Source organism: Methylobacterium sp. J-077 (assembly GCF_022829365.1).
Taxonomy (GTDB): Bacteria; Pseudomonadota; Alphaproteobacteria; order Rhizobiales; family Beijerinckiaceae; genus Methylobacterium.
Map to the genome: position 1 here is coordinate 54989 of NZ_JAKSYJ010000152.1, position 43711 is coordinate 98699.

A 43711-nucleotide genomic window follows, 5' to 3' on the forward strand; every position below is an offset into this window, starting at 1 on the left:
GCCGCCCCCGCCGCCGGAGTATCGCCCGCGCCGCGTCGTGGTCGAGGAGCCCGAGACCGTGGTGGTGCGCGAGCGCCGCGGCCCGATCTGCCACTACGAGCGCCGCAAGGAATGGCTCGGCGGCGGCGAGTTCACCTACCGCCGCGTCGAAGTCTGCGAGTAATCTTTCAAGGTCGTTTTGCCTGCGCCGCGTCCCCCCGGGGGCGCGGCGCTTCCTATTTCACCACCAGCCAATCCTCGACCACGAGGGCGTCGAGGCCGGTGGTGTAGAACATCAGGATCGCGTCCTCCGCGCTGTGGAGGATCGGCTTGCCCATCACGTTGAAGCTGGTGTTGAGCAGGATCGGCACCCCGGTGACGTCCGCGAAGGCGGCGATCAGGGCCGCGAAGGCCGGGTTGCGCGCGGCCGTGACGCTCTGGAGCCGGCCGGTGCCGTCCTGGTGGACCACCGCCGGCACCCGGGCGCGCACTTCCGCACGCCAGATCAGCGTGCGCTCCATGTAGGGGCTGTCGGCGTATGCCTCGAACCAGTCCGGGCCGGCCTCGGCCAGGATCGCGGGCGCGAACGGCCGGAACGCCTCGCGGTACTTCACCTTGGCGTTCAGCGCGTCCTTGGCGCCCTCCGGCCGCGGATCGGCCAGGATCGAGCGGTTGCCGAGCGCCCGGGGGCCGAACTCGGCCCGGCCCTGCACCCAGCCGACCAGGCCGCCGGCAGCCAGGATTTTCGCCGCAGCCCGGGTCGCCTCCGCGTGGCCGACGCGCCGGGCCCGCGGCTCCTGCTCGGCCAAGCGCTCCATCGCGGTGGTCGAGACCCGGGAGCCGAGATAGGGCGACAGCGGGCGCTGGGCGGCGGGCGGGCCGGCCCAGTCCGGATGGTCCTCCGCGAAGGCGAGCCAGGCGGCGCCGACCGCATTGCCGTCGTCGGCCGGGGCCGAGGGCACGTGCAGCCGGGTGAACCCGGAGCGACCGAGCACCCGGCCGTTATACGAGGAGTTGAGCCCGCAGCCGCCGGTGATCACCAGGTTGTCGGAGGGGCCAAGGGCCGCCGCTTCCGCCACCAGCACGTCCATCAGATCACAAAAAAGATCCTGGCCGCAGCGGGCGAGGTCGGCCCAGCCGGTCTCCTCGGCATCCGCGGGGCGGCGCGCGCGGATTTCCGCGGCGACGGCCTGGATCGTCGCGGCCTCGGCGAAGCGCAGGCGCCCGCCCTCGACCGTGCAGAGCCGGGCCAGCAGCGCGGCGAGGTCCGGATCGGGGTGTCCGTAGGGGGCGAGCCCCATGATCTTCCATTCCTCGCCCTTCACCTGGTCGAAGCCGGCGAGATCGGTGATCAGCCCGTACAGGAAGCCGAGCGACCCGCGGCCGCGATGACGGCGCAGCTCCGTGATCCGGCCGCCGTCCAGCCGGTAGAGCGCCGCCGCGCCGGTCTCGCCCATGCCGTCGACCACCAGGGCCGTGGCCGCGTCGAACGGGCTGCCCCAGAGCCCGTAGGCGGCGTGGCAGCGATGGTGCGGGTAGCGCCGCTGCCCCGCGACGGTGGCGCGCGGCGCCGCGCCGGTGGCCCGGCCCTCCTGCATGAGCGCCAGCAGGGTGCCGTGGCCGGCCCGCGCCTGGGCGGCGTGCAGATCGGCGATGAACACCCGCTCGGCCTGCTCGGGCACGAACGAGCGGTTGAGCGCGGTGGGGTGGGCGGCCAGCGCCATCAGGTCGAAAGCGCCGACCCCCGCCTGCCCGCGCAGGAACTCGGTGAATTGCGGCCCCCAGGACGAGGCGACGACGATCTCGGAGCCGGGCGGCACGTAGGCCTGCAGCAGCGCGGCCATCCGGGCCGGATTGTCCGGCTCGCAATTCGGGGCGCGCTTGACCTGAAGGAACCGCTCCGCGGCCTCGGCGAACAGCACGGTGCCGTCCGGCCCGACGAGGGCGAGCGCCGGATCGTGGAAGGTGGTGGCGAGGCCGAGATAGAAGCGCATGCCCCGGCGAGGTAGCGCATTTTTGCGCGCAGCGAAGCCCGGGCGCGGCGGCTACCGGCTTGCCGCGGGGCGCCGCACCAGCAGGAGAATCGCCGCCCCGGCGAGCCCCGAGAGGGCCGAGCCCGCGAGCACCCCGAGCTTCACCGCGGTCTCGTGCTGCGGGTCCGCGAAGGCGAGGCCGCCGATGAACAGGCTCATGGTGAACCCGATCCCGCACAGGACCGCGACCCCGTAGACCTGCCCCCAGCCGGCCCCGGCCGGGCGCTGCGCCCATCCGAGCGCGACCGCGAGCCGCAGGCTGGCGAACACCCCGGCCTGCTTGCCCAGGAACAAACCCGCGGCGATGCCGAGCGTCACCGGTTGGAGCAGGGCGTCGGGCGTCAGGCCGGTCAGGTCCACCCCGGCATTGGCGAAGCCGAAGACCGGCACCACGCCATAGGTGATCCAGGGCGCCAGCCCGTGCTCCAGCCGATGCAGCGGTGAATCCGCCGCCTCCGGCCGACCGGGGCTGACCCGGATCGGGATCGTGAAGGCCAGCAGCACGCCGGCCACCGTGGCGTGGATCCCGGAGCGCAGCACCAGCACCCACAGCACCAGGCCGAGCAGCCCATAGGCCGACAGCCAGGTCACGCCCGCCCGGTTGAGGCCGTAGAGGGCCGCCAGGACCAGCGCGGCCAGCCCCAGCATCCCGGCATCGAGGCCGGAGCCGTAGAACAGCGCGATCACCACCACGGCGCCGAGATCGTCGACGATGGCCACGGCGCTCAGGAAGATCTTGAGAGAGACCGGCACCCGCTTGCCGAGCAGGGCCAGGACGCCGAGGGCGAAGGCGATGTCGGTGGCCGCCGGGATCGCCCAGCCGCGCAGGGTCCCGGCGCCGAGATTGGCCGCCGCGTAGACCAGGGCCGGCACCGCCATGCCGCCGAACGCCGCGATGCCGGGCAGCACCCGGTCCGGCCAGGTCCGCAGCCGCCCGTCCAGCGCCTCGCGCTTGATCTCCAGCCCGACCAGCAGAAAAAACCCGGCCATCAGGCCGTCGTTGATCCAGTGCTGCAGGCTCATCGGCCCGAGCATCGCATGGAGCCCGTGCGCGTAGGCCTCGGCGAAGGGCCCGTTGGCGACGATGAGTGCCAGCGCCGCCGCGGCCATCAGGATCAGCCCGCCCGCCGCCTCGCTCGTGAGCATCGCGCGGACAACCGAGAGCGGGCGCCGGCCCCGGGCCTGCGGGGCGCGGCCGGGAGTCGGAGGCGGCTTCATGGCGGGCAGGCTTGGCGTGGTTTGGGGGCCGGGGCAAGCCGCACCTTGCATCGTGGGGCGGCCGTCCCGTATCGTCACGCCATGTCGGACCGGCTGCTCTCGCTGGTGGTCGACAGCCGTTCGGCTGCGGATCGTGCCCCCACGGGGGCCGCGTTCCGGGAACTCGACCGCGTTCGGACCCTCGCCGAATTGATCGGCGAGGATGGCGAATGCGTGCCCGCGGGCAGCACCGGGACCATCGTCGCCGTCTGGGGCGCGGGCGCCGCCTTCGACGTCGAGTTCACCCGGCCGGTCGAGGCGCTCGCCGCTATCGCGCCGGAGTCCCTGGTCCTCGTGGAGCGCGCCGGCGCTTGATCGGCTCGGTCGGCTACCCGGCGCAGTTCCGGGTCGATGACGAAGGTGCAGCGCTACCTGCTCGATCCGGATCATGAGGATGGCGGCCCGAAATGCGCCTTCCTGCTCAGCGTCGGCTTCTCGATCGACGATCCGGTATCGCTGATGACGGCGCTTGTCGGGCATCCGACGCCGGCCACGCTCACGAGGGCCTATCCGGTGCCCTACGGCCTGCGGTACCATTTCGAAGGGCCGATGGGGTGCCCCGACGGAACCACGGCGAACATCCGGACCGTCTGGCAGGTCGATGACCGGCCCGGACTGCATCCCGCTCGCTTCATCAGCCTTAAGCCCCTGCGGAAGGTCTTGCGCGATCCGTAGCGCGCTTTCTCTTCAGGATGTTCGCCCCAGAGCCGCGCGGATCAGCCCGAGCCCATCCGGGCTCGACCAGGCGGCCGGGCCCTTCATCACCCCGATCGTGCAGCCCTGCGGGTCGATCAGCAGCGTGGTCGGCAGACCCGGGGACTGGGTGTCGCGCTGGATCGCCGGCAGCACGCGCCCGCCCGGATCGGCGTAGAAGGCCAGCGCATGGATGCCGGCCTGCTTCAGCCAGTCCGGCGGCTTGTCGAGGTTGCGGGTGTCGACGTTGATCGCAACGACCGCGAAATCCGGGCCGCCGAGTTCCGCCTGGAGGCGGTCGAGCGCCGGCATCTCGGCCTTGCAGGGGGCGCACCAAGTCGCCCACAGATTGACCAGCAGCAGCCGGCCCTTGAGGTCGGAGAGCCCGGTCTCGACGCCGTCCGGCCCCTTGAACCGGATCTCGGGCGCGGGCCGCGCCTGCTTCGGGGCCTGCATGCCCGCGACCTCGCCCTTGGCGGCCGCGTCGACCCGGGCCAGCGCCGGCGCGGCGCCCGCGCAGGGCTGGAGCGCCCCGCCCGTGTTGCCGGGCAGGAGACCGCTCCCGTATAGGGCGGTCCCGAGGACGGCGAGCGCGGCGAGGCCCGCGCCGGCCATCAGAGTGGTGCGGCGGGGCATCAGGCTTGCCTGCCGGGACGTTCAGGGCGCGGAAGGATCGACATGAGCAACCGGATGTGGGGCGGCCGCTTTGCCAGCGGCCCGGCGGAGATCATGGAGGAGATCAACGCCTCCATCGGATTCGACAAGCGCCTCGCGCCCCAGGATATCCGCGGCTCGCTGGCGCATGTGGCGATGCTGGGCGCAGCCGGCATCCTTCCGGCCGACGATGTGGCCGCGATCGAGGCCGGGCTCAAGTCCGTGCGCGACGAGATCGAGGCCGGGCGCTTCGTGTTCAAGCGCGAGCTCGAGGACATCCACATGTCGGTGGAGAGCCGGCTCACCGAGATCGTCGGGCCGGCGGCTGGGCGCCTGCACACGGCGCGCTCGCGCAACGACCAGGTCGCCACCGACATGAAGCTGTGGGTGCGCGACACCCTCGACTCCCTCGACCAGCAGGCCGCCGACCTGCAGCGGGCGCTCGCGGAAACTGCGCTGAAGCATGCCGCCACGGTGATGCCGGGCTTCACCCATCTCCAGTCGGCCCAGCCGGTGACCTTCGGCCACCATTGCCTGGCCTATGTCGAGATGCTGGCCCGGGACCGCGGCCGGTTCCGCGACGCCCGGGCGCGGCTCAACGAATGCCCGCTCGGCGCGGCGGCGCTCGCCGGCACCTCCTTCCCGATAGACCGGCACGCCACCGCGGCGGCCCTCGGCTTCGACCGGCCGACCGCGAATTCCCTGGATTCGGTGGCCGACCGGGACTTCGCCCTGGAATCGCTGGCCGCCGCCTCGATCTGCGCCGTGCATCTCTCGCGCTTCGCCGAGGAGCTGGTGGTCTGGACCTCGGCGCAGTTCAACTTCGTCAAGCTGTCGGACGGCTACACCACCGGCTCGTCGATCATGCCGCAGAAGCGCAACCCCGACGCCGCCGAGCTGGTGCGGGCGAAATCCGGCCGGATCATCGGCGCGCTCACCGGCCTGCTGGTCGTCATGAAGGGCCTGCCGCTCGCCTATTCCAAGGACATGCAGGAGGACAAGGAGGGCACGTTCGACGCCCTCCAGGCCCTGTCCCTGTGCCTCGCCGCCCTGACCGGCATGGTGAAGGATCTGGAGCCCAACGCCGAGGTACTCAGCCAGGCCGCCGGCTCGGGCTACGCCACCGCCACCGACCTCGCCGACTGGCTGGTGCGCGAGCTCGGCCTGCCGTTCCGCCAGGCCCACCACGTCACCGGCCGTCTGGTCGGCGCCGCCTCGGCCAAGGGCGTCGGGCTGGAAGAGCTGTCGCTGCCCGAGATGCAGGAGGCCGAGCCGCGCATCACCGACGCGGTCTACGCCGTGCTCGGGGTCGCGAACTCGGTGGCGAGCCGCACCAGCTACGGCGGCACCGCGCCGGACAACGTCCGGGCGCAGGCGCAGGGCTGGATCGAGCGGCTCGGCTGAGCGCGCCGCCGAACCGGTCCGCCCATCAGACCCGGACGCGGCTTGGCGCGGTCGGCCGGGTGACCAGCGTGGCGAGGCCGGTCTGGAGGGCCGATCGGGTCTCGATCACCGGACTGGTGGCGTCCGGCAGGACCGGCTGGCCGTGCAGGACCCGCTCCATCGCCCGCTCCGACGCCGCGGCCTCGTCCAGCAGCCTGCGCGCGTCGGCCTCGAAGGTGTCGTCGTCCTGGCCGCCCGATCCTTGCCGGAGGCGGGGGCCGGGATAGGTCTCGTCCTCCGGCAAGGATCGGGGCTGCTCCGCATCATCGGCGGTCGGATGCGGTGACGCCATGCTCGGATCGTCCGCTTCCGCGTGGCTCTGCGCTGCCGCCGCGTCCGCATCGTCCGCGGGCGCGCTCGATGCGGCCTGAGGCGTCTCCGATCTGGTCGCCTCCTGTCCAGGGGCTGCACCCATATCGATCGCCGCCGTCTCCTCGGCGAGGCTGGCCGCTGTGACGCCTGGCTCATCGCCTGCGGCGGCATAGTCCCGGGCGATATCGGCGATCTCCCGGGCCACCTTGGCCAGGTCCTGGGCGATGAGCGCCGCCGCCTTCCTGTCTCCGGAGACCACGGCCGCGAGGGCTTCGGCCTTGAGCCGCCGGAGTGTCCGCTCGGCTTCCTGGAGCGCGAAGGCCGCGACGTCCCGCTGGCTGGTCCGGGCCGATGCCAGAGTGGTCAGCACGCTGCTGATTTGGGACAGCTTGGCGTAGCCCAGCCGCTCGGACGGTACGAGGCGCGCATCCTGATCCGGCTCGGGGCCGGGACCCGCCTGTTGTGCGGTCTCGTCCGAGGCCGCCGCGCGGTCGGGGCTCGCCGGCTTGTGCGCGGCCGGCCGCTGAGGCCCCTGAAGCGCCGCCACTCGATTCACAGATCCAACCATGGCCACCTGCCGCGCGGAACTGTCCTGCGCCGACAGAATCAGACACGGTCGGCAAGAGACGCATACGCTATGCTTGGAGTGTTTTCAAATTCAACCCCGGATTTGTGATGATAAGATCGAGAGAAAGACTCAAATTTATCCGTGAAGATACTCCGATAGTCGGATCATGACGCCGAGAGTGTCTTCAAATTTGTTTCATCTGGTCGTAAAAAAATTCGAATTGCTTGCTGTATGGCCTTCCCGTGTCGCCCGAGCCTTCTAGCCAAGGCTGTCGAAACTTGGCAGATATCTCCCATGACCTTGTCGATTCACCGCGCGGGCGCTGCGATTCGCAGCCGAATTAACGGCCCGGCCTGATCCGTCAGGCCGGGTCTGCCCGCCCGTGAAGATTGTTTGTGGCGCCCGGTGCGCCGTGCCCAAGGTCGACTGTCTCATGCCCGCTCTGGAAACCACGCTGCATCTCGTATGCGGCAAGATCGCTGCTGGAAAATCGACGCTGACCGCCAGCCTCGGCGCCCATCCCGGTACCATCGTGGTCGCCGAGGATCGCTGGCTCGCCCGGCTGTATCCCGAGGAACAGACCGGCCTGGCCGATTATGTGCGCCATGCAGCCCGCCTGCGGAGCGTGATGGGCCCGCATGTGGTGGACCTGCTCCGGGCCGGGCTCTCGGTGGTGCTGGATTTCCCCGCCAATACGCTGGCCAGCCGAGCCTGGATGCGCAGCCTGTTCGAGGACGCGGGCGTCGCCCATCGGCTCCACTATCTCGATGTCGCCGATGACGTGTGCAAGGCGCGCCTGAGGGCGAGGAATGCTTCGGGCACCCACGATTTTACGGTGACGGATGCGGAATTCGCGCTGTTCACCCAATACTTCGTGGCGCCGACCCCGGAAGAGGGGTTCAACGTGCTCGTCTATCGCCCATAGCGGCTCCGGGGCCTGCGCCGACGGTTTCCCCCGGACACGGCTACCCACACCCGCCCACAGGCCGAGCCGAAATTTGTGCATCGCAACCATCCGGGGCCTCGAGCGTTCACCGTCTGGCTAAGTCTGGTCCGTTAGAAGCTCGGCTGTGTGGATCGGAGATCGCATGATGCCTGTCGAGAGTTGGCTGAAGCCGGACGAGGTGCCCGAACTCGCGGCACGGGCCACGGCCATGATCGATGCCGCCCTGACCGGCTCGGGCCTGACCCGGGAGACCTACTGGTCGGCGGTCCGCAAGGGCTACAACACCCCCTATAACGACCCGCCCCGCAAGCGGGCGCAGCCGAACGCGGTCGCCCCCGCCATGGCCGCGCAGGAAAGCGCGCCCGATCCCGTATCGGTCCCCGCGGCGGTGATCGCGGCCCTGGCCACCGAGGTGCGGGCGGTCTGAACCGCTCCGCCCGCCCCTCTTGCCAGTCCCGTTGCCAGTCTCCTCGCCAGCCCTGTCGGCCGCCATCGAGCTTGGCTGCCATCTTGCCGACTTTTTGCGCGGGCTTCACTCATCCAGATCCCCGGTCCGGCCCCAGATGGAGCCGCCCGTCGACAGGAAGTGAAGATGGTCCGCGTCCCCCGCCTGCTCCCGGTCGGAGCCCTCGCCCTGCTCGCATCCGGTCTCGTCACGGGCCTCGTCGGAGCCATGGTCGGCGGGGTGGCCTTGTCGGCGACGGTCGCTCAGGCCCAGGAACCGGAGCCGGACGGTTTGTCGGACGCCGCACCCGCCAAGCGCGGTCGCAGGCCCCGCCGCGAGCGCACGCCCCGCGCCGAGAAGAAGGCCGCGACCCCCCCGGGCATGCAGCAGGCCACCCCGGTGGCGATCTTCGGCGACTGGAACGTGTTCGTGAACGGCGATGGCCGCGCCAAGCTCTGCTACGCCATCGCCCAGCCGCAGGCGCGCTCGCCCAAGACCCTGAAGCGCGACACCGCCTACCTGTTCGTGAGCGTGCGCAAGGGCGAGAACGTCCAGAACGAGGTGGCGGTGATGCTGGGCTTCCCGTCGAAGCCCGCGGCGTCCCAGATCAAGCCGGGCTCGGCCGCAGCGCCGACCGACCCGAGCCTCAATCTCGGCAGCGGCCGCTACGGCCTGGTCGTGAAGGACGGCAATGCCTGGCTGCAGAACCCCGCCGAGGAGGCCCGGGTTGTCTCCGAGATGAGCGCGCGCAACCCGAAGCTGGTGATCAAGACGACGTCCCTGCGCGGCAACCCGACCAGCGACGAATACGCGCTGGCCGGGTTCGCGGAGGCGATGAAGCGCACCCGGGATGAGTGCGCCAAGTAAAGGCCTCTCAGGCCCGGCGGCGGCGGATTTCGGCGACCGGCCCGTGACCGGTGGCCGAGCGGGCGCGGGCCGCGATCCGCTCGCGGGCGGCGCGGGCGGCCTGCTCGGTGTTGCGGAACACGGTGCCGTCGAGGCCGTCGAAATCCCGCGACGACGAGAAGAACCGCACGCCGCGCCCCTCGGGCACGACGATGCCGGCGGTGACCTCGCCGATCTCGATCACCCGCGGCGGCTCGGCCCGGTCCGCCGCCGCGCGGTCGGCGAGCGCGACATCCTTGGGCGTGCGCGCGTCGGTGAAGGGGTCGGGACGGTCTGTCGGCGCAAGCGCGACTTCGAGACTGTGCATGAGACGGAATCCTGCCTTGGCCGGCGCCAGGGCCGTGCCGGAATGCGGAAGCTGATCTTGAGGGTCTGTGCGGCCCAGGTCTCGCCGATCACGTCGATCGTGCGGGTCTCTAGGCCCTTGATGTGACGAATACGCTATCGCCGATTCGGTGCCGCATGAGCGCGGCCGGCCTGCCTCGGTGGGCCAGCCCCCGGCCCGCTCAGGCTTTCGATCGGATCCGGGGTTTCCACGTGAAAACCGCGTCGAGTCCCGCGCGGCATCGACAGTGGCGCCGATGAGCCGGGACGCCCGCCGCGCGATGGAGCGCGTGCCGAAAGGAGCCGGTTCGGATCGACATCCTGTCCTCCAGACTGAAGGACCACGCGGCGCGAGCGCCGTCGCAGTGCTTTAGCGTTTGATGACGCGGCGCAAGCTATGCGTCTCAAATCATCGCGGCCGTGGGGCGTCGTGCGATGTCCCGTTCGGCGATCCCAAGATGGGCTCGGGCCGTCGGCCCGTCAACGGAACGGGCTTCCGATTTTCAGGCCCGGCTTGGCAGGAAGCCGGTCCCGTCGGCCCGCCCGGGAGATGCGATGGTTCAGGCGCCGGTGATCACTGCGGCGAGGTCGGCGAAATCCGAGAAGACCCGGCCGGCGCCGGCGCGCACGAGGTCGGCCCCCGCCGGGTCATGGCCCCAATGGCCGCCGCCGGTGAAGCCGGCGACCCGCATGCCGGCGCTGCGAGCCGCGGTGACCCCGGGCACGCTGTCCTCGATCACCAGGCAGGCTTCCGGCGCCGCGCCCATGCGCTCGGCGGCGAACAGGAACAGGTCGGGGAACGGCTTGCCCCGGGCGACCTGCGCCGAGGAGAAGACGCGCTCGCCGAACAGCGGCAGCAGCCCGGTCAGGCTCAGGGAATGGCGCAGCCGCACCGGGTCGCTGCTCGAGGCCACGCAGGCCGGCAGGCCCAGAGCCGCGACCGCCTCGGCGACACCGCGCATCGCCCGCAGCTCGGCGTCGAACAGGGCCAGCGTCTCGGCCTTGACCGCCTCCACGAAGCCCGGTGGGGCGACGACGCCGTAATCGCGCGCGACGTGGTCCATGATCGACACCATCGAGGTGCCGGTGAAGCGCGCCCGCACGGTCTCGAAGGCGATGGCGACGCCGATGCGGTTGAGGCCGGCGGTGAGGCAGGCGAGGCTCAGGGGCTCGCTGTCGACCAGGACGCCGTCGCAATCGAAGATCACCAGGCCGAGTTTTTGGGCGTCCGCGTCCAAGATCGACGGTCCTCGACGGCCCTGTGCCGCCGGGCGTCCCTGTGGCATGGCCCCCCCGGGGCGGCAACCGCGCGCATGCCGCAGCGCACCCTGTGCGTGCCGCGCCCGACTCCATGCGTGCCGCAGCTTGCACCCGGCGGCTCGGCCCCATACTCCCGGGGCGGGCGCCTCCCGGGGCGCCAGCCATGGCTCAGAAGATCCCGCGATGTTCCGCTTCCTGGCCCGCGTCCTGGGCTTCCTGCTGATGGCCGGCGGCTTCGTCGCGCTGGTCTATGACGGCGCCCGCTCGATCGCCAATAACGGCCTGCGGGTGACGCCGCTCTCGGACGTGATCGCCACCCTGTTCAAGGACAGGGCCGGCACCCTGCAGGGCAGCCTCGAGGGGGCAGCGCCCTGGCTCTGGCACCTGCTGGGCCTCCCGCTGACCCTCGCCCCGGCCTCGCTGATCGGCCTGGGGCTCGGCGCGGTCCTGCTCTGGCTCGGGCAGCCGGGCCGGGAGCCGATCGGGTTCCTGACGAAGCCCTAACCCGCGGCGAGCCGGGCCCGGGCCTCGGCGAGCTCGTCCTTCAGCCGCGCGACCTCGGCGGTCAGCGCGTAGTGTTCGCTGACGTCGATCTGCGATGCGAAGAAGTAGACCACCGTTCCGGCCGGATCCCGCACCGGCCCGACATAGAGCCCGTTCTGGAAGACCGATCCGTCCTTGCGGTAGTTGACGAGGTCGACTTGGATGTCGGCCTCCTGCTGGATCGCGGCGCGGAGGCGCTCGACGGCGGCCGGATCGGTCTCCGGCCCCTGCAGGAAGCGGCAATTGCGCCCGGCCACCTCCAGCCGCGTGTACCCGGTGAGGTTCAGGAAGGCGTCGTTGGCGAAGACGATCGGGTTGTCGTATTGCCGCGGATCGGTGACGATCATCGGCATCCGGGTCGCCCGCACGGCCGCGGCGAACGGATCGCCCCGGTTCGATTCCGCCCTGAGGTTGTCCAGCACGTGGCTCGTGGCGGTCCAGCCCGCGTCCATCCGGTTCCAGCCTTTCACGCCGCACTCTGAAGACCGCGGCTTCGTACGCCTACAAGCCGGAAATCACCGGTGCGGTCCAGTGCTTCGATCAGAATCCGCATCGTGCGACGGATTTGCGGGCGCTCTGTACATCCTGGACCAAGGCGCAAATCTGTCTCAGGCATCGGGGCGACCCCATAGTCCAATCCAATTCTGAGACCCGGAAGGCGAGACACGATGTTCCTGTTCCGCAAGCGCCCCGCCATGCCGAGCCCCGCCGACGCCCTGCCGGGCCGCCCGAACCCGCTCCCGACCGCCGAGACCCACTTCGTCAACGGCAACCCGCTCAAGGGGCCGTATCCCGAGGGGACCGAGACGATCGTGCTCGGGCTCGGCTGCTTCTGGGGGGCCGAGCGCCGGTTCTGGCAGCTGCCGCAGGGCGTGTTCGTGACGGCGGTGGGCTATGCCGGGGGCTACACCCCGAACCCGACCTACGAGGAGGTCTGCACCGGCCGGACCGGCCACAACGAGGTGGTGCTGGTGGCCTTCGATCCCGCGGTGCTGCCGCTCGATGCCGTGCTGCGGACCTTCTTCGAGAGCCACAACCCGACCCAGGGCCTGCGCCAGGGCAACGATGTCGGCACGCAGTACCGCTCGGGCATCTATACCAACGGCCCGGAGCAGGCGGCGAAAGCCAAAGCCGTGCGCGCGGCCTATGCCGGGGCCCTGCGGGCACGCAACTTCCCCGACATCACCACCGAGATCGTGCCGCTGGAGACCTTCTCCTTCGCGGAAGGCTACCACCAGCAATACCTCGCCAAGAACCCAACGGGCTATTGCGGGCTCGGCGGCACCGGCGTGAGCTGCCCGGTGGGGGCCGGGATCGCCGCCTGATTTTTTAAGGGTTGCCGGCCGGACGCGGCACCGGCGCCGCGGGCGCGGTGACGGCGCCCGCTTCGGGCTGAGGCGTGCTCCGCGGGCTGCGCAGCACGATGAGCACGCCGCCGATGACCGACAGGGCGAGGGCGGTGACGAGGATGAGGAAGAGCCAGCGGGGCATCCGGTGGCCCTAGCACGTCGTACCCGGTTCGGCGATCAGCGTGGGACGAACACGCCCGGCACGACCTTGCCGGTCCGGCCGAAGAACGCCTCCGCCCGGGCGCAACTGGCCGGCACGTCCTTCTCGTAGACGGCCAGGTAGGACCGGGCCTGCAGCAGCAGGGTATCGCGTTCGAGATCCGCGGGATCGACGCCCATCGCCTGAACCACGCTCTTGAAGCGGTCGCCGTCGGTCCGCAGCGTCTGGCAATGGAGGTTCACGAACCCGACGAGGCCAGCGAGCTTGGCCGCCTTGAGAGCGTTGGCCGGCGGTTCCGCCGGCGCCTGGCCCAGCGCCGGCGCCGCGATGGCGGCCAGGACGAGCGTCGTCGGCAACAGGCTGCGGATTGGCATTCGGGGACACTCCATCGGGCTACGGCGCCTTCAGCACCGCCCGGCAGGCGGATGGCAGGGCCGCCAGGGTCATGGCAGGCTTGGGCTTCGGCGGTACCTTGGGCGGCTTCGGGTGCAGCACCGCGTCGGAGAACCAGTAGCCGAGATCGTCGCAGCCATCCGTGGCGGCGGGGGCGCCCTGGGGCTGGCAATCCTCCTGGCCGGCCGGGCAGGCCAGCCGGATATGGTAATGGTAATTGTGCCCGTACATCGGGCGCACCTTGGACATCCAGCTCCGGCCCGACGCCTCCCGGCACAGGGCCTTCTTGATCGCCGCGTTGACGAAGATGCGCTCCACCTCCGGCTGCTCGGCGGTGAGCTTGATCAGTTGCAGGTGCGTCGGCGTCCAGACCTCCGGGTCGACGTCGAGTCGGTCCGGGCGGACCATGTCGGTGGCCGAGGTCTCCTCGCGCTCCGCCCGGCTCATCCGGTGATCGGGCATCGGCGTCAGCCAGACATCGGCGTCGATGCCGATCTGGTGCGAGGCGTGGCCGGTGATCATCGGGCCGCCGCGGGGCTGGGCCATGTCGCCGACGAGCAGCCCCGGCCAGCCGACCCGGGCAGCCTTCTGCGACAGGCGCTCGACGAAATCGATCAGGTAGGGCGTGCCCCACATCCGGTTGCGGGACGGGCGCATGACCTGCCAGTTCGGCCCGTCCATCGGCAGCGCCTCGCCGCCGGCGAAGCAGCCCTTGGCGTAGAACCCGTAGATATGGGCCGGCCCGCTCGAGGCGCGGGTGACGCGGCCGAACAGGGCCTTGGCCGGGGTCGAGGGCGCGTCCGGGTGCTCGAGGGGCGGCAGCGGCTTCGGGTTGACGCTGCCGCGGTCCTGGGCGTGCGCCCCCGCCCCGGACAGGAGAAGGGCAGCGAGGGCGAGGCCCGCGGCGGGGCTCGGGGTGAGACGCGGAATCGGCATGCGGGGAGCTGTTCGTCCGTCTGAGGGGGCGGGCGCAGGCCCGGACCGGAACGTGGGGCACGGCCGGGGCGTTTTTCAGGCAACAACCGAAACGCGAAGCAGACCCGCCCGGGAGGCGACCATGGCAGCCAATCCACACCCCGCGACGCGGCAGCCGCGCAGCCTGATCGCCAGCGACCGGGTCATCGGCACGGATGTGCGCCGGCCGGACGGCGGCAAGGTCGGCCGGATCGAGCGGCTGATGCTCGACAAGGTCTCCGGCCGGGTCGCCTACGCGGTGATGAGCTTCGGCGGCTTCCTGGGGCTCGGCGAGGATTTCTACACGCTGCCCTGGTCGGTGCTGCGCTTCGAGCCGGGGCAGGACGCCTACGTGCTCGACCTCACCGAGGAGCAGCTGCGCGCCGCCCCCGCCCGCACCCCCGAGGGCACCGACCCGGCCGAGGACGGCGCCTGGGAGGAGCAGATCCACCGCTACTACGATGCGGCACCCTATTGGGGGATCTGACCCGTTGTCGGTCCGTCAGCCCTCCGAGGGGCCGCACCAGCCCGGCAGGTAGCCGGCATCCTTGGACTTGGCGAGCGCCATCGCCTTCTCCAGCGCGTCGGAAAAGTCGTTCTCGACGCGCTTCTCCTTGACGTTGCGGCGTAAGAAGTCCGCCCAGAGGAACTCGCTGAACGGCGTCGTGTCCTTGGCGAAGCCGCCGGCCCGGCGCAGCTCGCCCGCGAGGCTGCGGAACGGGTCGTCGGCGAGGTCGGCGATCGCCTTGGGGATGTCCTTGAAATCCCGGCGCACGCCCTCGGCATCGTACGTGTAGACCCAGGATTTGTGGTCGCAGACCGTCCAGAACGCATCCTTCTCCAAGTGGTGCAGGTCGGCCACCACCGTCACCAGCACGCTCTCGACGCCTTCTTCCTGAAGGGCCCGGGAGAGGTGGTGATGATCGATCACGTAGTGACGCTTCTTCGGCCCGAGCACGGTCGGGATCATGTGCGCCCCGAGGAATTCCTTCTTCTTCTCGCCGTCGTACTGCCGCCAGCGGCGACGCTTCTCGGCGACCTCCCGGTAGCCCACCGTCATCTGCGTCGGGCGCAGTTCGGCGATCGGGATCGGCTTGAGCAGCGGTTCGCGGTTGGCCATTCGGTCGAGTCTCCTGCGTAGTTCTGTCACGCCCTTGTCACAAAAGGTCGCGACCGGAAAGGCGAGACACGGTCACGTTTCGCGGATCGGCCCGGCCCGCACGGCCTCCAGCACGAACACCCGGATCGCCGAGGACAGGTTCTGGCCGCCGCGCCCGGCATCGATCGCGCCGATCAGCGCCTGGATCGACTGGCCGCGCGCCTCCGCGACCGCCCGGAGCGCCGCCCAGAACGGATCCTCCAGGGACACGCTGGTGCGGTGGCCGGCGATCACCACCGAGCGCTTGCTGATCCCCGCGCTCACGATGCGCGCGTCATGGGGACGAATCAGGATCCGGCTCGCCGCGTTCGAGCCGATGGCCCTCGTGGCGGTCGATCTCCAGGGCCTTGCGGCGCTGCTGCAGGGTCTTGGCCTTCTTCGGACGCCCGAAGGCGATCCGGTTCTCCTCGGCCTTGGCGTCCTCGGCCGCGCGGGCCTTGGCCTTGCGGGCCTGGCGCAGGTTGATGATTTCGGCCACGGATCGCCTCCCGGCTCTCGGTTGGGGGCGGAGCCCCCGGGATACCAGGGCTCTGCCCTGGTCCCGCACAAGGTCCCGGACCTTGTGGATCCGGGACCTGCGAACAGGTTAATCGGCGCTGGGCGCCAGCATCGTCTCCGGCCGGACCACGCGCTCGAACTCCTCTTCGGTGACGTAGCCGAGGCGCAGGGCCTCCTGCTTGAGGGTGGTGCCGTTCTTGTGCGCGGTCTTGGCGATCTCGGCGGCCTTGTCGTAGCCGATCGAGGGGGCGAGCGCGGTCACCAGCATGAGCGAGCGGCTCATCAGGTCGGCGATCTTGTCCTCGTTGGCCTTGATGCCGACCACGCAATTGTCGGTGAAGCTCACCGCGGCGTCGGCGAGCAGCCGCACCGATTGCAGCACCGCGTTGGCGATCACCGGCTTGAACACGTTGAGCTCGAAATTGCCCTGCGAGCCGGCGAAGCTCACCGTGGTGGCGTTGCCGACCACCTGGCAGCAGACCATGGTCAGGGCCTCGCACTGGGTCGGGTTGACCTTGCCGGGCATGATCGAGGAGCCGGGCTCGTTCTCGGGCAGCGACAGCTCGCCGAGGCCCGAGCGCGGGCCGGAGCCGAGCAGGCGGATATCCTGGGCGATCTTGAACAGGCCGGCGGCCAGCGCCGAGAGCGCGCCCTGCGTGAACACCAGCGCGTCGTGGGTCGCGAGCGCCTCGAACTTGTTGGCGGCGCTGGTGAATTCCAGCCCGGTCAGCGCCGCGACCTGGGCGGCGAATTTCTCGGCGAAGTCGGGATGCGCGTTGAGCCCGGTGCCGACCGCGGTGCCGCCCTGGGCGAGCGCCAGCACGCCGGGCAGGGTCGCGGCGACGCGCGCGCCGCCGAGCGCCACCTGGGCGGCGTAGCCGGAGAATTCCTGGCCCAGCGAGACCGGGGTCGCGTCCTGCAGGTGGGTCCGGCCGATCTTGACGATCGATTCGAACGCCTTGGCCTTGGCGTCGAGCGCCGTGTGCAGATGGGTCAGCGCCGGCATCAGCCGCTCGCTGATCTCCCGGGCCACGGCGATGTGCATGGCGGTCGGGAAGGTGTCGTTCGAGGACTGGCCGCGGTTGACGTGGTCGTTCGGGTGGATCGGCGACTTGCCGCCGCGCTTCCCGCCCAGGGCCTCGTTGGCGAGGCTCGCGATCACCTCGTTGGCGTTCATGTTGGACTGGGTGCCCGAGCCGGTCTGCCAGACCACCAGCGGGAATTCCTCGTCGTACCGGCCAGCCACGACCTCGGCGGCGGCGGCCGCGATGGCGTCGGCGAGCTTGGGCTCCAGGGCGCCCAGATCCTTGTTCACCAGCGCGGCGGCCTGCTTCACCAGGCCCAGCGCGTGGACCAGCGGCGCTGGCATGCGCTCGGTGCCGATCTTGAAGTTCTGGATCGAGCGCTGGGTCTGCGCCCCCCAGTACCGGTGGGCCGGGACCTCGATCGGCCCGAAGGTGTCGGACTCGGTGCGGGTGGCGGTTCCGGTCTCGGTGGGCGACATCGTGGCCTCTACGTTTGGTGCAGTGCGGTGCCTACTTAAATGAGGCGCCGGTGAATCGCGATGCCGGTTTTCCCCGGCGCCGGACAAGAGCGGGGCTCTGTTCCCGCCGGATAAGGAGCCGATGAGCGCGACGATCGACCTGACCGAGCCCGCCACCCGGTTCCGCCCGCCGGTGCCGCGCCCCCTGCGCGAGCCGTTGGGCCTGTTCGACTTCCTCCGGGCCGCCCGCAAGAACCCGATCACGACCTGGATGGACGTCCACTTCAAGGAGCCGGTCGTGGCCGCCGAGGGCGCCATGGGCCGGATCACCGTGGTCAGCGACCCGGGCCTGATCCGCTACCTCCTGGTCGAGAACGTCGAGGGCTACCGGAAGGACGACCTGCAGCGCCGGGTGCTGGCGCCGGGCCTGGGCAACGGCCTGCTCAGCGCCGAGGGCGACGAGTGGCGGCTCCAGCGCCGGACGCTCGCGCCGATCTTCAACGCCCGCACGGTCCAGGGCTTTTCCGACGCGATGAACGCGTCCGGCGCCAAGCTCGGGCGCCGCCTCGCCCGCCGGGGCGGCAAGAAGGTCGACGTCGCCCTGGAGATGACCCGCGTCACCCTCGACGTGCTGGAGCGGACGATCTTCACGCAAGGCCTGCCGGGAGATCCCGACGCCCTGGGCCGCGCCATCACCCGGTTCCTGGAGGCTGTGGGGCCGATCGACCCCCTCGACGTGTTCGGGGTGCCCGATTTCGTGCCGCGGATCGGCCGCCTGCGGGCGCGCCCGGCCGGCCGGTTCTTCGCCGAGGTGGTCGACGAGCTCATCGCCCGGCGCAAGGCGGCGATGGCGCGGGGCGAGGCGCCGCGCGACCTGCTGACCCTGCTGCTCGCCGCCCAGGATCCCGAGACCGGCAACGGCCTCTCGGACCTCGCGGTCAAGGCCAACATCGTCACCTTCATCGCGGCCGGGCACGAGACCACGGCCAATTCCCTGACCTGGGCGCTCTACTGCCTGTCGCAGGATCCCACCGCGCAGGCCCGGATCGAGGCCGAGGTCGACGCGGCGGGCGAAGGGGATTTTTCCGTCGAGCAGCTGCCCTTCACCCGGGCGGTGATCGAGGAGGCGATGCGCCTGTTCCCGCCGGTGCCGTTCCTCAGCCGGCAGGCGACCCGGGACGATCGCCTCGGCCGCATCAAGATCCCGCGCGGCTCGCTGGTGATGGTGGCGCCCTGGGTGCTCCACCGCCACCAGACGCTGTGGGAGGACCCGGAGGCGTTCATGCCGGAACGCTTCCTGCCGGAGAACCGGGACGCGATCCCGCGCTTCGCCTACCTGCCGTTCGGCGCCGGCCCGCGGGTCTGCATCGGCCAGAGCTTTTCGATCCAGGAGGCGGTGATCGTGCTCGCCCACGTGGTCCGGGCGGTGCGCTTCCACCTGCCGGAGGATCACCCGCCGGTCAGCCCGCTCCACCGGGTGACGCTGCGGCCGGAGCACGGCTTGCGGATGGAGGCGGAGCTGCGGGGCTAATCGCCCCGCCGCGCCTCAAGCTGACGAGTCTTGCGATCGTAAAGCCGTGACGCAATGAAGAGACCGCCGAGGCCGATGGCCGACATCCCAAGGACCAGCGCGAGAATCTGGTTAGCATAAGCTTGGGTCATGCGATCAATCCTCCGGACGCAGGAATCTGATCATGATCTGATCTATCAGATGTAGGACGATTGCGGCGATCAGCAAAGTCCAACCGCCATCTGCGAGCAGATCCAGATGCCGTTGCGCGAGGGGATTGATGACCGCGATGCCGATCGTGGCGATAGCCGACGAATTAAACAAGGTCGCGGTCAGCTTCAGTCCCTCGTTGAAGCGCTTCGCGCGGTGCTTCCGCTCGCTCACCGATAGGCCCGGCTGCGCAATCCCCTCGTCCACCGCTAAAATCCCCGGGCCGTCGATTCGGCTCGGTGAGTTCAGCTCTTCTTGCGGAACGCGTCCAGGCTCACGACCTCGGCGCTGCCCTCCTCGCCATCCTTCTTGGCGGCGGGGCGGGGCGCCTTCTCGTCCGGCTTGGCGCCGGGCTTGTCACCCTGCGAGGCCGGCGCCGGCAGGCCCTTCGGGGCGGCCGCGCCGATCGTGGCGAGCCCGGCGCCCTTCGGCCGGACCTCGCTCGGCTCGGAGCCGGCGCCGCGCGGGCCGGACTTGGCCGGGGCGGCGTTGGCCTCCTCGGGCACCTCGCCGGCCTCGGTCAGATCGAACTTCAGGCCGAACTGCACCGAGGGGTCGAAGAAGCCCGAGAGGGCGTCGAACGGCACCAGCAGCCGCTCCGGCACGCCCGAGAAGGACAAGCCGACCTCGAAGGTGTGCTCGTGGACGCTGAGGTCCCAGAACTGGTGCTGCAGGACGATGGTCATGTCCTGCGGGTACTTCTCGCGCAGGGCCTGCGACATCCGCACGCCGGGCGCCTCCGTCCGGAACGACACGTAGAAGTGATGGTCGCCCATCAGCCCGTCCCGGGCGGCGTCGGTCAGCACCTTGCGGACCACCCCGCGAAGGGCGTCCTGCACCAGGAGATCGTAGCGAATCAGGTCGTCTGCCATCTGCGGTCGCGCTCTAGCCCGGTCTGCGCCCGGCGCCCCGCCGCGGATGGCCGGACCGAGGAAATGAGTGACGGCTTCCGGTGCCGGGCGCCGTCATGCCCCGCCTCCACGATGCGAATCGCGAGGACTTGAGACCGATCTTGGAGACCGCTTACGCGGCCACCGCCACCGGAGCGAAGGTGTCGTTGGCAACTCTTGCAACGGCCCGATAACGGTGGAACCATGCCGAGCGAAAGATCAACCTTTACGCCTTCGTCGATCCTGTCTCTCGCCCCCGCCTGAAACCAGTCCATCTCCGTCGGCCTTGCGGCCATCGGTCCTGGGCTCAGGTGGAGGCGCCGGGTACCGCCCCCGGGTCCGATCGGTTTATTCCGAAGACCGTTTATCGCCATAGCCGGCCTCGCAGCCGGCTTCCGAGATATAGAGGGGATCGGTCCGGTTTTGAAGCCCGATCGTGTCGCGCCGCTGTCTCAGGGCGAACCTCTTGACGCGGCTGTTGCCGGAACTGCGCAGTCGCGCGGTTCCGCGCCCGATGGGCCGAGCCGGCGCGACCGGATCTGGGGGGCTGTCCGGCGCCTGGGCGTCCTGGTCGCCCTCGTGCTCGTCTATCTCGGCGCCGCGAGCCTGCTCTCGCTGGCGAGCGTCCGGGTCGGCTTCGACCTGTGGGCCGGGATCGACCCGTTCCTGCCGCCCGAGCGGCGCCCGTTCCTCGGCGCCGTGGACCTCGCCCACCGCGCCTTCGCGGTGGATGCCCTCCGCCAGGTCTACCTCGCCGCCCTGGTGCTCGGCGGGGCGTGGTGGCGCGACCGGGTCGGCTGGCGCCGGCGCCTGGCGCTCGACCGCGAGCGCCCGAACGGGATCCGGCCGGTCGCGCTGCTGGCGCTCCTCCTGGTCTGGCCCGTGCTGCACATCGCCTGGGTCACCGGCACGGCCGAGTTGTTCGGCGCGAGCTTCGGCCGGCGGGTGACGCTGTCGCCGTTCATGAGCCAGAGCGCGATCGTGGCCTGGCTGCTCTATCTGGCGGTGCTGGCCCCCGTGGCCGAGGAGCTGCTGCTGCGCGGCGAGGCCTTCGCCCGCGCCCGGGAGGCCCTGGGGCCTTTGGGCGCGGTGCTGGTGACGGCCGTGATCTTCGCGGCGGCCCACGTCTCGTCCTGGGGGCTCGCCCGGCCGGTCTCGCTGCTGCCCCTGGCGCTGGCGCTCGGCTGGCTGCGCTGGCGCACCGGCCGGCTCTGGCCCGGCATCGCGCTGCACGGCTGGTCGAACCTCGCTTTGGTGACCTACGTGCTCTGGCCGACCTGACAGGCTGTGCGCCTTTTGATCGACAGACGGGCTCGCGTGCCAGGACGACGCGCGGGTCCCCTCTCCCGTGCGGGACAGGGACAGGGTGAGGAATGCGACATCTCCGGACATACCTGATCCCTCACCCCAACCCTCTCCCGAACGGGAGAGAGGGCCTGTCGCGTTGTAGGCTTCGAAGAATAGGAAAACGCACAGCCTCTGAGCGCGGGACGACACTCGGCCCGCTTCGTCACCGGCGATGATGGTGGATAGACTGGCCGCGCGCTTGCCGGATGCCACGCTCACGCGCAGGAATGCCCGATGGACGCCTATCACACCCTGTTGCGGCGCATCCTCGACGAGGGCGTGGCCAAGGACGACCGCACCGGCACCGGGACGCTCTCGGTGTTCGGCCATCAGATGCGCTTCGATCTCGCCGCGGGCTTCCCGCTGGTGACCACGAAGCGCCTGCATCTGCGCTCGATCATCCACGAACTGCTCTGGTTCCTGGCCGGCGACACCAACGTGGCCGCCCTGCGGGCCAACGGCGTGACGATCTGGGACGAGTGGGCCGACGAGAAGGGCGATCTCGGCCCGGTCTACGGCCGGCAATGGCGCTCCTGGGCCAAGCCCGACGGCGGCAGCGTCGACCAGATCGCCTGGCTGCTCGACGAGATCCGGCGCAATCCCGATTCCCGCCGCCTGATCGTCTCGGCCTGGAACCCGGCGGATCTCGACCGGATGGCGCTCGCCCCATGCCACTGCCTGTTCCAGTTCTACGTGAGCGACGGGCGCCTCTCGTGCCAGCTTTACCAGCGCTCGGCCGACGCCTTCCTGGGCGTGCCGTTCAACATCGCGAGCTACGCGCTCCTGACCCACATGATCGCCCAGGTGACCGGCCTTCAGGTCGGCGACTTCGTGCACACGTTCGGCGACGCGCATCTCTACCGCAACCATCTGGAGCAGACCCGGACCCTGCTGGACCGGGCGACGCGCCCGCTGCCGCGGCTTCAGCTCAACCCGGAAATCCGCGACCTGTTCGCCTTCCGGTACGAGGACATCACCATCGTGGATTACGACCCGCACCCGGCCATCGCGGCGCCGGTGGCGGTATGAGCACCACGATCTCGCTGGTCGCCGCCATCGCCCGCAACAGCGTGATCGGCCGCGACAACGGGCTCGCCTGGCACCTGTCCAGCGACCTCAAGCGGTTCAAGGCGCTCACCATGGGCAAGCCGATGCTGATGGGCCGGCGGACCTGGGCCTCGATCGGCCGGCCGCTGCCGGGCCGCCGCACCCTGGTGCTCACCCGCGATCCCGGCTTCCGTGCCGAGGGCGCCGAGACCGTCCACGACTGGGACGCCGCGCTCGCGGCCGCGGCCGCACCGGAGCTGATGGTGGTGGGCGGGGCGGAGATCTACGCGCTGGCCCTGTCGCACGCGGACCGGCTCCACCTCACCGAGGTCGAGGCCGAGCCCGAGGGCGACGTGCGCTTTCCCGCCTTCGACCGCACCGCGTTCCGGGAGACGTTCCGCGAGGCGCACCCGGCCGGCCCGCGCGACGCGCACGCCTTCGCGTTCGTCGATTGGGTGCGCATCTGCTGAGGCGCGCCGCCGCGGTTGTGTTCCGGCCGGTGCGTGCCCACCTGCCAGCCTTGACAGCATGGGGCGCACACCCGCAGGTGCCTGTCGGGCATGCGTTCTCATGAGGCCCCAGGCCTCGCGAGAAGAGACGTCCGCGCAGGCGTTTAGCCGCCGATCGAGCCCGTCCGCCGCGCGAGCGGTCCGGTGGGCGGGATGAGGCGGGCGAGCGTGGCCGTTCAGGCAGGGAGACGCGGCCCGGGGAGCACGTTTTGCGTGCGGACCGGGTGCGGGCAGGCAGGAGACGACGGCTAGGATGCTGTGGAGCAATCAGAGCGGCGGTGGCGGCGGCGGCCCGTGGGGTCGGCCCGGCGGCAACGGCGGCGGCCCCTGGGGTGGCGGCGGCGGCGGCAAGACCCCGCCCAACCTTGAGGACCTGCTCCGGCGCGGGCAGGACCGCCTGCGCGGCCTGATTCCGGGCGGCGGCAACACCGGCGGCGGTTATGGCGGCAGCGGCCCGAGCGGCATCGGCGGCGGCCGCAGCGCCGCGGTGATCGGGGCGCTCGCGGTCGCGGTCTGGCTCGCCACCGGCTTCTACACCGTCTACCCGCGCCAGGTCGGCATCGAGACGATCTTCGGCCGCTACGTCGGCACCAAGGGCGAAGGCCTGCGCTACAACTTCCCCTATCCGATCGGCGGCGTCGTGAAGCCGGATGTCGGCTCGCAGAACTCCATCCAGATCGGCTTCCGCGCCGGACCGGGCGGCCAGGGCCGCAACCGCGACGTGCCGGACGAGAGCCTGATCCTGACCGGTGACGAGAACATTGTCGATCTCGACTTCGAGGTGCAGTGGCGGATCAACCCGCTCAAGGCCTCCGACTTCGTGTTCAACCTCCAGAACCCGGAGGGCACCATCAAGGCGATCTCCGAGAGCGCGATGCGCGAGGTGATCGGCCGCCGCAACATCCAGGCGATCCTCACCAACGAGCAGTCGAGCATCGCCCAGGAGGTCAAGGAGATGGTCCAGAAGGCGCTGGACGAGTACGGCGCCGGCGTGCGCATCGAGGTGGTCCAGCTCGTCTCGGTCAACCCGCCGCCGGAAGTCCGGCCGGCCTTCATCGACGTGAATGCCGCCCAGCAGGACGCCGACACGGCGCAGAACGAGGCCAAGACCTACGCCAGCCGCGAAGTGCCGCAGGCGCGGGGCCGGGCGTCGCAGATCTTCCAGCAGGCCGAGGCCTACCGGACGAAGGCGACGGCCGACGCCATCGGCCAGGCCGCCCGCTTCAGCGAGGTCTACGACTCCTACAAGGCCGCCCCGGCCATCAGCCGCGAGCGGCTGTTCCTGGAGACGATGGAGAAGGTCCTGGGCTCCGTGAACAAGGTGATCATCGACCAGAACGGCGCGCAGCCCGGCTCGGGCACCGCCGCCGGGGTCCTGCCGGTGCTGCCGCTCACCGAGTTCGGCGCCCGCGCCCAATCCCCGGCCGCCACGGGAGCCGCCCGATGAAACAGGCCCTCCGCACCGGCCTGATCGCGGTCGCCGCGATCGTCGCGATCGGGCTCTACGCCTCGATCTTCACCGTCGGCCAAATGCAGCAGGCGCTCGTGCTGCAATTCGGCCGTGTCCGCGCCGTGCTCAACGCCACCGGCGAGGAGAAGCCCGGCCTCTACTTCAAGGTGCCGTTCGTCGAGAACGTCGTGATCTTCGACAAGCGCGTGCTCGACCTCGACCTGCCGGTGCAGACGGTGCTCACCGCCGACCGGCAGAACCTGGAGGTGGACGCCTTCGCGCGCTACCGGATCCTCGATCCGCTGCGGTTCTATCAGGCGGTCGGCAATATCGGGCTCGCCAATCAGCGGCTCGCCAGCTTCACCAATTCGAGCCTGCGCAACGTGCTCGCCCGCTCGACCCGCGACGCCATCGTCAAGACCGAGCGCGGCCAGCTGATGCACAACATCCAGGAGGACGTGAACCGGCAGGCGAAGGCGCTCGGCGTCGAGATCGTCGACCTGCGCATGACCCGCGTCGATCTGCCCGCGCAGAACTCGGCCGCGGTCTACCGGCGGATGAAGACCGAGCGCGAGCGCGAGGCCGCCGACATCCGCGCCAACGGCGACCAGAGCGCCGCCACGATCCGCGCCAAGGCTGACCGCGAGGTCACGGTGATCCTCGCCGAGGCGACGCAGAAATCCGAACAGCTGCGCGGCCAGGGCGATGCCGACAAGAACCGGATCCTCGCCGAGGCGTTCGGCAAGGACCCGGACTTCTTCAGCTTCTACCGCTCGATGCAGGCCTACGAGACCGGGCTGAAGGGCTCCGACACGCGGCTGGTGATCAGCCCCAGCTCGGATTTCTTCCGCTACTTCAGCGACCCGCAGGGCCGGGCGACGGCTTCGGCGCCGCGTCCGCCCCGCGGGCCCACGGACCCGACCGCCTCCACCGGCGCGACGCGCTGACGGCTGGCGCCCCGGCGCCAGCGGACTACGATGCAGGACAATCCGCGGGCGGCCGATTCCGGTCGGCGGCCCGCGAAACCGGAACCGCGTTCTTGAAGAGGTCGACCATGCACCCCGTCGCGAGCGCCCCCCGGGCACCTTTCGGCCGCGCGCAGGCGCAGCCCCGCTCCCGCGCCCGCTCCCTGATGGCGGCGATCCTGGTCGGCGCCTCCGTCGCGACCGCCGCCCTGCCGGCCCCCGCCTTCGCCAAGGGGCCGGCCTCGCTGGCCGACCTCGCCGATCAGGTCACCGACGCGGTGGTCAACATCTCCGCCTCCACCACGGTCGAGGCGCGCAGCAGCCGCGCCGGGCCGCAACTGCCGCCGGGCACGCCGTTCGAGGACCTGTTCGAGGAGTTCTTCAACCGCCGCGGCGGCGGTGGCGGCAAGGGCGGGGAGCGCGGCGACAACGACACGCCGCGCCAGCAGCGCAAGTCGAACTCGCTGGGCTCCGGCTTCATCATCGACGCCTCGGGCATCGTCGTGACCAACAACCACGTCATCGGCGACGCCAACGACATCCAGGTGATCCTGCACGACGGTACCAAGCTGAAGGCCGAGATCGTCGGCAAGGATTCGAAGATCGATCTGGCGGTGCTGCGGGTGAAGCCCGCCGCCGACCATCCGCTGAAGGCGGTGCCGTTCGGGAACTCCGACACGATGCGCCCCGGCGACTGGGTCATCGCCATCGGCAACCCGTTCGGCCTCGGCGGCTCGGTCTCGGCCGGCATCGTCTCGGCCCGCGGCCGGAACATCGAGTCCGGCCCCTACGACAACTACATCCAGACGGATGCGGCCATCAACAAGGGCAATTCCGGCGGCCCGCTGTTCAACATGGACGGCGAGGTGATCGGCATCAACACGGCGATCCTGTCGCCCACCGGCGGCTCGGTGGGCATCGGTTTCGCGGTCCCGTCGGATACGGCCAAGCCCGTGATCGACCAGCTGCGCGACTTCGGCGAGGTCCGCCGCGGCTGGCTCGGCGTCCGCATCCAGAACGTCGACGACGCCACCGCGGAGGCGCTCAACCTCAAGGGCGGCGCCCGCGGCGCCCTGGTGGCCGGCGTCGACGAGAAGGGCCCGGCCAAGACCGCCGGGATCGAGGTCGGCGACGTGATCCTGAAGTTCAACGGCGCCCCCGTGAAGGCGTCTGGCGACCTGCCACGCATCGTCGCCTCGACCCCGGTGGGCCAGAAGGTCGACGTGGTGGTGATGCGCAAGGGCGAGGAGGTGACGAAGCCCGTCACCCTCGGCCGGCTCGACGATACCGACAAGCCGCAGCTCGCCAACCTGCGCCAGCCCGAGCCCGAGAGCGCGACCCGTCAGGCGCTGGGCCTCAACCTCTCCGGCATCACCGACGAGCTGCGCAAGAAGTTCGGGATCAAGGACACCGTGAAGGGCGTGGTCGTCACCCGGGTCGATCCGAACTCGACCGCCGCCGACAAGCGGATCCAGCCCGGCGAGGTGATCGTCGAGGTCGGCCAGGAGGCGGTGAACACCCCCGCCGACGTGACCAAGCGGGTCGACGCCCTCAAGAAGGACGGGCGCAAGTCGGTCCTGCTGCTGGTGGCGAGCGCCACCGGCGACGTGCGCTTCGTGGCGATCGGGCTGGACTGATCTGGTCCTTCCCTGAGAGGCTGAGGGCCGTCGCTCCGGAAGGATGCGGCGGCCTTCGCGTTTTCGGGTCAGGGCCGGGCGGCTCGACAGGGGTTGGCGGAGGCCGCATTGACGCGGCAGATCCGTGCAGCACACTGGCGTCGCGAGTCGAAGCGGCTCGGACGCACTCGAACCCCATGACAGCCGTCGCCTTCGACACCCTGAAGTTCGCCCGCGCCCTGCGCGAGAAGGCGAAGCTGTCACCCGAGCAGGCCGAGGGCTTGGCGGATGCGCTGGTCGATGTCTTTGACGGAACCCCCGCGACGAAGGCTGACATCCGCGACGTTCAGGCTGAAATCCAGGCCGTTCGCGGCGATATCGAAGCGCTGAAGATCCAGACCCGCGCCGATATCGAGGCGCTGCGGCTAACGACGCAGGCGGATAGCGAGAATCTGCGCGTTTCCACCAAAGCCGATATCAAGGCTCTCGGCCTCGAGATGAAGGCGGATATCGAAACGACGAAAGGCGCGATCGCTTCTGCCAAGATGGAGATGGTGCGCTGGATCTTCGGTGCGATCGGCTTTCAGACGGTGGCTCTCCTGGGTGCCGTCGTCACGCTCGCCCGGATCCTGATCCACTGACCCCTCAAGCCACGAACTCGGCCGCCCCATACCCCTGCAGGTACAAGAGCGCGGTGAGGTCGCCGTGCGCGATCCGGACCCGGGCGGCGGCCGCGACCGCGGGCTTGGCCCGGAAGGCGACACCGAGGCCGGCCTCCGCCAGCATGTCGAGATCGTTGGCGCCGTCACCCACCGCGAGCGTCTCCGCGGGGCCGAGCCCGAGGGATTCGCGCAACTCGATCAGCGCGGCGCGCTTCTCCGCCTTGCCGACGATCGGGTCCTCCACCGTGCCGGTGAGCCGCCCGTCCGCGACGCCGAGCACGTTGGCCCGGTGCGCCTCGAAGCCGATCATCCCGGCGATCGGGCCGGTGAACAGGGTGAAGCCCCCCGAGACCAGGCAGGTCCGGGCGCCGTGCGCCCGCATCGTCCGCACCAGCGTCGGGCCGCCCGGGGTGAGGCTGAGCCGATCGGCGATCAGGCCGTCGACCGCCGCGACCGGGATGTCCCTCAGGAGCGCGACGCGCTCGCGGAGCGCCGGCTCGAACGCGATCTCGCCGCGCATCGCCCGCTCGGTGATCGCCGCGACGTGGTCCTTGAGGCCGAGCGTCCCGGCGAGCTCGTCGATGCATTCCTGCTCGATCATGGTTGAATCCATGTCGGCCAGGAACAGGCGCTTGCGCCGGTGCGCGTCGGCGGGCAGCACGGCGAGGTCGATCGGCTCGCCCGAGAGCGCGCTCCGCAGCCGCTCCGTGAGGGCGCCCGCATCGGCGGGATCGCCCGGCACCAGCACCTCGGCGGCGACCTCTCCGTGCAGGATCCGGGGCTGGTGCTCCGTCCGCAGCACGGCGCGCGCCTCGGCCAGAACCGCGTCGGTGATGGACGGCCGAGCCGGGTTTGCTATCAGGACCGCGACCAGCATCGTGGAGTTTCGCCTTGCCAGACCGGGAGGAGACCGGGGGGCGCCCGGCGGCGATCCTCATCGCAGGGCCCACCGCCTCGGGCAAGTCAGCGCTGGCCGCCCGGCTGGCGCTGCGCCACGGCGGCGTGGTGATCAACACCGATTCCATGCAGGTGTATCGCGACCTGCGCCGCCTCACCGCCCGGCCCGAGCCCGAGGAGGAAGCGCAGGTGCCCCATCGGCTCTACGGCCATGTCGACGGCGCCGTGAATTATTCGCTGGGGCACTTTTCCCGCGACGCGGCGGCGCTGCTCGCGGCGCTCGACGGGCGGTTGCCGGTCTTCGTCGGCGGCACCGGCCTGTACTTCCGGGCGCTGGAGCAGGGCTTTTCGGAGCTGCCGCCCGTGCCCGAGGCGGTGCGCGCGCGAGTGCGGGAGGAGGCCGAGGGGCGCCCGACCGAGGCGCTGCACGCCGACCTCGCCCAGCACGACCCCGAGGGTGCCGCCCGCCTGCGCCCGAGCGACCGGATGCGGGTGATGCGCGCCCTGGAGATCTTTTTTGCCACTGGCCGGCCGATCGCCAGCTTCTACGGCGACCCGGTGCCCGGCCCCCTGGCCGGCTGGAGTCTCAAAAGAATCTTCCTGGCGCCCGATCGCGCGGTGCTGCGCGCCCGAATCGACGCCCGCTTCCGGGCAATGATCGCGGAGGGCGCGCTGGACGAGGTCGCCCGCCTGCGGTCGCGAAGGCTCGATCCGATGCTGCCGGTGATGCGCGCCCATGGCGTGCCGGGCCTGATCGCCCATCTCGACGGAACGCTTTCGCTGGAAGAGGCGATCGCCCGCGGCCAGGCCGATACGCGGGCCTACGCCAAGCGGCAATTCACGTGGTTCCGCCACCAGATGGGAACGGACTGGCGCTGGCTCGATCCGGAGGCGGCGGCTGCGTTGTGAGGGCCGGGGCTTAGCGGGCCGCAGGCGGCTCTCCCTCCCCCTTTACGGGCTTACGGCTTCACACTTCGAGGTCGACATAAGATACGGGAGGCACTGCGGTTCTCCCTCCCCCGCAGAAGGGGAAGGGAAAGCCGCGCGCCCTGTTTCAGCCTGCGCGGGCAGACGAAAAAACGCCGCCCTCAGCGCTCCAGCCGCGCTACCAGGCTCGACGTGTCCCAGCGGTTGCCGCCCATGGCCTGCACCTCGGCGTAGAACTGGTCGACGAGCGCCGAGACCGGGAGCTTGGCGCCGTTGCGGCGCGCCTCGTCCAGCAGGATGCCGAGATCCTTGCGCATCCAGTCGACCGCGAAGCCGAAGTCGAACTTGCCCTGGTTCATGGTCTTGCCGCGGTTCTCCATCTGCCAGGAGCCGGCGGCCCCCTTGGAGATCACGTCGAGCACCGCCTCCACGTCGAGGCCGGCGCGCTTGGCGAAGTGGACGCCCTCGGACAGGCCCTGGACCAGGCCGGCGATGCAGATCTGGTTGACCATCTTGGTGAGCTGGCCGGAGCCCACCGGGCCCATCAGCCGGCAGGCCCGGGCGAAGGACCCGATCGCCGCCTCGACCTTGGCGTAGGTCTCCGGCGCGCCGCCGCACATCACGGTGAGCACGCCGTTCTCGGCGCCGGCCTGGCCGCCGGAGACCGGGGCGTCGATGAAGCCCGCCCCCTTGGCCTCGGCGGCGGCGGCGAGCTCCCGGGCGACCTCGGCCGACGCGGTGGTGTGATCGACGAAGATCGCGCCGGGCTTCATGCCGGCGAGCGCGCCGTCATCGCCCAGCACGACGCTGCGCAGGTCGTCGTCGTTGCCCACGCAGGCGAACACGATCTCGGCGCCCGCGACGGCCTCCCGGGGCGTGGCCGCGGAGGCGCCGCCGTAGGTCTTCACCCAGGCCTCGGCCTTCGGTGTGGTGCGGTTGTAGACGGTGACGTCGTGGCCACCCTTCTTGGCGAGGTGGCCGGCCATCGGGCCGCCCATCACGCCGAGGCCCAGGAATGCGACCTTCGCCATTGTGCTCTCCTTAACGACCGCCGGATCGCTCCGGCGCGATCCCGAACGGTGGCTCAGCGGCCGGCCGCGACGGCCGGGTTCCGGCCGCCGAGGGTCAGCGCGGCGTTCACGACCACCGCCACGACGATGTTCACGGCGAGCGCCAGGAGCCCGGTATAGAGCGTGAGCTTCGCGTCGCCGAAGGTCAGGGTGTGCAGGGGCTTCAGCCCGTCCGACCACGCGATCAGGCTGCCGGCGACGAAGCCCACCGCCCAGCCGGCGAGCAGGGCCGGTGCGCGGAACCACGACACGTAGAGCCCGAAGATCAGGGCCGGCAGGGTCTGCAGGATCCACAAGCCGCCGAGCAATTGCAGATCGAGGGCGAACTGCGTCGGCAGGACCAGGATCGCCACCAGGGCGCCGATCTTGACCAGCATCGAGGTGATCTTGGCGACCTGCGCCTCCCCCGAGGGGGTGACGTTCGGGTTGACGTAGGCCTTCCAGACGTTGCGCGAGAACAGGTTGGCCGCGCCGATCGACATCACCGCCGCCGGCACCAGGGCGCCGATGGCGATGGCCGCGAAGGCGAAGCCCGCGAACCAGCCCGGGAACAGGGTCTTGAACAGGGCCGGCACCACGTCGTTGTTGCTGGTCACCTTGAGGCCCGCCGCGTGGCCCATGTAGCCCAGCATGGCGAGCAGCCCGAGCAGCAGCGTGTAGGCCGGCAGCAGCACCGCGTTCTTGCGGATCGTGTTGCCCCCCGAGGAGGCGAAGATGCCGGTCAGCGTGTGCGGGTACATGAACGCCGCGAGCGCCGAGCCGAGGGCCAGCGACGCGTAGGGCAGGACCTGCGCCGGGCTCAGCAGCGTGCCGCCCGAGCCCTTGGCCTTGAACGCCGCGTCGGCGGCGTCGAACACCGCGGCGTAGCCGCCGAGCTTCGACGGCACGATCGCCACCGCCACCAGCACCACGATGTAGATCATGATGTCCTTGACGAAGGCGATCAGCGCCGGCGCCCGCAGACCGGACGAGTAGGTGTAGAACGCGAGCACCAGGAAGGCGGCGATCAGCGGGAACTCGCCGTGCAGCCCCAGCGCCTTGATCGCCACCTCCATGCCGATCAGCTGGAGCGCGATGTAGGGCATGGTGGCGATCACGCCGGTGACGGCGACCGCGAGTTCGAGCGCCCGCGAGCCGTAGGTGCCGTACACGACGTCGCCCGCCGTGACGTAGCCCTTGTCCTTGGCGGCCTGCCACAGCACCGGCATCACCGCGAACACGAACGGGTAGACGATGATCGTGTAGGGCAGGGCGAAGAACCCGTAGGCGCCGACCGCGTAGACCAGCGCCGGCACCGCGATGACCGTATAGGCGGTGTAGAAGTCGCCGCCGATCAGGAACCATGTGATCCAGGTGCCGAACTTCCGGCCGCCCAGGCCCCACTCGTCGAGATGGGCGAGCGTCTCGGGCCGGCGCCAGCGGGCGGCGACGAAGCCCATCACGGTCACCAGCAGGAAGAAGAAGACGAAGACCGACAGGGCCGGGATGTCGAGATCAGCGGTCATCGCGCACGCCCCGGTAGACGAGGTAGAGGATCAGGGAGGTGAGCGGCACCCAGGCCAGCTGGTACCAGTAGAAGAACGGGAAGCCGAACAGGACCGGATCGCGCTGGTTGTAGAACGGCACCCACAAGAGCCCCAGGAAGGGCAGCAGCAGGAGCCACATCAGCGGCGAGCGGCGTCGGGTTTCCATGGTCCGGTCCGGTCGAGGAAAACGGCTCAGTTACAGATGTCCGCCGTTACACATAGCGTTCATCGTGCGGTCTCGGGCGCTGCATCACAGTTCGGATCGCTTGCGTCAACGGGAGGCCGATAGGATAAACCGGACCTGTCGCACGGGATCAACGAATCCCGGCCGGCGGCTCCCCGGAGCCGTCCGAGCCCGAGGCGGCGTTCTGGGAGGGACGAGATGGGTACGGCGCTCGGCAGGCAACTCCGCGACCATGGGCCCTGGGCCCTCGTGGGAGCGCTCGGCGCCGCGGCTTTGGCGATCGTGGCGACCCAGCGCGGCGAGACGATCAACGCCCTCTGGGTCGTGGTCGCGGCGGTCTGCGTCTACCTCATCGCCTACCGCTACTACTCGAAATTCATCGCCGACAAGGTGATGCGCCTCGACCCGAAGCGCGCGACGCCGGCCGTGCGCCACAACGACGGGCTCGATTACGTGCCCACCAACCGCAGCGTCCTGTTCGGCCACCATTTCGCGGCGATCGCGGGGGCGGGCCCGCTGGTCGGACCGGTGCTCGCCGCGCAGATGGGCTACCTGCCCGGCATGCTGTGGATCCTGGCCGGCGTGGTGCTCGCCGGCGCGGTGCAGGACTTCATGGTCCTGTTCGTGTCGATGCGCCGGGACGGCCGGTCGCTCGGCGAGCTGATCCGGGCCGAGCTCGGCACCGTGCCGGGCATCATCGCGCTGTTCGGCACCTTCCTGATCATGGTGATCCTGCTGGCCGTGCTGGCGCTGATCGTGGTCAAGGCGCTGGCCGAGAGCCCGTGGGGCACCTTCACGGTGATGTCGACGATCCCGATCGCCATGCTGATGGGCGTGTATGCGCGCTACATCCGCCCGGGCCGGATCGGCGAGGTCTCGGTCCTCGGCTTCGTCCTCTTGATGCTGGCGATCCTCGGCGGCGGCTCGGTGGCCGCGAGCCCGGTCTGGGGCCCGGCCTTCACCTTCACGGGCCCGCAGCTGTGCTGGATGCTGATCGGCTACGGCTTCGTGGCCTCGATCCTGCCGGTCTGGCTGCTGCTGGCGCCGCGGGACTACCTCTCGACCTTCCTCAAGATCGGCACTATCGTCGGGCTGGCGCTCGGCATCGCGGTCGTCGCGCCGCACCTGCAGATGCCCGCGACGACCAAGTTCATCGACGGCACCGGGCCGGTCTGGGCCGGCAGCCTGTTCCCGTTCCTGTTCATCACCATCGCGTGCGGCGCGGTCTCGGGCTTCCACGCCCTGATCTCGTCGGGCACGACGCCGAAGCTGATCGCCAGCGAGGCGGATGCCCGCTTCATCGGCTACGGCGGCATGCTGATGGAATCGTTCGTGGCGATCATGGCGCTGGTCTCGGCCTGCGTGATCGACCCGGGCGTGTACTTCACCATGAACTCGCCCGCGGCGCTCGTCGGCACCACGCCGGAGACCGCGGCGGCGGCCGTCACCAAGCTCGGGTTCACCACGACGCCCGACATCATCACCCAGACCGCCGCGGATGTCGGCGAGCGCACGATCATCTCCCGGGCCGGCGGCGCCCCGACGCTCGCGGTCGGCATGGCCCACATCATCTCCTCGGCCATCGGCGGCAAGGCGATGATGGCGTTCTGGTACCATTTCGCGATCCTGTTCGAGGCCCTGTTCATCCTCACGGCGGTCGATGCCGGCACCCGCGCCTGCCGCTTCATGGTGCAGGACCTCGTCGCCCTGGCGGTGCCGTCGTTCAAGAACACCACCTCCTGGGGGCCGAGCATCGCGGCCACCGCGATCGCGGTCGGCGCCTGGGGCTACTTCCTGTACCAGGGCGTGACCGACCCGCTCGGCGGCATTAACACCCTGTGGCCGCTGTTCGGCATCTCCAACCAGATGCTGGCCGCGGTGGCGCTGACGCTCTGCACCGTGGTGATCTTCAAGATGAAGCGCGAGCGCTACGCGTTCGTGACCGTCATCCCGACCGCGTGGCTGTGCCTGTGCACCCTCACGGCCGGCTGGCAGAAGATCATGTCCGCCGACCCCAAGATCGGGTTCCTGGCCCATGCCGAGCGCTACGCGACGGCCGCCGCCGAGGGCAAGCTCCTGGCCCCGGCCAAGACCGCCGACCAGATGGCGCAGATCATCCTCAACGACCGGATCGACGCCGTGCTGGCGGCCCTGTTCATCGGCCTCGTGGTCGCCATCGCGGGCTTCGGCATCGCCGCCTGCCTGAAGGCGTGGCGCGCCGATCGCTGGACCGCCCGCGAGACCGATCCGCGCCTGGCCGCGGCCGAGTAGGGACCGCCATGGAGCAACCGCAGAGCCTGCGCCGCCGCCTCCGGACGCTGTCCAAATGCGTCTGCGACGGCGCCCGGCTGATGGTGGGGCAGGGGGATTACGCGGCCTACGCCGCCCATATCCGCCGGACCCATCCCGACCAGGCCCCGATGACCGAGCTGGAGTTCTTCCGCAATCGCGAGAACGCCCGCTTCGGCGTGGGGAACACGTCGGGGTTCCGCTGCTGCTGAAGGGGGCGACGCCGGCGTCAAACGGTGCGGGGCCTGCGGTCTCGCACCGTCATTGCGAGCGCAGCGAAGCAACCTAGGGACGCGCCACCTTCGGGGATCGCGCGCTGCGCTGGGTTGCTTCGCTGTGCCCGCAATGACGGAGAAGGCGGACGGCCGCCTTCAACCAGAGACCGGATGCGACGCCCACAATGCGCCGGCCCGCGAAACCATAAATTGCGCGCAGACTGTCAGTCCCCGGCCCAAGCGCGGCCGGATCTTGACTCGGCCGCCACAATATCCGCCATCTCCGACCGCACGGGAGGTCGGCATGAGCATTTTCCAGGACGCCATCCTTCGGTTCGGCCGCACGATCATGTCGTATGCGGGCGATGCCGTCTTCCTTCAGGCCGCCGTCTCGGCCGCGGCCAACGTCATCGTGGCCGATGGCGACGTGGCCGAGGAGGAGATCGAATCGGCGATCACCGGCATCCGCGCCAACCCGATCCTCGAGAAGTCCTACGACACGCTGCGGGTCGAGCAGGAGCTCTACGAGGCCATCGCCCGGGCCAAGACCCGCGCCGGCCGGCTGGAGAACCTGCGCCTGGTCGGCGCCATCGCGGAGCGGCCGATCGACCAGCGCCAGGACGTCTTCCTGATCGGCGCCGACGTGGCCGATTTCGGCGGCATCAGCGCGGTCGAGCACAAGGCGCTCGACGAGATCGCCGCGGCTTTGCACGTGGACAAGGCGGCGCTGCTGCGCTGAGCCGTCCCCCTCGCCGCCGCGTCGGCGGCGCCTGAGATTCCCGCACGGACGGCGAGGTCCGTGCAGGCCTTCCCCTGTATGCGGGGCTACGATGTTCAAACATCGTTTTGTGCAGACCGCGACAGGCCCCCTCTCCCGCACGGGAGAGGGGGCCTGTGCCTCATGCGTTCGAAGAGGCGTGCCTCTGCGAGCCGCGTACGGGGAGAGGGGACCTGCGCCCCATCCGCCGATGCCGCATCACCATCGCCGCCCGTAGCGCGGCCCGACCCCTGCGGCGTCGCGGCCCGTCCCTTGCCTGTCCGGACATGCTAGCGAAACAGGCCCGGTGCCAGATGCGCCGGTACGCGATGCGAACAAGCCGGCCCGGCGCCGGCCGGCGGAGACCGCATGGGCCTCGTCCTCTACGCTCTCAAGTTCCGGATCACGACCTACGTGCTCGCCGTGCTGATGATGCTCGGCGGCGTCGGCGCGCTGATCGTCACGCCCAAGGACGTGCTGCCGGTCGTCGATATCCCGGTCGTCGTCGTGGTCTGGACCTATACCGGCCTGTCCACGCCGGAGATGGAACAGCGCATCACCACCTATGCCGAGTACGGCATCTCCAACAACGTCAACAACATCCGTCGCATGGAGTCGACCACGCTCCAGGGCACCGCGGTGCAGCGGATCTACTTCGACCCGACGGTCAGCATCGATCTGGCCATCGCCCAGGTGGTGTCCTCGACCAACTCGATCCGCGCGGTGATGCCGACCGGCACGCAGCCGCCGATCATCGTGCGGTATTCGGCCTCCTCGGTCCCGGTGATCCAGCTGGCGCTGACCTCGGCCAAGGACAGCCTGAACCAGGTCTACGACTACGCCCAGTACCGGATCCGGCAGACCCTGGCGCAGGTGCCGGGCTCGACCCTGCCGGCCCCGTTCGGCGGCGCCCCCCGGCAGATCATGGTCGATCTCGACCTCAACGCCCTCCAGGCGCTCGGCCTGACGCCGCTCGACGTCACCAACGCCATGACGGCCCAGAACCTCACGGTGCCGTCCGGCCTCACCAAGATCGGCGAGCAGCAATACCCGGTGCAGCTCAACGCCACGCCGCCCTCGATCGAGACCCTCAACCTCGCGCCGATCAAGGTGGTGGCCGGCCAGCCGGTTCTGGTCCGCGACGTCGCCTATGTCCGGGACGGCGGCCCGCCGCAGATCAACGTGGTCCGGGCCGAAGGCGGCCAGGCCGTGCTGATGCAGGTGATCAAGAACGGCAACGCCTCGACCCTGAACGTCGTCAACAACGTCAAGGCGGCGATGCCGACGATCCGGGCCGCCGCCCCGGAGGGGATGGCGATCAAGCCGCTGTTCGACCAGTCGGTGTTCGTCTCGAACGCCATCGAGGGCGTGCTGCACGAGGCCGCCATCGCGGCGGGGCTCACGGGCCTCGCGATCCTGCTGTTCCTGGGCTCGTGGCGCTCGACGCTGATCGTGCTGATCTCGATCCCGCTCTGCGTGATGACCTCGCTCGCGGTGCTGGCCGCGCTCGGCGAGACCATCAACGTGATGACGCTCGGCGGCCTGGCGCTGGCGGTCGGCATCCTGGTGGACGACGCCACGGTGGCGATCGAGAACACCTACCGGTTGTTCGAGGAGGGCGAGGAGTTCCGCGAGAGCGTGGTCCACGGCGCCGCCGGCATCGCCAAGCCGGCGCTGATCTCGACCCTGTCGATCTGTGCGGCGTTCACGGCGGTGTTCGCCCTCACCGACACGCCGAAATACCTGTTCACCCCGCAGGCGCTCGCGGTCGTGTTCGCGATGCTGACCTCCTACCTGCTGTCGCGCACCCTGGTGCCGCTCATGATCGACGTGATCGTGGCGCCGGAATACCGGCAGAAGCACGCCAAGGACCATGGAGAGGGCCACGGAGAGGATCGGGGCGAGACGCAGGGCGAGGACCGGGCCGCGCGCGCCCCGCCCCGCCAGGGCCGCATCGCCCGGGCCTTCGGCCTCGTCTCCGCGCCGCTGTTCCGCCTCGCCGGGCGCGCCCACGGCGCATTCGAGCGCGGCTTCACCCGGTTCCACCGGGGCTATGTCGGCCTGCTGCACGCGGTGCTGGGCCACCGGATCGTCACCCTGGGCCTCGTGGGATTCGTCCTCGGGATGACCGGATTGCTGTTCGTCTTCGTCGGCGAGGATTACTTCCCGCAGATCGAGTCGAGCCAGATGACCATGCACCTGCGCACCCGCACGGGCATGCGCATCGAGACCACCCAGCAGGTCTTCGCCGACGTCGAGGACACGGTCCGGGAGGTGGTCCCGCCGGGTGAGATCGAGCAGATCCTCGACAATATCGGCCTGCCCTCGATCAACTACAACTTCGCCTTCTCGGACGGCTCGTTCGTCTCCTACAACGACGGCCAGATGCTGATCAGCCTCAAGGAGGGCCACGGCTCGGTTGCCGGCTACATGAAGCGCCTGCGCGAGGTGCTGATGAAGCGCTTCCCGGACATGATCGTCTATTTCCAGCCCGCCGACATGATCACCCAGATCCTGAATTTCGGCGTCATCACGCCGATCGACGTGCAGGTCTCCGGCCGGCACAAGGAGAAGGACCTGGAGGTCGCCCAGCGGATCGTCCAGCGGCTCAAGCACACCAAGGGCCTGGTCGACGTCCACCTGCAGCAGATCGTCAACGAGCCGCAATTCTACGTCGACGTCGACCGGCGCCTGGCCTCCGAACTCGGGCTGACCGAGCAGCAGGTGGCGCAGAACATGAACATCTCGCTGTCGGGCAGCTACCAGGTGACGCCGAATTTCTGGCCCGACCCCAAGACCGGCATCCCCTACCAGCTCTGGGTGCAGACGCCGGAATACCGCAACGCCTCGCTGACCGACCTGCGCAACACGCCGATGTTCGTGCGCGCGGCCGCGACCTCCGGCACCGGGCCGGGGGTGCTGACCCTGCTGTCGAGCCTGGCCGACCTGCGCCGGGTGCCGACCCAGACGGTGATCAACCACGTCAACATCCAGCCGACCTTCGACATCTTCGCCTCGGTCCAGGACCGGGATCTCGGCTCGGTCGCCCGCGACATCGACGCGATCGTGCAGGACGAGCGGAAGAACCTCGAAGCGCCCGACACGATCGCGGTGCGCGGCCAGATCGAGAACATGCGCAGCGCCTTCTTGCGCCTGGAGATCGGCCTAGGCATCGCGCTGATCGCCGTCTACCTGCTGATGGCGGTGAACTACCAGAGCTGGGGCGACCCGTTCGTGGTGATCGCGGCCCTGCCGATGGCGTTCTGCGGCATCACCTTCGCGCTGTTCATCACCGGGACCGCGTTCTCGATCCCGTCGATCTTCGGGGCGATCATGTCCGTGGGCATCGCCTCGGCGAACTCGATCCTGCTCGTCACCTTCGCCAAGGAGCACCGGGAGGAAACCGGCTGCAGCGCCTTCGAAGCCGCGATCACCGCCGGCGAGACCCGCCTGCGGCCGGTGCTGATGACCGCCTCGGCGATGTTCTTCGGCCTGATCCCGATGGCGCTCGGCACCGGCGAGGGCGGCGAGCAGAACGCCGCCCTCGCCCGCGCCGTGATGGGCGGCATCGCCTTCGCCACCCCGGCGACCCTGCTGCTGGTGCCGTTCCTCTACGTGCTGCTGCGGAGCGGGCCGGCGCAGCCGGTGCAGGATTATCTGGAGCCGGAGGGCGCGGCGGCGGCGTGAGCGCCGCCCCTCAGCCCTCCTTGAAGCCGTATTCCGGCGTGTCGTCGTCGTTGCCGTAATACTTGTACGGCAGGAACTTGCCCGACATGGTCAGCTTCACCCGGTCGCCCTTGTTGTTGGCTTCGCGCGCCATCTCCATGTTGAAGTCGATCGCCGACATGATGCCGTCGCCGAACTCCTCCTGGATCAGCTCCTTGAAGGTCGTGCCGTAGACCATCACCAGCTCGTAGAACCGGTAGATCAGCGGGTCGGTGGGCGGCATCGCCGGGATCGAGCCGCGATAGGGCGCCTCGTTGAGCATCCGCTCCTCGGCGACCGTCAGGCCGAACAGCTCGGCGGCCCGTTTGGCCTGGGCCTTGGGCAGCTTCATCTGGCCCATGCAGGCCGCGGTGATCAGGAACGGCGAGAGGCCGCCGATCGCCTCGTGGATATGGGCCCAGCTCCAGCCCTTCTCGCGTTTGATGTCGAGGAGCTTCTCGGTCAGGTCGGCGCGCTTCATGCTTGGCTCCATGGTCCTGTGTCAGGCTGGTTCGGGTGAGGCCGCCGGCGGCGTGCGGCCCCACCCCACCCCGGGCGGGGTGCGCACCCGGCACCGGGACCGACGAGGGGGGACTCGGTCGGCGCCGGGTGCGGAACGCGGCCCGCGGTCCCGGCTCGGCCAGGACACGCGGAGACCGCACGATAGCAAGAGATAAGCCAGCCAATTCTTCGCGGGAACAGCAAACGGCGGCGCAGCGCATTCTCAGCCCGCGACGAACGCGCGAAGAGTCCGCGAAGCGTGGTTTCGATGCACCGGCCCGGCGGGAAGCGCGCCGCCCGGGCCGGAAACGCTTGCATCCGCGGCCCGTTTTCGGACCATGCGCCCTCGGGTCTCGGAGGCGGGCTTTGGACGGGGACGATCGGGACGAACAGAAGGCGGGCGCATCGGCGCCGGCCCCCTGGGAATTCGTGCTGCCGGAGGAGTCGGCCACGGAGGATCTCGGCCTGTTCCTGTCCGAGTTCCTGACCCCCGGCGACGTCGTGGCGCTCTCGGGCGGCCTGGGCGGCGGCAAGACCACCCTGGCCCGGGCGGTGATCCGCGAGCTCGCCGGCGACCCGCGCCTGGAGGTGCCGAGCCCGACCTTCACGCTGATCCAGCCCTACACGGCCCGCGACGGCCGGGCCATCGTCCACGCCGACCTCTACCGCCTGCGCGACCCCGACGAGCTGGTGGAGCTCGGCTTCGAGGAGATGGCCGAGGACGCCATCACCCTGGTCGAGTGGCCCGACCGGATGCCCCCCCGCGACGGGCCGGTGCTCACCATCGATCTGTCCCTGCGCGCCGAGTTCGGCGCCGAGGCGCGCCTCGCCCGGATCGACGGCACCGGCGGCATGCGCGCCCGGCTCGACCGGGCCCGGGCGGTGCGCCGCCTCCTCGACCGCAGCGGCTGGGACATCGCCGAGCGCACCCTGATGCAGGGCGATGCCTCGTCCCGCGCCTACGAGCGCCTGACCAAGCCCGATGGCACCAGCGCCGTGCTGATGATCGCCCCGCCCCGGCCCGACGGCCCGCCGGTCCGCGACGGCAAACCCTACAGCGCGATCGTGCACCTGGCCGAGAGCGTCCACGCCTTCGTGGCCCTCGACCGCGGCTTGCGGGCGCTCGGCTTCTCGGCGCCCAAGATCTACGGCGAGGACCTGCCCGAGGGCCTGCTGATCCTCGAGGATCTCGGCAGCGAGCCCGTGGTCGAGGGCGGCGCGCCCCGGCCCGAGCGCTACACCGAGGCAGTGCGCCTGCTCGCCAAGCTCCACGCCACGCCGCTGCCGGCGGTGCTGCCGGTGGCCGACGGCATCGAGCACGTCCTGCCGGTCTACGACGCGGCGGCCTTGCTGTTCGAGGCGGAGCTGATGCCCGAATGGTACGCCCCGGCGATCCGGAACGTCGCCCTGTCGGAGGGCGCCCGGTCGGAGTTCGTGGCCCTGTGGCGCGCGGCCCTGCAGAACGCGGTGCCCGACCGCGCCACCTGGACCCTGCGCGACTACCACTCGCCGAACCTGATCTGGCTGCCCGAACGCGACGGGCTGGAGCGGGTCGGGCTGATCGATTTCCAGGACGCCGTGATGGGCCACCCGGCCTACGACGTCGCCTCGCTGCTGCAGGATGCCCGGGTCGACACCAGCGCCGAGTTCGAACTGCGGCTGCTCGGCCTCTACGCCCGCGAGCGCCGCAGCCGGGACCCGGCCTTCGATGTCGGCGCCTTCGCCACCGCCTATGCCCTGCTGGCTGCCCAGCGCGCCACCAAGATCCTGGGCATCTTCGCCCGGCTCGACCGGCGGGACGGCAAGCCCGGCTACCTCGCCCACCTGCCGCGGATCGAGGGCTATCTCGCCCGCAACCTCGCCCATCCGGCGCTGGCCGAGTTGCGGGCCTGGCACGCGGCGCATCTGCCGGGCCTCGTCGCCGCGGCCGAGGAGGCTTAGGTCTGACGCAGGGCTCTGCCCTGCACCCGCAAAAGGTCGACGACCTTTTGAAACCACGACTCGCAAAGCCTGATCCGGATCCCCGCATGAGCGCGCCCGCCCCCGCCGTCACCCGTGCGTTCGTGCTGGCCGCGGGCCTGGGCAAGCGCATGCGGCCGGTGACCGCCACGGTGCCGAAACCCCTGGTGGAGGTGGCCGGCAAGGCACTCCTCGACCACGCCCTCGACCGGGCCGCCGAGGCCGGGATCGAGACCGCGATCGTCAACGTCCACTACCTGCCCGACCTGATCGAGGGGCATCTCGCCCGCCGGACGGACGGGCCCGCCATCCAGGTCTCGGACGAGCGCGCCGCGCTGCTGGAGACGGGCGGCGGCATCCGCAAGGCGCTGCCGCTGCTCGGCGACGCGCCGTTCGTGGTGCTGAACTCGGATTCGTTCTGGCTCGAAGGCCCGGCCCCCAACCTCCGCCGGCTGATCGACGCCTGGGATCCGGAGCGCATGGACGCCCTGCTGCTGGTCGCCCCCACCGCCACCAGCCTGGGCTACGACGGGGCCGGGGATTTCGTCATGGACGCGGACGGACGCCTAGAGCGCCGCGGCGAGCGTGAGGTCGCCCCGTTCATCTATGCGGGCGTGGCGATCCTGACCCCGAGCCTCTTCGCCGACACGCCGGAGGGCGCCTTCTCGCTCAACCTCCTGTTCGACCGGGCGATCGCGACCGGCCGGTTGTCGGGCATGCGCCTCGACGGCCAATGGCTCCATGTCGGCACCCCGGACGCGATCCTTGCCGCCGAGGAGCGGGTCCGCGCGAGTGCCCGGACCCCCTAACGGCGGCGCTGCAGGGCCGGCACAAACGGTCTTGCCAAGCCCGATCCGAGCCTCTAGAAGCCCCTTCACACCGGCGGGCCAAGCCCCGCCGCAGTGACAGGCGCCCGTAGCTCAGCTGGATAGAGCACCAGACTACGAATCTGGGGGTCAGAGGTTCGAATCCTTTCGGGCGCGCCATTCCTACCAACCATCCTGGATGATCTTAGACCGTTGTGGATCAACGGCTTGGCCCATTATTACGGATGGTCTTCCCCCATGGGCATGGACGATCCATCAGCTTCGATCTGGCGCTCCTGTGACCGTTTTCGTGACCGCCTACGGGTAACGCGCTCAAGCTCCTCGTGCAGGTCGTCGGTACGGAGGTGCGCGTAGCGACTGCTCATCTGGAGTGTCGTGTGGCCGAGGATGCGGCTGAGGCGATAAAGGTCACCCCCATCTTGCACCCACCATGACGCGTAGGTGTGGCGCAGATCATGGAATCGAAAATCCTCGATCCCCGCTCGGTGGCATGCCCCACCAAACGCTTTCTTCGGGTCACCGACCCGTGCCCCGTCTGACTTGCAAAACAGGTAGGGCGAACGAGGACGAGAGCGTTCGAGAAGCTCTTTGATCGTCTCCAGTGCCCTCGTCGAAAGCGGCACCTGCCTTGGGCGGCCGGTCTTGGTGAGGGTCAGGCGAAGCTCACGACGGCGCAAGTCGATGCTTGGCAGTGTCAGGCTCAGGAGTTCCTCCTTGCGCAAGCCCGTCTCAACGGCCAGCACCAAGATCGGCTTGAGGTCGGCGGATGCCGCGTTGTGGAGCCGGGCGAACTCCTCGCGGGCCAGGAAGCGCGTCCGCGGGCTGCTCTCCCGCAGTGTTTTCTTGTTGAACCGTGTGACCGGTGATGTGTCCGCCCAGCCCCACCGGATTGCTGCCGTGAAGATCGATCCGATGAGTGCGAGGTCCCGCCGTATTGTCGCATCGGTGACACCGGTCCGCTTCCGGGTCGCGACGAAGTCGGCGAGCGCGCGCCGATCAATCTCGTCGAGATGGAGGTGCCCGAGCAATCGAGTGAGGACTCGACTGTTGTAGCGGTAGGTTTCGACCGTCCCAGCCTTGAGCGTCGTCTCCTCGAAGAACCGCTCCATCGCGTCCGTTATGAGATGCCGGACGACGGGCTCACCACGCGTCGCCTGGGTGTGCTCCTCCATGAGACGATGGAGGAAGACCTGGGCCTCGGCTCTCTTGCTCGTCCTCGCGCTGCGACGGACATGGACTCCGTCCCGCCGGAACCTTACCCACCAAACATCACCCCGCCGGTAGACCCC

48 protein-coding genes, 1 tRNA gene and 1 other RNA gene (1 of these 50 only partly in view) are annotated in these 43711 nt (G+C 70.1%); 26 read left to right on the top strand and 24 right to left on the bottom strand.

Features of this window, described 5'->3' with window-relative positions; genetic code table 11:
• Positions 1 to 163: the 3' portion of a hypothetical protein gene (locus MKL11_RS18550; protein ID WP_243946023.1), read on the top strand. Its footprint begins 194 nt before the window's first position; 163 of the gene's 357 nt are visible here — the last part of the coding sequence; its start codon lies beyond the left edge, outside the window; it ends in the stop codon at positions 161 to 163.
• 52 nt (positions 164 to 215) lie between these two features.
• Here MKL11_RS18550 and MKL11_RS18555 read toward each other — a convergent pair whose 3' ends face one another.
• Both MKL11_RS18555 and nhaA read right to left on the bottom strand, forming a co-directional pair.
• Complete coding sequence (locus MKL11_RS18555) at positions 216 to 1973, bottom strand: carbamoyltransferase (RefSeq protein WP_243946025.1); 1758 nt, start codon at positions 1971 to 1973, stop codon at positions 216 to 218.
• A 51-nt stretch (positions 1974 to 2024) separates the two neighbouring features.
• On the bottom strand, positions 2025 to 3230 hold the full coding sequence (gene nhaA / locus MKL11_RS18560; RefSeq protein ID WP_243946027.1) for a Na+/H+ antiporter NhaA: 1206 nt from the start codon (positions 3228 to 3230) through the stop codon (positions 2025 to 2027).
• A gap of 81 nt (positions 3231 to 3311) precedes the next feature.
• On the opposite strand from nhaA, the gene MKL11_RS18565 reads away from it, so the two are divergent.
• Together MKL11_RS18565 and MKL11_RS18570 are read left to right on the top strand one after the other, a co-directional pair.
• Positions 3312 to 3584, top strand: a complete 273-nt coding sequence (locus tag MKL11_RS18565; protein ID WP_243946029.1) for a DUF4926 domain-containing protein — start codon at positions 3312 to 3314, stop codon at positions 3582 to 3584.
• 36 nt (positions 3585 to 3620) lie between these two features.
• Positions 3621 to 3944 carry a DUF6883 domain-containing protein gene (locus MKL11_RS18570; RefSeq protein ID WP_243946031.1) on the top strand — a complete coding sequence of 108 codons (324 nt, stop codon included), beginning with the start codon at positions 3621 to 3623 and terminating at the stop codon, positions 3942 to 3944.
• Positions 3945 to 3956: 12 nt separating this feature from the next.
• Here MKL11_RS18570 and tlpA read toward each other — a convergent pair whose 3' ends face one another.
• Positions 3957 to 4598: a thiol:disulfide interchange protein TlpA gene (gene tlpA, locus MKL11_RS18575; RefSeq protein WP_243946033.1), complete on the bottom strand. Its 642-nt coding sequence runs from the start codon at positions 4596 to 4598 to the stop codon at positions 3957 to 3959.
• Between the two features lie 42 nt (positions 4599 to 4640).
• On the opposite strand from tlpA, the gene argH reads away from it, so the two are divergent.
• Positions 4641 to 6020 carry an argininosuccinate lyase gene (gene argH / locus MKL11_RS18580; protein WP_243946035.1) on the top strand — a complete coding sequence of 460 codons (1380 nt, stop codon included), beginning with the start codon at positions 4641 to 4643 and terminating at the stop codon, positions 6018 to 6020.
• A gap of 25 nt (positions 6021 to 6045) precedes the next feature.
• Here the strand turns inward: argH and MKL11_RS18585 are convergent, their stop codons facing one another.
• Positions 6046 to 6918 (bottom strand): hypothetical protein, encoded by an 873-nt coding sequence (locus tag MKL11_RS18585; protein ID WP_243946037.1) that lies wholly within the window; start codon positions 6916 to 6918, stop codon positions 6046 to 6048.
• A 454-nt stretch (positions 6919 to 7372) separates the two neighbouring features.
• On the opposite strand from MKL11_RS18585, the gene MKL11_RS18590 reads away from it, so the two are divergent.
• The 3 genes from MKL11_RS18590 to MKL11_RS18600 all read left to right on the top strand — a co-directional run bounded on the left by MKL11_RS18590 (position 7373) and on the right by MKL11_RS18600 (position 9197).
• On the top strand, positions 7373 to 7864 hold the full coding sequence (locus tag MKL11_RS18590) for an AAA family ATPase (protein ID WP_243946039.1): 492 nt from the start codon (positions 7373 to 7375) through the stop codon (positions 7862 to 7864).
• Between the two features lie 163 nt (positions 7865 to 8027).
• A complete protein-coding gene (locus MKL11_RS18595; protein WP_243946041.1) occupies positions 8028 to 8312 on the top strand; it encodes a hypothetical protein in 285 nt (94 codons plus the stop codon).
• A 165-nt stretch (positions 8313 to 8477) separates the two neighbouring features.
• The gene (locus tag MKL11_RS18600; RefSeq protein ID WP_243946043.1) at positions 8478 to 9197 is read left to right on the top strand and encodes an invasion associated locus b family protein; all 720 of its coding nucleotides are present in this window, start codon (positions 8478 to 8480) and stop codon (positions 9195 to 9197) included.
• Between the two features lie 7 nt (positions 9198 to 9204).
• Here MKL11_RS18600 and MKL11_RS18605 read toward each other — a convergent pair whose 3' ends face one another.
• Both MKL11_RS18605 and MKL11_RS18610 read right to left on the bottom strand, forming a co-directional pair.
• Positions 9205 to 9543, bottom strand: coding sequence for a hypothetical protein (locus MKL11_RS18605; protein WP_243946045.1), 339 nt, complete (start codon positions 9541 to 9543; stop codon positions 9205 to 9207).
• A 577-nt stretch (positions 9544 to 10120) separates the two neighbouring features.
• Positions 10121 to 10798, bottom strand: coding sequence for an HAD family hydrolase (locus MKL11_RS18610; protein ID WP_243946047.1), 678 nt, complete (start codon positions 10796 to 10798; stop codon positions 10121 to 10123).
• A 205-nt stretch (positions 10799 to 11003) separates the two neighbouring features.
• On the opposite strand from MKL11_RS18610, the gene MKL11_RS18615 reads away from it, so the two are divergent.
• Positions 11004 to 11324 carry a PetM family of cytochrome b6f complex subunit 7 gene (locus MKL11_RS18615; RefSeq protein WP_243946049.1) on the top strand — a complete coding sequence of 107 codons (321 nt, stop codon included), beginning with the start codon at positions 11004 to 11006 and terminating at the stop codon, positions 11322 to 11324.
• On the opposite strand, the gene MKL11_RS18620 is transcribed toward MKL11_RS18615, so the two are convergent.
• On the bottom strand, positions 11321 to 11833 hold the full coding sequence (locus MKL11_RS18620) for a PAS domain-containing protein (protein WP_313900762.1): 513 nt from the start codon (positions 11831 to 11833) through the stop codon (positions 11321 to 11323). The two genes, MKL11_RS18615 and MKL11_RS18620, sit on opposite strands and share 4 nt — an antisense overlap.
• A gap of 198 nt (positions 11834 to 12031) precedes the next feature.
• Here MKL11_RS18620 and msrA point away from each other — a divergent pair, with 198 nt between their 5' ends.
• Positions 12032 to 12688: a peptide-methionine (S)-S-oxide reductase MsrA gene (gene msrA, locus MKL11_RS18625; protein WP_243946051.1), complete on the top strand. Its 657-nt coding sequence runs from the start codon at positions 12032 to 12034 to the stop codon at positions 12686 to 12688.
• A 4-nt stretch (positions 12689 to 12692) separates the two neighbouring features.
• Here msrA and MKL11_RS18630 read toward each other — a convergent pair whose 3' ends face one another.
• Genes MKL11_RS18630 through mepA form a run of 3 tightly spaced genes read right to left on the bottom strand, consistent with a single transcriptional unit; the run spans position 12693 to position 14201 of the window.
• The gene (locus MKL11_RS18630) at positions 12693 to 12854 is read right to left on the bottom strand and encodes a hypothetical protein (protein ID WP_243946053.1); all 162 of its coding nucleotides are present in this window, start codon (positions 12852 to 12854) and stop codon (positions 12693 to 12695) included.
• Positions 12855 to 12889: 35 nt separating this feature from the next.
• The gene (locus tag MKL11_RS18635; RefSeq protein ID WP_243946055.1) at positions 12890 to 13246 is read right to left on the bottom strand and encodes a hypothetical protein; all 357 of its coding nucleotides are present in this window, start codon (positions 13244 to 13246) and stop codon (positions 12890 to 12892) included.
• Between the two features lie 19 nt (positions 13247 to 13265).
• Positions 13266 to 14201, bottom strand: coding sequence for a penicillin-insensitive murein endopeptidase (gene mepA, locus MKL11_RS18640; protein WP_243946057.1), 936 nt, complete (start codon positions 14199 to 14201; stop codon positions 13266 to 13268).
• Between the two features lie 121 nt (positions 14202 to 14322).
• On the opposite strand from mepA, the gene MKL11_RS18645 reads away from it, so the two are divergent.
• Positions 14323 to 14706, top strand: coding sequence for a PRC-barrel domain-containing protein (locus MKL11_RS18645; RefSeq protein ID WP_243946059.1), 384 nt, complete (start codon positions 14323 to 14325; stop codon positions 14704 to 14706).
• A gap of 15 nt (positions 14707 to 14721) precedes the next feature.
• On the opposite strand, the gene MKL11_RS18650 is transcribed toward MKL11_RS18645, so the two are convergent.
• The 4 genes from MKL11_RS18650 to fumC all read right to left on the bottom strand — a co-directional run bounded on the left by MKL11_RS18650 (position 14722) and on the right by fumC (position 17380).
• Positions 14722 to 15339, bottom strand: a complete 618-nt coding sequence (locus MKL11_RS18650) for a ParB-like protein (protein WP_243946061.1) — start codon at positions 15337 to 15339, stop codon at positions 14722 to 14724.
• A gap of 72 nt (positions 15340 to 15411) precedes the next feature.
• Positions 15412 to 15642, bottom strand: coding sequence for a ribbon-helix-helix domain-containing protein (locus MKL11_RS18655; protein ID WP_243946063.1), 231 nt, complete (start codon positions 15640 to 15642; stop codon positions 15412 to 15414).
• Positions 15643 to 15652: 10 nt separating this feature from the next.
• Positions 15653 to 15856: a DUF4169 family protein gene (locus tag MKL11_RS18660; RefSeq protein ID WP_243946065.1), complete on the bottom strand. Its 204-nt coding sequence runs from the start codon at positions 15854 to 15856 to the stop codon at positions 15653 to 15655.
• Between the two features lie 108 nt (positions 15857 to 15964).
• Positions 15965 to 17380, bottom strand: coding sequence for a class II fumarate hydratase (gene fumC / locus MKL11_RS18665; protein ID WP_243946067.1), 1416 nt, complete (start codon positions 17378 to 17380; stop codon positions 15965 to 15967).
• A 121-nt stretch (positions 17381 to 17501) separates the two neighbouring features.
• Here fumC and MKL11_RS18670 point away from each other — a divergent pair, with 121 nt between their 5' ends.
• Entirely contained in the window at positions 17502 to 18890 is a 1389-nt protein-coding gene (locus MKL11_RS18670) for a cytochrome P450 (protein ID WP_243946069.1), read from the top strand.
• Here MKL11_RS18670 and MKL11_RS33160 read toward each other — a convergent pair.
• The 4 genes from MKL11_RS33160 to ssrA all read right to left on the bottom strand — a co-directional run bounded on the left by MKL11_RS33160 (position 18887) and on the right by ssrA (position 20401).
• Positions 18887 to 19021 carry a hypothetical protein gene (locus MKL11_RS33160; protein ID WP_279600581.1) on the bottom strand — a complete coding sequence of 45 codons (135 nt, stop codon included), beginning with the start codon at positions 19019 to 19021 and terminating at the stop codon, positions 18887 to 18889. The genes MKL11_RS18670 and MKL11_RS33160 overlap by 4 nt on opposite strands.
• 4 nt (positions 19022 to 19025) lie before the next feature.
• On the bottom strand, positions 19026 to 19286 hold the full coding sequence (locus tag MKL11_RS18675; protein WP_243946072.1) for a hypothetical protein: 261 nt from the start codon (positions 19284 to 19286) through the stop codon (positions 19026 to 19028).
• A gap of 38 nt (positions 19287 to 19324) precedes the next feature.
• Positions 19325 to 19951, bottom strand: a complete 627-nt coding sequence (locus MKL11_RS18680) for an SspB family protein (protein ID WP_243946074.1) — start codon at positions 19949 to 19951, stop codon at positions 19325 to 19327.
• 66 nt (positions 19952 to 20017) lie between these two features.
• Positions 20018 to 20401: a transfer-messenger RNA gene (gene ssrA, locus MKL11_RS18685) on the bottom strand.
• Between ssrA and MKL11_RS18690 the strand changes: the two genes are divergently transcribed.
• The 7 genes from MKL11_RS18690 (at position 20393) to MKL11_RS18720 (ending at position 27544) form a co-directional block, all read left to right on the top strand.
• Positions 20393 to 21250: a CPBP family intramembrane glutamic endopeptidase gene (locus MKL11_RS18690; RefSeq protein WP_243946076.1), complete on the top strand. Its 858-nt coding sequence runs from the start codon at positions 20393 to 20395 to the stop codon at positions 21248 to 21250. The genes ssrA and MKL11_RS18690 overlap by 9 nt on opposite strands.
• Positions 21251 to 21550: 300 nt before the next feature.
• Entirely contained in the window at positions 21551 to 22345 is a 795-nt protein-coding gene (locus MKL11_RS18695; protein WP_243946078.1) for a thymidylate synthase, read from the top strand.
• Positions 22342 to 22833, top strand: a complete 492-nt coding sequence (locus MKL11_RS18700; protein WP_243946080.1) for a dihydrofolate reductase — start codon at positions 22342 to 22344, stop codon at positions 22831 to 22833. The genes MKL11_RS18695 and MKL11_RS18700 overlap by 4 nt, the downstream gene beginning before the upstream one ends.
• Positions 22834 to 23125: 292 nt before the next feature.
• Entirely contained in the window at positions 23126 to 24319 is a 1194-nt protein-coding gene (gene hflK / locus MKL11_RS18705) for an FtsH protease activity modulator HflK (RefSeq protein WP_243946082.1), read from the top strand.
• Positions 24316 to 25269 carry a protease modulator HflC gene (gene hflC / locus MKL11_RS18710; protein ID WP_243946085.1) on the top strand — a complete coding sequence of 318 codons (954 nt, stop codon included), beginning with the start codon at positions 24316 to 24318 and terminating at the stop codon, positions 25267 to 25269. Before hflK ends, hflC begins: the two co-directional genes overlap by 4 nt.
• 107 nt (positions 25270 to 25376) lie before the next feature.
• Positions 25377 to 26924, top strand: a complete 1548-nt coding sequence (locus MKL11_RS18715) for a DegQ family serine endoprotease (RefSeq protein ID WP_243946087.1) — start codon at positions 25377 to 25379, stop codon at positions 26922 to 26924.
• A 176-nt stretch (positions 26925 to 27100) separates the two neighbouring features.
• Positions 27101 to 27544, top strand: a complete 444-nt coding sequence (locus MKL11_RS18720) for a DUF1640 domain-containing protein (RefSeq protein WP_243946088.1) — start codon at positions 27101 to 27103, stop codon at positions 27542 to 27544.
• A gap of 4 nt (positions 27545 to 27548) precedes the next feature.
• On the opposite strand, the gene serB is transcribed toward MKL11_RS18720, so the two are convergent.
• Complete coding sequence (serB, locus tag MKL11_RS18725) at positions 27549 to 28442, bottom strand: phosphoserine phosphatase SerB (protein WP_243946090.1); 894 nt, start codon at positions 28440 to 28442, stop codon at positions 27549 to 27551.
• Between the two features lie 14 nt (positions 28443 to 28456).
• Here serB and miaA point away from each other — a divergent pair, with 14 nt between their 5' ends.
• Positions 28457 to 29371 (top strand): tRNA (adenosine(37)-N6)-dimethylallyltransferase MiaA, encoded by a 915-nt coding sequence (gene miaA / locus MKL11_RS18730; protein ID WP_243946092.1) that lies wholly within the window; start codon positions 28457 to 28459, stop codon positions 29369 to 29371.
• Between the two features lie 179 nt (positions 29372 to 29550).
• On the opposite strand, the gene MKL11_RS18735 is transcribed toward miaA, so the two are convergent.
• Genes MKL11_RS18735 through MKL11_RS18745 form a run of 3 tightly spaced genes read right to left on the bottom strand, consistent with a single transcriptional unit; the run spans position 29551 to position 32151 of the window.
• A complete protein-coding gene (locus MKL11_RS18735) occupies positions 29551 to 30420 on the bottom strand; it encodes an NAD(P)-dependent oxidoreductase (protein WP_243946095.1) in 870 nt (289 codons plus the stop codon).
• A 53-nt stretch (positions 30421 to 30473) separates the two neighbouring features.
• Positions 30474 to 31964, bottom strand: a complete 1491-nt coding sequence (mctP, locus tag MKL11_RS18740) for a monocarboxylate uptake permease MctP (protein ID WP_243946097.1) — start codon at positions 31962 to 31964, stop codon at positions 30474 to 30476.
• On the bottom strand, positions 31954 to 32151 hold the full coding sequence (locus MKL11_RS18745; protein ID WP_243946099.1) for a DUF3311 domain-containing protein: 198 nt from the start codon (positions 32149 to 32151) through the stop codon (positions 31954 to 31956). The genes mctP and MKL11_RS18745 overlap by 11 nt, the downstream gene beginning before the upstream one ends.
• A gap of 216 nt (positions 32152 to 32367) precedes the next feature.
• Here MKL11_RS18745 and MKL11_RS18750 point away from each other — a divergent pair, with 216 nt between their 5' ends.
• From MKL11_RS18750 to MKL11_RS18765, 4 genes are all read left to right on the top strand, one after another.
• Positions 32368 to 34440 carry a carbon starvation CstA family protein gene (locus MKL11_RS18750; RefSeq protein WP_243946101.1) on the top strand — a complete coding sequence of 691 codons (2073 nt, stop codon included), beginning with the start codon at positions 32368 to 32370 and terminating at the stop codon, positions 34438 to 34440.
• An 8-nt stretch (positions 34441 to 34448) separates the two neighbouring features.
• Entirely contained in the window at positions 34449 to 34670 is a 222-nt protein-coding gene (locus MKL11_RS18755) for a YbdD/YjiX family protein (protein ID WP_243946103.1), read from the top strand.
• 307 nt (positions 34671 to 34977) lie between these two features.
• The gene (locus MKL11_RS18760; protein ID WP_243946105.1) at positions 34978 to 35412 is read left to right on the top strand and encodes a tellurite resistance TerB family protein; all 435 of its coding nucleotides are present in this window, start codon (positions 34978 to 34980) and stop codon (positions 35410 to 35412) included.
• 387 nt (positions 35413 to 35799) lie between these two features.
• Positions 35800 to 39117: an efflux RND transporter permease subunit gene (locus MKL11_RS18765; protein ID WP_243946107.1), complete on the top strand. Its 3318-nt coding sequence runs from the start codon at positions 35800 to 35802 to the stop codon at positions 39115 to 39117.
• A 10-nt stretch (positions 39118 to 39127) separates the two neighbouring features.
• Here MKL11_RS18765 and cynS read toward each other — a convergent pair whose 3' ends face one another.
• Positions 39128 to 39616: a cyanase gene (gene cynS, locus MKL11_RS18770; RefSeq protein ID WP_147856983.1), complete on the bottom strand. Its 489-nt coding sequence runs from the start codon at positions 39614 to 39616 to the stop codon at positions 39128 to 39130.
• A gap of 386 nt (positions 39617 to 40002) precedes the next feature.
• Here cynS and tsaE point away from each other — a divergent pair, with 386 nt between their 5' ends.
• From tsaE to MKL11_RS18785, 3 genes are all read left to right on the top strand, one after another.
• Positions 40003 to 41577: a tRNA (adenosine(37)-N6)-threonylcarbamoyltransferase complex ATPase subunit type 1 TsaE gene (gene tsaE, locus MKL11_RS18775; RefSeq protein WP_243946113.1), complete on the top strand. Its 1575-nt coding sequence runs from the start codon at positions 40003 to 40005 to the stop codon at positions 41575 to 41577.
• 86 nt (positions 41578 to 41663) lie between these two features.
• Positions 41664 to 42404: a nucleotidyltransferase family protein gene (locus MKL11_RS18780; protein ID WP_243946115.1), complete on the top strand. Its 741-nt coding sequence runs from the start codon at positions 41664 to 41666 to the stop codon at positions 42402 to 42404.
• A gap of 100 nt (positions 42405 to 42504) precedes the next feature.
• Positions 42505 to 42581 (top strand) — tRNA-Arg (locus MKL11_RS18785).
• Positions 42582 to 42640: 59 nt separating this feature from the next.
• On the opposite strand, the gene MKL11_RS18790 is transcribed toward MKL11_RS18785, so the two are convergent.
• A partial coding sequence (locus MKL11_RS18790; RefSeq protein WP_243946125.1) for a tyrosine-type recombinase/integrase occupies positions 42641 to 43711 on the bottom strand: 1071 nt, incomplete at its 5' end.

Coding starts and splice junctions, on each gene's coding strand:
- MKL11_RS18695 (WP_243946078.1), top strand. CDS start 21,551: ATGGACGCCTATCACACCCTGTTGCGGCGCATCCTCGACGAGGGCGTG.
- MKL11_RS18615 (WP_243946049.1), top strand. CDS start 11,004: ATGTTCCGCTTCCTGGCCCGCGTCCTGGGCTTCCTGCTGATGGCCGGC.
- MKL11_RS18570 (WP_243946031.1), top strand. CDS start 3,621: ATGACGAAGGTGCAGCGCTACCTGCTCGATCCGGATCATGAGGATGGC.
- MKL11_RS18595 (WP_243946041.1), top strand. CDS start 8,028: ATGATGCCTGTCGAGAGTTGGCTGAAGCCGGACGAGGTGCCCGAACTC.
- MKL11_RS18735 (WP_243946095.1), bottom strand. CDS start 30,420: ATGGCGAAGGTCGCATTCCTGGGCCTCGGCGTGATGGGCGGCCCGATG.
- MKL11_RS18600 (WP_243946043.1), top strand. CDS start 8,478: ATGGTCCGCGTCCCCCGCCTGCTCCCGGTCGGAGCCCTCGCCCTGCTC.
- hflC (WP_243946085.1), top strand. CDS start 24,316: ATGAAACAGGCCCTCCGCACCGGCCTGATCGCGGTCGCCGCGATCGTC.
- hflK (WP_243946082.1), top strand. CDS start 23,126: ATGCTGTGGAGCAATCAGAGCGGCGGTGGCGGCGGCGGCCCGTGGGGT.
- fumC (WP_243946067.1), bottom strand. CDS start 17,380: ATGTCGCCCACCGAGACCGGAACCGCCACCCGCACCGAGTCCGACACC.
- serB (WP_243946090.1), bottom strand. CDS start 28,442: ATGCTGGTCGCGGTCCTGATAGCAAACCCGGCTCGGCCGTCCATCACC.
- cynS (WP_147856983.1), bottom strand. CDS start 39,616: ATGAAGCGCGCCGACCTGACCGAGAAGCTCCTCGACATCAAACGCGAG.
- MKL11_RS18715 (WP_243946087.1), top strand. CDS start 25,377: ATGCACCCCGTCGCGAGCGCCCCCCGGGCACCTTTCGGCCGCGCGCAG.
- mepA (WP_243946057.1), bottom strand. CDS start 14,201: ATGCCGATTCCGCGTCTCACCCCGAGCCCCGCCGCGGGCCTCGCCCTC.
- MKL11_RS18755 (WP_243946103.1), top strand. CDS start 34,449: ATGGAGCAACCGCAGAGCCTGCGCCGCCGCCTCCGGACGCTGTCCAAA.
- MKL11_RS18745 (WP_243946099.1), bottom strand. CDS start 32,151: ATGGAAACCCGACGCCGCTCGCCGCTGATGTGGCTCCTGCTGCTGCCC.
- msrA (WP_243946051.1), top strand. CDS start 12,032: ATGTTCCTGTTCCGCAAGCGCCCCGCCATGCCGAGCCCCGCCGACGCC.
- tlpA (WP_243946033.1), bottom strand. CDS start 4,598: ATGCCCCGCCGCACCACTCTGATGGCCGGCGCGGGCCTCGCCGCGCTC.
- nhaA (WP_243946027.1), bottom strand. CDS start 3,230: ATGAAGCCGCCTCCGACTCCCGGCCGCGCCCCGCAGGCCCGGGGCCGG.
- MKL11_RS18650 (WP_243946061.1), bottom strand. CDS start 15,339: ATGGCCAACCGCGAACCGCTGCTCAAGCCGATCCCGATCGCCGAACTG.
- MKL11_RS18635 (WP_243946055.1), bottom strand. CDS start 13,246: ATGCCAATCCGCAGCCTGTTGCCGACGACGCTCGTCCTGGCCGCCATC.
- argH (WP_243946035.1), top strand. CDS start 4,641: ATGAGCAACCGGATGTGGGGCGGCCGCTTTGCCAGCGGCCCGGCGGAG.
- MKL11_RS18645 (WP_243946059.1), top strand. CDS start 14,323: ATGGCAGCCAATCCACACCCCGCGACGCGGCAGCCGCGCAGCCTGATC.
- mctP (WP_243946097.1), bottom strand. CDS start 31,964: ATGACCGCTGATCTCGACATCCCGGCCCTGTCGGTCTTCGTCTTCTTC.
- MKL11_RS18680 (WP_243946074.1), bottom strand. CDS start 19,951: ATGGCAGACGACCTGATTCGCTACGATCTCCTGGTGCAGGACGCCCTT.
- MKL11_RS33160 (WP_279600581.1), bottom strand. CDS start 19,021: ATGACCCAAGCTTATGCTAACCAGATTCTCGCGCTGGTCCTTGGGATG.
- MKL11_RS18760 (WP_243946105.1), top strand. CDS start 34,978: ATGAGCATTTTCCAGGACGCCATCCTTCGGTTCGGCCGCACGATCATG.
- MKL11_RS18565 (WP_243946029.1), top strand. CDS start 3,312: ATGTCGGACCGGCTGCTCTCGCTGGTGGTCGACAGCCGTTCGGCTGCG.
- MKL11_RS18700 (WP_243946080.1), top strand. CDS start 22,342: ATGAGCACCACGATCTCGCTGGTCGCCGCCATCGCCCGCAACAGCGTG.
- MKL11_RS18720 (WP_243946088.1), top strand. CDS start 27,101: ATGACAGCCGTCGCCTTCGACACCCTGAAGTTCGCCCGCGCCCTGCGC.
- MKL11_RS18630 (WP_243946053.1), bottom strand. CDS start 12,854: ATGCCCCGCTGGCTCTTCCTCATCCTCGTCACCGCCCTCGCCCTGTCG.
- MKL11_RS18765 (WP_243946107.1), top strand. CDS start 35,800: ATGGGCCTCGTCCTCTACGCTCTCAAGTTCCGGATCACGACCTACGTG.
- MKL11_RS18605 (WP_243946045.1), bottom strand. CDS start 9,543: ATGCACAGTCTCGAAGTCGCGCTTGCGCCGACAGACCGTCCCGACCCC.
- MKL11_RS18590 (WP_243946039.1), top strand. CDS start 7,373: ATGCCCGCTCTGGAAACCACGCTGCATCTCGTATGCGGCAAGATCGCT.
- MKL11_RS18670 (WP_243946069.1), top strand. CDS start 17,502: ATGAGCGCGACGATCGACCTGACCGAGCCCGCCACCCGGTTCCGCCCG.
- MKL11_RS18780 (WP_243946115.1), top strand. CDS start 41,664: ATGAGCGCGCCCGCCCCCGCCGTCACCCGTGCGTTCGTGCTGGCCGCG.
- MKL11_RS18555 (WP_243946025.1), bottom strand. CDS start 1,973: ATGCGCTTCTATCTCGGCCTCGCCACCACCTTCCACGATCCGGCGCTC.
- MKL11_RS18750 (WP_243946101.1), top strand. CDS start 32,368: ATGGGTACGGCGCTCGGCAGGCAACTCCGCGACCATGGGCCCTGGGCC.